Origin of the sequence: Demequina sp. NBRC 110054, from assembly GCF_002090115.1 — a bacterium.
Classification (GTDB): Bacteria; Actinomycetota; Actinomycetes; order Actinomycetales; family Demequinaceae; genus Demequina.
On record NZ_BBRK01000004.1, the window covers coordinates 1 to 56,911 of the forward strand.

Below are 56,911 nucleotides of genomic sequence, written 5' to 3' on the forward strand. Positions count from 1 at the left end.
AAGCACTCGCGGAGCTGGTCGTCGGTGAAGCGCGCCCAGTCGAGCTTCATCGCGGGGTTCGCGATGGTCGGCGTGGCCGCGGGGGCGACGACGTGCTCCCACTCGCCGTAGCGCTGTCCCCAGAAGGCCGTGCCCCAGGCCGCGTTGAGGCCGTCCAGGTCCGTGTAGCGGTCCTTGAGCCACCGCCGCCACGCGGCGACGGCGCGCGGGCCGAAGTCCTCGGCGACGGGCACGCCGTACTCGTTGTGGATGTGCCACAGGACCACTGCGGGGTGGTCTGCGTAGCGCTCGGCAAGCTTGCCCGCCATGCGGGCGACGGCCTCCCGATACTCAGGCGAGGCGTGCGACGCCATGCCGCGCGAGCCGAAGCCCATCACGGTGCCGTTCTTGTCGGTGACGCGTGCCTCCGGGTACGCGTGGAAGAACCACGCGGGCGGGGACACGCTCGGGGTGCCGAGGTCGACGGAGATCCCGTTGTCGTGCAGCAGGGAGATGATGTCGTCGAGCCAGGCGAAGTCGTACTCGCCCTCGCGGGGTTCGAGCATGGCCCAGGAGAAGATTCCGACGCTGACGAGGTTGACACCGGCCTCGCGCATGAGCGCGACATCCTCGAGCCAGACCTCGCGAGGCCACTGCTCGGGGTTGTAGTCGCCGCCGTACGCCAGTGCGTCGACGCGCGGCCAACTGCTGTCTGCCATGACACTCCATCGGGTCGGGCTCGGATGCTGCCCTGTGTTGCACAGTCGCAGCCGGGTCGGCTGTGACCGGTCACAGTCTTACTCGTCATTTTCGGGCCACGCAAGTCCGAGCCGTGCCCGTGACACAACTGTGACCGTTCTGAGAGCGTCGACCTTATCAGGGTCGCGAACACCGGTGAGGCCGGATACGCTGTGCGCGTGGCACCCACTCCCAACGGCGGGCGAAAGCCGACGATCCGCGACGTAGCGACCGTCGCGGGCGTCTCGCATGGCACCGTGAGCCGCGTCCTCAACGGTGGCAAGTGGGTCTCCCCCGAGGCGCGCGAAGCGGTGGAGCGCGCGATCGCGACCACCGGATACACGGTCAACCGCCATGCCCAGGCGCTCGCGACGGGACGCGCCAACTCGATCGCCTTCCTGCTCACCGAGCCGCAGCATCTCCTCTTCGCCGATCCGACCTTCTCGATCCTGCTGCGCGGGGCCGCCGAGTCGGCCGCCGCGCGCGGGGCCACGCTCGTGCTGCTCGTCGCGGGCACCGATGCCGAGCGCGCGAACGTCGCGGAGTACGTGCGCGCGGGCCACGTGGACGGCGTGCTCCTCATCTCCTCCCACGAGGCGGACCCGATGCTCGAGACGCTCGTGTCCGGGAACATCCCGACCGTCGCGTGCGGCATCCCTTTGGGCTTCCGCGGCGAGATCCCTCACGTCTCGGTCGACGAGGCGGGATCGGCGCGCACGATGGCGAAGCACCTGGTCCGTCAGGGTCACAAGCGCATCGCGATGATCACGGGACCCCACGACACCCCTGGCGGGCGCTATCGCCTCGAGGGCTTCGCTGACGCGCTTGGCGAACTGTTCTCCGAGGACCTCGTCGAGGAGGGCGACTACAGCGAGGACTCCGGCGCTCGGGCGATGGAGCGGATCCTCGCCAGGTCGTCGGACGTCGACGCCGTGTTCGCGGCCTCCGACCTCATGGCGGCCGGCGCGCTGACCGCGCTGCGTCGCGCGGGCCTGCGCGTGCCCGAGGACGTCGCCGTCGCGGGCTTCGACGACTCGGGGCTCGCCGAGCGCCTCGAGCCCCCGCTCACGACGATGCGGCAGCCCTGGGAGCAGATCAGCGAGGAGATGGTCACGCTCCTCCAGCAGGTCGTGGGAGGCGGCATGCGCAAGTCGATCACGCTGCCCGCCGAGCTCGTGGTCCGCGCGAGCGCCTGACCGCCCCGCTCGGGACGTTCCGAGGTTCTCTCGGGGCCACGTTCGCGGTAGGTTCGGCGTATGGCCCTTCCAGGTGAGAAGCCCATCGGACGCATCCCCGTGATCGACGTCCAACCGACGCTCGAACAGGGCCGCTGGCCCGTCAAGGCGGTGATCTCGGAGGCGCTCCCGCTGCGGGCGACCGTCTTCATCGAGGGCCACGATGCGGTCGCCGCGACCGCGGTAGTCACCCATCCGAACGGCAGGACGACGCGGATGCCGATGGACGAGGTCAACCACGGCCTCGCGATCTTCGAGGCCATCCTGCTCCCGCGGACCGAGGGCCGGTGGTCGTTCCGGATCGAGGGCTGGGCGGACCCGTTCGGGACCTGGATGCACACCGCGTCCAAGAAGATCCCGGCCGGCGTCGACGTCGAGCTCACGCTCGGCGACGGTGTCTCTCTCCTCGAGCGCGCACTCGAGGACAAGTCGCTCAGCGAGCGCCAGCGAGCGGTCCTGGTCGCGGCACGCGAGACGCTCCGCTCGGGCGAGCTCTCCCCGGTGAAGACCCTCGAGGCCGCGCTCACCGACGATCTCAAGGACGTGCTGCGCACCCATCCCGTGCGGGACGGCGTGACGTCGTCACCCGAGTACCCGCTGAACGTCGAGCGCGAGCGCGCGCTCGTGAGCTCGTGGTATGAGATCTTCCCTCGCTCCGAGGGCGCGAAGCAGAACACGCGCACCGGGGAGTGGAAGTCGGGCACCTTCCTCACCGCGTCGAAGCGCCTCCCCGCGATCGCCGACATGGGCTTCGACGTCGTCTACCTCACGCCGATCCATCCGATCGGGACCACCCACCGCAAGGGGCGGAACAACTCGCTCACGGCCATGCCCGGCGACCCCGGCAGCCCGTACGCGATCGGAGCCGCCGAGGGAGGGCACGACGCGGTGCACCCGGAGCTGGGGACGATGCGCCAGTTCAGGAACTTCGTCAAGAAGGCCAACGGGCTGGGCCTCGAGGTCGCGCTCGACGTCGCGCTCCAGTGCTCCCCTGATCACCCGTGGGTCAAGGAGCACCCCGAGTGGTTCAAGGTCCGCGCCGACGGGACCATCGCGTACGCCGAGAACCCGCCCAAGAAGTACGAGGACATCCACCCGCTGTACTTCGACAACGACCCGGTCGGCCTGCGCGAGGCGATCCGCGACGTGCTCGACGTGTGGGTCGACGCGGGCGTCACACTGTTCCGCATCGACAACCCCCACACCAAGCCGCTCGAGTTCTGGGAGTGGCTCATGGCGGACTTCGCCGAGCGGCACCCCGAGGTCGTGTTCCTGTCGGAGGCGTTCACCCGTCCCCCGATGATGCACACGCTCGCGAAGGTGGGCTTCCACCAGAGCTACACGTACTTCACCTGGCGCCCCACGGCCAAGGAGATGGGCGAGTACCTCGAGGAGGTCTCGGGAGACGCCTCGTACTACATGCGGCCGAACTTCTGGCCGACGACGCACGACATCCTCACGCCCGACATGCAGCGCGGAGGCGCGCCGCTGTATCGGGCGCGCGCGGTGCTCGCCGCGACCGCGTCGCCGTCGTACGGCATCTACACCGGCTACGAGTTCGTCGAGAACGTTCCCCGCCCCGGCGTCGAGGAGCAGATCGACAACGAGAAGTACGAGTACAAGCCGCGCGACTGGAGCCGTGCCGACGAGCACGGCATCGCCTCGCTGCTCACCACGCTGAACTCCGCGAGGAAGTCGCACCCGGCGCTGCGCCGGCTGAGGGGCCTCACGGTCCACAAGACCAGCAACGACCAGATCCTGTGCTTCTCGCGACACCTCAGCGCCGAGGAGTCTCCCACCGGCCGCGCCGACACCGTGATCGTCGCGGTGTCCTTCGACCCCCACCACGTCCAGGACGGCATCGTCACGCTGGACATGGAGGCGATCGGGCAGGACGCCGACGCCCGCTTCCTGGTCGACGACGTTCTGACGGGAGCGGCCTTCACGTGGGGCCGCGACTTCTACGTGCGGCTCGATCCCGCGGGCACGATGTCGCACGTCGCGGCGGTGCGTCGATGACACTCAGGAGCACCTTCGACGCGCCGAACCGTCCCTGTCGCGGCGCCGCCCCCATGGCCTACTCTCAGGGTAACGGGACCACCAACGGCGGCGGCGCTCGCCGCCACGCGAGGCGGTCGCGCCTCGCCAACGAGAGGGAGGCGAGTGATGCCTGAGGGCCACGACCCCGCGCTGATGGCCGATATCGCGCAGGGACGACACCACTCCCCGCACTCTCTGCTCGGACCGCACGTGTCCGAGGCCGGCGTCACGATCCGCACGCTGAGGCCCTTCGCGGCCTCCGTCGAGGTCGAGACGCTCGAGGGTCGTTGGGCTGCGAAGCACGAGCAGGACGGCGTGTGGACGGTGACCATCCCGGGCAACGAGGCCCCGGACTACCGCCTGCACGTGGCGTATGACGGCGAGGCCGTGCGCCAGGACGACCCCTACCGCTTCCTGCCGACGATCGGCGAGCTCGACCTGCATCTGATCCGCGAGGGCCGCCATGAGCGGCTGTGGACCGTCCTCGGGGCCAACATCAGGCACTTCCCATCCGTGCTCGGCGACGTCCGCGGCGCCTCCTTCACCGTGTGGGCGCCCAACGCACGCGCCGTGCGCGTGGTCGGAGACTTCAACCACTGGCAGGGTCGCGGGCACGCGATGCGCTCTCTCGGCTCGTCTGGCGTGTGGGAGCTCTTCGTCCCCGACGTCGGCGAGGGCACCATCTACAAGTTCGAGATCCTCGGCAAGGACGGCCAGTGGCGCCAGAAGGCGGACCCGATGGCCCGCCGCACCGAGGTCCCGCCGCTGACCGCGTCGATCGTGACCTCCAGCGAGTACGGGTGGAACGACGACGTCTGGATGGCGTCCCGCGCCGCGTCGGAGCCGCACCGCTCGGCGATGAGCGTCTACGAGGTCCATCCCGGGTCCTGGCGCCAGGGACTGTCCTATCGCCAGATGGCCGACGAGCTCGTCGGCTACGTCTCCGACCTCGGCTTCACCCACATCGAGCTCATGCCCGTGATGGAGCACCCCTTCGGCGGCTCGTGGGGCTACCAGGTGACGGGCTACTACGCCCCGAGCGCGCGCTTCGGCGACCCGGACGACCTGCGCTACCTGATCGACCGCATGCACCAGGCCGGGATCGGCGTGCTCCTCGACTGGGTGCCGGGCCACTTCCCCAAGGACGAGTGGGCGCTCGGTCGCTTCGACGGCACGCCGCTGTACGAGCACCCGGACCCGCTTCGCGGCGAGCAGCCCGACTGGGGCACGTTCATCTTCGACTACGGCCGCTCCGAGGTCCGCAACTTCCTCGTCGCGAACGCCGTGTACTGGCTCACCGAGTTCCACGCGGACGGGCTGCGCGTCGACGCCGTCGCCTCGATGCTCTACCTCGACTACTCGCGGCAGCCCGGCCAGTGGCGGCCCAACGTCCACGGCGGGCGCGAGAACCTCGACGCCATCGCGTTCCTCCAGGAGGCCAACGCCACCGCGTACCGCACCGCCCCCGGGGTCGTCATGATCGCCGAGGAGTCGACCGCGTGGCCGGGGGTCACCGCGCCGACCAACGCCGGCGGCCTGGGGTTCGGCCTCAAGTGGAACATGGGCTGGATGAACGACACCCTCCGCTACGTGTCGGAGGAGCCCGTCCACCGCTCGTATCACCACCACACGCTGACGTTCTCGCTGATGTACGCCTTCTCCGAGCACTTCACCCTGCCGCTCAGCCACGACGAGGTCGTGCACGGCAAGGGCTCGATCTACGGCCGCATGCCGGGCGACCACTGGCAGCGCGCCGCCGGCGTGCGCGCCCTGCTCGCATACCAGTGGACCCACCCGGGCAAGCAGCTCATCTTCATGGGCACCGAGTTCGCCCAGGCCGCGGAGTGGTCCGAGAGCCGCTCGCTCGACTGGTGGCACCTCGACGACCCGCTGCACCGCGGAGTCCAGACGATGCTCCGGGACCTGAACGGCCTCTACCGGAACACCCCCGCGCTGTGGCAGCGCGACAGCGAGTCCGCAGGGTTCCAGTGGATCGACGCGGACGACTCCGAGCACAACACGATCGCGTTCCTGCGCTACGACGACGCCGGTTCGCCCGTCGCGGTGGTCGTGAACTTCGCGGGAGTGCCTCACGAGGGCTACCGCTTGGGCCTCCCCCGCGGCGGCGCATGGGACGAGGTCTTCAACACCGATGCGGAGGCCTACGGCGGATCGGGCGTGGGCAACCTCGGCCGGGTCGAGGCGGACAGCTTCCACCACCGTGGGTGGCAGCACGCCGCCACTCTGCGGGTGCCGCCCCTCGGCGCGGTCATCCTGAGGCCCGCGGGCTGACGGCCCCGAGCTCTCGCACCCAGCCTCGGCCTGCCGCGGGGCGCCTTTGGCTGACGCCCCAGGGCCCCGAACCACGCGTCGCGACAACGCTCGCGCCAGACGCACGACGGCCGCTCTCCCCCGCGGGGGTGAGCGGCCGTCGTGCGTCGCCGTCGATGCGGCGGCATGGCTAGTTGAGGAGCATCGCGAGGGAGCGGCGGCCCTGCACCACGCGCGGGTCCTGCGGCCCGACCACGTCGAACAGCTGCACCAGACGCTCTCTCACCGCATCGCGGTCGGGTCCGAACACGCGCGAGCCGACGTCGAGCAGGCGAGCGAAGGCGTCCTCGATCTGTCCGCCGAGCACGTCGATGTCGCCCACGGCGAGCTGCGCGGCGACGTCGTCGGGCGCCGCGGCAGCCGCCGCGCGCACCTCCTGAGGATCCATGCCTTCCGTGCGCTGCAGGAGCAGCACCTGAGCCCTTCCCGCACGCGCGTCCGCGTCCTTCGGGTTCTCCTTCAGCGCCTGCTCGTACGCGGCCACCGCCGCGTCCATGTCGCCGCGCTCGATCGCGTCGTAGGCCTCCTGGTGGAGCGGCGGGAGCGGCTCAGGGGCGGCCTGCTCGGCCTCGCCCTGAGCTCCCTCGGCGGCGGGACCGGTGATGCCCGCCTGCGCCGCGACCTCCTTCACCTGCGCGAGCACCTCGCGCAGCTGCTCCTCCGTCGCCGCACCCTGGAAGAGCGGCGCCGGACGCGCGCCGATCAGCGCCATCGCTGCCGGGACAGCGTTGATCTGGAACGCCTGCGCCATGCCGCGCTCGGCGTCCACATCGCAGCGGGCGGGCAGGAAGCCGCCGATCTCGCCAGCGAGTCGCTCGACGTCGAGTGCGAGCGTCTCGCTGGCGGGCGCGGCCGCCGACGTGAACACGATCACGATCGGGACCGTCATCGACTGCTCCGCGAGCGCCTGCAGGTTCGCCTCGCCTGCCGCGATGGCCGTCGGCGCACCTGACGCCTGACGCTCGGCGCGCGCTCGCTCGGCCTCCCGCGCCTTCGCGAGCGCGGCGAGGTCCACGGCTCCGCGGAGCGCGGAGTCGGGCAGCGGTGTGTCTGTCACGGGGATACCTCCGGTCTCAGCCAGCGCTGAGCTTGATCAGGGTGTGGTCGGCGGCGACGACGCCTGGAAGCGTGTCGGCGCCGGCACCAGGCACATACATCACGATGAAGTCGGCGTACGTGTAGGTGACCTTGCGCTTGATCTTCCCGTCGACCAGCGGCTGGTCGTCGTCCGCGATGATGATCGTCGCGTCCTTGACGGAGATCGACGAACGGACCGTGAGCGGTGCGAACACGATCGCGCCGCCGTCCGCGGTGCTGATCGCGAACGTCCCGTCCATGTCGGGGTTGATCGTGTCGACGAACTCGCCGTCGGACTCCTTCGCCGTCTTCGTCAGCTCCTTGCGCGCGGCGAACAGCCGCTGGCGATACGTGTCGTCCGCGAAGCTGTCGTTCAGATCGGACTTCGCACCGGAGCGCAGCAGCTTGAGGTAGTCCTCATAGGCCTGCTGCGGCGTCGGGTCGATCGTGTCCGTGTCCATGTCGAGCACGGTCGTGCCGCTCGTCGCTCCCGGCATGGAGGGCAGGGTCGCACCGGGCACCATGTGCGCCCACCCGACGAGCGTGTAGTCGTCCTCGATCGACTCCTGCACCCACACGAGCACGAGCGGCGTGAGGTCGTCGTCGGGCTGCTCGGTGACGGCCGCCATGACCCGCGGCCACTCGCCCGCCGCCGGCAGGTAGACCGCCTGCATCTCGGACGGGATGTCCGTGAGCTCGTACTTCTTGTTGTCCTTCTTGAGCTTGTACTGGGCCTTGCGCGCGCGCTTGGCCTGGCCGTCCACGCGGTTGCCGAGCACGGAGGCGTCGAGCTTCTTGTCGGCCTTCTTGAGCTCCTTGAAGGTGTCGTCGATCACGGCCTGTGCCTGCTCCTCCTGGAGCGCGGCCGCTGCCTCGACGGACGGGGCCGCCACTGGCTCGGGAACCTCGGGGGTGCAGCCGGCGACTGCCAGGACCGCAGCGGCGGTCGCGAGTGCGACGAGAGCGCGCCTCATCGGTCCTCCTCCTCGTCATCGGGCTGGACGGCCTGCTCGGGGGGCAGGAAGGGCGACTCCGAGGCCGCCTCCTCTGCTGCGGGCTTGCCATCGGCGGCCTTAGTGTCCACGGGCTCGATGGGCGCGTAGGCGTCGCTGGTCTGGACCGCGTCGGCGTCCTCGGCGAAGTCGCCGCTCGGTGCTGCGGGCTCCCCGGGGGCCGTCTGCCCGGCCGACACGATCTCGGGCTGCTCCTCCGGCGTGATCTCGGCGGCGGGGATCGCGGCACCCTCGAGTCGGCGAGCGCGCCGCGAGCCGGGCTTCGGCCCCTCGTCCCCCGCGCCGATGCGCTGGCGGTGAGCGATCCACTCCTCCGCACGCGCCTGCACGGGACGGACGTCGAAGACGAGCAGGAGCAGCGCCAGGAAGCCGACCCCGGTGAGGATCCCGCCCCACACGATCAGCGGCGTGATCCATGCGTCGTTGACCTCGCGCGACAGCTTGAGGTCCACCGAGGTCAGAGGGGAGCCGTCCTCCGACACGAAGACCAGGTCGAGGCCCACCTCGACGTCGGCGGCTCCGACGGACAGCCGGTCCGTGCCGGTCCATGAGTCTCGCCACAGGTCGGTCGAGCCCTGCAGGAGCGACTCGTACTGCGGCTCGTCTGCGGCGGACGAGGCGGACGGACTCGCGTCCGCGGCCTCGTCGTCGGCGTTCGCGGCGTCGCCGTCAGCGGCCTCGTCCGCGGTGGCCGCGTCGTCCGTCGTGTCCTTGTCCGTGGCTTTCTCGTCCGTCTTCTCGTCTTCGGTGGCCTCGTCGTCCTTGGCATCACCGTCGGACTCCTCCGACGCCGAGGGCGACGCCGACGGCGCGGGAGACATGTCGGCGACCGTGGCGGTCAGCCCGTCCCACGTGGGCATGCCCTCGACGTAGGTGACGACCTTGTCCGAGGCCCAGGCCTCGAGGTCCACCGGCAGCGCGGAGAAGGCCAGCAGCGTCCCCTCGCCGTCGACGGCGTAGCGGCCGCCCTCGGCGAAGGCCAGCATGTCGGCGGGAACGATCACGGCAGCGGTGTCGACGGTCGCGGGGACCGTGACGGTCGACTCTGGTCGCTGCGACTGAGCGACCAGTCCGACGACCAGCGCGACGACGCCGAGCAGGCCGGCTATCAGCGCGGTTGTACGCAGTCTCAAGGGTGGAACCTCCAAATATCCACTCATTACTGTAGGAGATGACCCGCAGAGGTGACACATCGGCCCTGACCGCTTTGTCAGTTCTGAGTGGGCCGCACTACCCTTGGGGGAGCCGCTGACGCTCCCCCGCACAGCGCCCCGACCCCTTGCACCTAGGAGACCCCCAGCATGGCCGAGGACAACCTCCCCTTCCCGATCACGATGCGCGGCTTCGACCGCGAGGCGGTCGCTGCTCACATCGCGAGGCTCGAGGACGAGGCCTCGTCCGCGCGCAAGGAGGCCGAGTCGGCCCGCGCGGAGGCGGCGAAGTCCGCCAAGGCTGCCGAGGAGGCGAGCAAGAGCCTCAAGGAGGCGGACCAGCCGACGTACAAGGGCCTCGGTGCCCGCGTCGAGCAGCTGCTGCGGTCGGCAGAGGAGCAGTCCTCCGACGTCGTCGCCCGCGCGAACACCCACGCGCAGGACACCGTCGCAAGGGCGAACGTCGCCGCGCAGCAGATCCGCGCGCGGGCCGACAACGAGGTCGCAGAGATCCTGGCGCAGAGCCGCCGCGAGGCCGACGAGATCCGCACGCAGGCCGAGCACGAGGCGGGTTCGGCCCGTGAGGCCGCCGAGCGCCACGCCGCCGAGGTCGCCGAGCGCGCCAAGCGCGAGTCGGAGCGCATCGTCTCCACCGCCGACAGTGACGCTGCCGAGCGCAAGGCCTCCGCGGACCGCGAGCTTCACACGCTGCGCGCGACGGTCGAGCGTGAGGTCACCGAGCAGCGCGTCACGAGCCAGCGTGAGGCCACCGAGCTGGTCGAGTCGGCGCGCGCCGAGGCCGAGGAGACCACCTCGTCCGCCAACGCCGAGGCGGAGCGCCTGCGCGGCGAGGCGGAGCAGATCCTCGAGCAGGCTCGCGCGGAGCGCTCGCGTCACGAGACCGAGGTCGCAGAGCTGCGTGCGACTGCGGACGCCGAGATCGCGGACATCCGCAACTCCGCCGACAACGAGGCGGCCGCGCTGCGCGCGGAGGGCCAGGCGTCCGTTCGCGCGGCCAACGAGGAGGCCGCCGGCATCCGCTCGCAGGCCGAGGCCGCCGTCGCCGAGATGCATGAGGCGGGCGCTCGCGAGATCGCCGCGCTGCGTGCCGAGGCGGAGGCCTACGGCAAGGAGACCCGCGCCGAGGCGGACACCTACGTCAAGGAGAACCGCGCGGCGATCGCCGCGGAGATCGCCGCCGCGCGCGAGGCGGCCGACTCCTACGCGACGACCACCCGCTCCGAGGCCGACCAGCACGCCGAGCATGTGACTGCCGAGGCCGCCGCGTTCTCGAAGGCCACACGCTCCGAGGCCGACCAGCACGCCGAGCGCGTGCGCGTCGAGGCCGACACCTACTCCGACTCGACGCGTGCGCAGGCCGACGGCTACAGCCGCGACGCCCGCACCGAGGCAGACTCGTACGCGAGCACGCTGCGCGCCCAGGCCGAGGCGTTCGTGCGCGACAAGCGCACCGAGGGCGACACCTACGCGGAGTCTGTGAAGGCTCAGGCGGACGCCTACATGCGCGACAAGCGCACCGAGGCGGACACCTACCTCGAGACCACGCGGACGCAGGCCGACGCCTACGCGAGCGAGACGCGCAAGGACGCGGACAACTACGCGGAGACGACTGCCGCGCAGGCCGAGGCCTACGCGAAGGACACGCGCAAGGACGCCGACAGCTACGCGGAGACCACCAAGCTGCAGGCGGACGCCTACGGCCGCGACACCCGCACCGAGGCTGACCAGTACTCGGAGACGACCCGCGCGCAGGCCGACGTCTACGGTGCGGAGACCCGCGCCGCGGCAGCGGCAGCGGCCGAGGCGCTCCGCGCCGAGGCGAACGACTACAGCCGTGCCTCGCGCGCCGAGACCGACGGCTACGTGCGCGACACGCGCGTCGCGCTCGCCGCGGAGATCGACGCCGCGCGCGGCGACGCGGACGCCTACGCCAAGGCGGTGCGCGCCGACGCCGATGCCCAGGGCCAGGCGACCGCTGCCGAGGCCGACGCCTACAGCCGAGACACTCGCGCCGGCGCCGACAAGTACTCGCAGGCTCAGCGCGCCGCCGCCGACCAGTATGCCGACGAGCTCCGTGCCACGGCCGCGGACGAGGCGCAGGCGCTGCGCGAGGAGGCCGAGACCTACGACCGCCTGACGCGCTCGGAGGCCGACCAGTACGCGACCGCGACCCGTGCGAGCGCCCAGTCCGCCCTCGACGCCGCCGAGCAGGAGGCAGAGCAGGCCCTGGCCGTCGGTCAGGCGCAGGCCCGCGACATCGTCACCGCCGCGACCAACGAGGCGAACACGCTGCGTGCCCGCTCCGACGAGGAGGGCGCCGCGGCGCTGTCGTCGGCCCGCGCGGAGGCGCGCCTCATGGTCGAGCAGGCCAAGGCCGAGGCTCAGCAGCTGCGCACCGTCGCACACTCGGACGTCGAGGCGGCACGCGAGGAGGCGCGTCGCACCCGCGAGGACCTCCAGATCGAGATCGTGCAGCGACGCGAGGCCGCCGAGCAGTCCCTCAACCAGCTCCACGCGGAGGCGACCGCCGAGAACGCGGCGATGGTCGAGGATGCGAAGGTGCGCGCCGCCGAGGCCGAGGACCGGCTCTCCGCCGCGCTCGAGCGCGCCGAGGTCGTGCGCCGCGAGGCCGAGGCCCACGCGGGCACCCTGCTCACGAACGCGCGCAACAACGCCGACGAGATCGTGAGCGGTGCGCGCGAGCACGCCGAGACGATCATGTCGGAGGCGGTCTCCGACTCCGAGCGCGAGCGCACCATGGCCGCGCAGGAGGTCGAGGAGCTCAACCGCCAGCGCGAGTCGATCACGTCCTACCTGGACGACCTTCGGTCGCTGCTGGGCTCGGACCCCGTGTCGAACCTCGCGGCGGCGCAGAAGCTGAGCGCGGCGGCTGCCGCCGAGGCTGGCGCGAAGCCCAGCGAGGCCTGAGCCGGATGACCTCGGGGACCGAGCCGCACGACTCGCAGCTGCGCGCGTCGGCCCTCGAGCGCGCCCGTGCGGCCGAGGCCGCACAGGCGAGGACGCTGCTCACCCGGTTCATCGAGGAGGCGCGCGAGGCGGGCCTGACGCCGGGACCGCTCACGGCTCGCGGGTATGACGGCCGCGGCACCTACCGCACCCAGGTCGAGGGCTGGTATCTCAAGCGCGACCGGTCGGTCGCGGTCGGCACGGACGGCGAATTTTACGTGATGTCGGTGCAGGGCGGCGTGCTCGAGCGACTGCGAGGCACGCGCGTCGAGCCGTCCGATCCCCCGCTCGAGCTCGGCCGCGGAGGCCGGGACGGCGAGTCGATCCCGCTCGACATCGCGCTCGACCGCCTGCTCGGCAGGGAGTAGCGGCTACCTGCTCGGCAAGGAGTAGCGGCTACGTCGACGTGAGCGGCGCGAGCAGCCTCGCGACCTCCATGGGCGCCTCGAAGGCCGCGAGGTGACCGACGCCTTCGACGAGGGCCACCTCGACGCCGAGCGCCTGAGCCATCACCTCGAGCTCTTCGGCCCCGACGAGCCCATCGAGCGCACCTCCCAGCACGACGGCGGGCGCGTCCATCTCCTTGAGCACCTCGACGCGGTCGGGGCGGGCTGCCATCGCCCGCTGCCCCCACGCGATGCCGTCGCCGCTGTGCTGCGCGATGTTCGCCGCGATCGCGGCGACGAGCGCGTCGCGCGCGGCGCCCTGCGTGCCCACAAGGCCCTCTGCCATCCCACGCGGGTCCTCCGCGCCGGCGGCGCCCTCGAGCGCGTCGGCGGTCGCGAGACGCTTCGCGTGCGCCTCCTCGGTGTCCGCGGTGGCCCGCGTCGCGATCAGCCCGATCCCGGCGACGGCGCCGGGGTGGCGCTCCGCGACCGCCATGGCGACGTATCCACCCATCGAGCACCCGATCCACACCGCGGCCTCGTGTCCCGTGGTCTCGCGCATGGCCGCCACGGCGGCGTCGGCGATGAGCTCGAGCGACGGCTCGTCATCGGGAAGGGGCATCTCGCCGATGCCGGGCATGTCGAACGAGATGACGTCGCCGGGGATCGCGTCGAGGTCGGCGAGGGCGTCGATCAACGGGTCCCACTGGGCCCTGTCGACGGGGAAGGCATTGAGCAGCACCACCGGGGTGCCGTCGGGGATCACGCTCACGGTCTCCTCCTTCACGAGCGTTGCGGTGTCACGGGCGGTAGGGACGACGATGCTGTGAGGGAATGCGGTCCGCGGCGAACCGGCCGCCGCGCTTCTATTGCACCACGGACGAGGGCACGAGCGTCGGCAACGGCGCGCGGCCGGGCGCGACCCTGGCGACGATCTCGTCGAGCACGATCCTCACGTACTTCTCCCCCACCCACAGGTGCTTCGCATCCTCGACCGGGACGAGGTCGAGCTGCGTGAGCGGCGCGAACCGCTCGCGCGCCTCGTCGGGCTTCAGGAAGTCGTCGTGCTCGGGCACGAGGGCCGTGACGGGCCTGCCGGTCGCCGCCCAGCGCTCGAGGTCGGCGGGCTGGGCGCGGTGCAGGGGCGGCGACAGCAGGATCGCGCCGACGACGTCCTGCTCGGCGCCGTGCATGAGCGTGACCTCGGTGCCGAAGCTCCACCCGACCAGCCACACGTTCGGGAGACCGCGCTCGTGGACGTAGGCGACCGCGGCCCGGAGGTCGTGGGCCTCGGCCACGCCGCCGTCGAACTCGCCCTCGGAACTTCCCCGCGGAGACGAGGTGCCGCGCGTGTTGAAGCGCAGCACCGCGACGTCCGCGAGGTGCGGCAGGCGCCACGCGGCCTTGCGGAAGACGTGCGAGTCCATGAAGCCCCCGTGCGTGGGCAGCGGGTGCATCGTGACCAGCGTCGCGGCGACGCGACCGGAGGCGGGCAGCGCGAGCTCGCCGACGAGCGTGAGGCCGTCCGCGGTGCGCAACTCGATCTCCTCGCGGACCGCGGGCAGCACGGTCGTGGAGCGGATCTCGGTCATGTCGGTCGCCGCTGCGGCGACCCCCTCGGCCTCAGCCACGGGTCCTCCCATAGGTGTTCCAGCAGTGGGTGTGCCAGTGACGACGGGTCGCCGCGGCAGCGTCGGCCCCGAAGAGCCCGTCCGCCGGCCAGGCCACGAGGTGCTGCGTCGCGCCGTCGATCTCCTGGCTGCACCCCGGGCAGAGGTACGTGCGATCACTCGGGCGCGGCACCGCGACCTTGTACTCCTCGCCGCGCGGCCCGATCTCGCGGCGCGCGCCGACCGACCCCGCGAGGCGCTCGACGTCCAGATCCTGATGGGGCTGGCCGTACGGGCGCTTGGAGGAGCGGCGCTTCGAGGGCATGCGGCCAGTCTACGAAAGCGCCGCGGCCCCTCAGTACGTGCGCGCGGGCGTCTCGATCTCGACGGACGCGGGCGCGATCTCGCGCGTGCGCAGCGTCTCGCGGTACCAGTAGGCCGAGTCCTTCCACGTGCGCACCAGGCTGTCGTAGTCGACGTGGACCATCCCGAAGCGCTTCGCGTAGCCCTGCGCCCACTCGAAGTTGTCCATGAGCGACCACGCCATGTACCCGCGCACGTCGGCGCCCTCGCCCACCGCCGCGAGCACCGCGGCAAGGTGCGACCTGAAGTAGGCGATGCGCGCGTCGTCCCTCACCCGGCCCTCGGCATCCACCGCATCGTCCCAGGCGGAGCCGTTCTCGGTGATGTAGATCGGCTTGCCGGTCTCGCGGTGGATCTTGAGCAGGTGCGCGTGCAGCGCGTCGGGGTCGATGTTCCAGCCCATCGCGGTCTGCTCGCCGAGCGGCGGCATGAACTCGATCTCCTCGTCGCCCGGCCACGGCGAGTTGGCGCCCGCCTTGTGCCCGTCGGCCAGCGTCGCCACGTCCGAGGTGGCCTTGCCCTTGTGGGGGTTGTGGCGCACGAGGTGCGAGGCGTAGTAGTTGACGCCGAACCAGTCCACGGCTCCGTGCATCTCCTCGAGGTCGCCGTCGTGCACGAAGGACCAGTCGGTGAGGTGCGCGGTGTTCGGCTTCAGCACGGCCGGGTAGGTGCCGGCGACGAAAGGCTCGTGGAACATCGTGTTCGCGAGGGCGTCGATGTGCGCGGCGGCCCACCGGTCCCTGGGGTTGGACGGGTCCCACGGGCGAGGCGTGTGGCAGTTGTTCACGAGCCCGACCTTGAGCTCGGGACGGAGCGCCTTCATCGCGCGGTAGGCGCGCGCATGCGCGAGGTTGAGGTGGTGCGCCGCGATCAGCGCCTCGACGTCGTCCGCGTGGCCGGGAGCGTGCGCACCCGCGCCGTAGCCCACGAACGACGACACCCACGGCTCGTTGAACGTCGTCCAGAACTCCACGTCCGCGCCGAGCTCCTCGACCATGCGGACGGCGTAGGAGACGAAGGCGTCGACCGTGTCGCGGCTGAGCCAGCCGCCCTGGTCCTCGAGCTCCTGCGGGAGGTCCCAGTGGTAGAGCGTGACCATGGGCGCGATGCCCTTGTCCTTGAGACGCGCGACGATCCCCTTGTAGAAGGCGATCCCCTCCTCGTTGAACGCGCCGGCTCCGGTGGGTTGCACGCGCGGCCACGCGATCGAGAAGCGGTACGCCTGCAGCCCCAGGTCGGCCATCATGTCGATGTCCGTCTCCCAGCGGTGGAAGTGGTCGCACGCGACGTCGCCGGTGTCGCCTCCGACGACCTTTCCGGGCGTGTGGGAGAAGGTGTCCCAGATGGAGACGCCGCGGCCGCCCTCGGTCGCACCGCCCTCGATCTGGTAGGACGCGGTGGCGGCGCCGAGCACGAAGTTCTCAGGGAAGCGAATGGTCATGCCCCGAGTGTACCGAAACGTTTCGATTCTGTGGACTGGGCCCGTCGACCCGCTCCTACCGCGCGGCCATCTCCGCAGCGACGGCGGCGCCCGCCGCGGCGATCACCCTCGTCTGGACGGGCCGCACCTTCGCGGCCCAGTACGCGTCCACCGCCTCGAGCGCGAGCGCCTGCGAGGCCGTCTGCTCGCGCAGATCCGTGCGCGGCAGGTCGTCGAGGTTGAAACGCACGATGTCGCGCGCGAGCGCCTGCACCTCGGCGTCAGACGCATCGTCCGAGATCTCGCTCAGCCGCACGTTGAGACCGCGGAGCCTGCCCCGCACCTCGGGCTCGAGGATCGGCGCCATCACGCGGGCGTACTCGCCGCGCTGCGCCTTGGGCGTCACCTGATACCCGAGCACCATCTCGTGGGTGGCGAGGGCGGCAAGCTCCGCCGTAAGCCCGTCCGTGAGCGCCTCGACGAACGGTGCGACCTCCGCCGCGAGATCGGGAGCGCGCCGCGAGGCACGGATCTCCGCGAGCTCCGCTCGCCGGCGCTCGAGCAGGACGATCTGGTCCGCGAGGGCCTCATCGATGGCGTGCAGCTCCGCGTCCGCGTCCGCGGCGCCATCGAGAAGGTCAGGGGTGCGCTCGAGCGGCACGCCGAGGTCCGCCAGCCGACGGATCCGGATCACGCGAGCGACATGCTCGATCGAGTACTCGCGGTAGCCGTTCGCGGAACGCGGCGGCTCCTCGACGACCCCGAGCTGGTGATAGTGCCGCAGCGTCCGCGGAGTGACCCCCGCGAGCCGCGCGGCCTCCGCGGATCGCATGCGCACGAGTCTATCCAGCAGCGACGATGCTGCGGCTGGGGACGTCGTCCCGGTCGGGGGCGTCCTCTGTCCCCGTCGGTGCGGGCACGTCCAGGCGGCGCAGCGCGGGCGCGAGCGCCGCGATCGCGGTCAGGCCGGCCCAGACGACCACGCCGGCCCACGAGGCCGTGCGCAGTCCCCCCACGTCGGCGAGCGCGCCCGCGCCGAGGACGCCGAGCGGCACGGCGGCGAGCACGAAGGCGTTCTGGGTCGCCAGCACCCTGCCTCGCGCGTGGTCGGGGGTGAGATCCACGAGCGCGGCACCGATGGCCGAGTTCAGCGGCCCGGCGGCGAGGCCCATGATCGCGGCGCCCACCAGCACGAGGGTCGGGGAACTGAGCGGCGCCACGAGGATCAGTCCCAGCAACGCACCCGCCACTCCCCCGACGAACCACGCGCGGCGCCTGCGGCCGTCAGCGAGGGCGCTGTAGAGGAGCGCTCCCACGATGGCGGCCACCGCGAACGCCGCGAGCACCGCGCCGACCAATCCGGGGCGCCCCACCTCGAGCGCGTACGACGGCAGCACAAGTCCCTGGAGCGATCCCGTCACCGCCATCGAACCCGCGGACAGCACGGTCGCCCACACGAGGGTCGGACTTCCGGCGAGGACGCGCCAGCCGTCGCGCAGGCTCGCGAGCGGGCCATCCTGGGGCAACGCACGGGCCACGCGGTCCGCATCGTCCCCGGAGACTCCGGCGTCCCAGCGCCCCACATCGTCGCGGGAGGCTCCGGCGGCCGCGCCGTCGACCATCGCCGCCGCCATCCGGCCGGCTCCCCGGGGCACCGCGAGCCCCGCGAGCGCTGCCGCGCCGGACGCGGCCGCGGTGACCCACATCACGGCCGTCGGGCCGAGCACCCCGATCACTCCCGCGGCCAGCGCGGGTCCGGCGACCATGGCGAGCGCCGCGGCGCCCTGGACGATGCCGAGGACGCGATCGAGCCCGAGCCCCGATGCGCGCGCGATCGCGGGGGCCATCGCTTCGCGCGCGGAGGCGCCCGGAGCGTCCCCGACGGCGCCCGCGATCGCGAGACCGATGAACCAGCCGAGCGAGAGGCCGATCGCCCCGTCGACGAGAGGGATGGCGGCGACGGCGAGAGCGGAGATGACGTCGGACAGCACGGCGATGTCGCGGCGGTTGGCGCGATCGACCACCACGCCGGCGGCGAGCCCGACCGCGATGGTGGGCACCGCCGTCGCGGCCGCGACGACGCCGGTCGCGAGCGGGTCGCCAGTGGTCGTGAGGATGAGGAGCGGCAGCGCCACGGCGGCGGCCGCGTTTCCGAGGGCGGAGAGGAAGGAGGCGGCAAGGTAGCCGAGGGTCGAGGTCTTCATGGCTCGAGCCTCGACTATGACGCTACGTCAGGGTCAAGCGGTCGCCCGTGGCGACGTCAGCAGCGCGTCAGAACAGCCGCGTCGAGAGGTCCTCGGCCCCGCGCATCCCCTCGTAGTCGAGCAGGAGGCAGCGGATGCCCCGGTCCTCGGCGAGCACGCGCGCCTGAGGCTTGATCTCCTGGGCGGCGAACACGCCCGAGACCGGCGCGAGCAGTGGATCGCGGTTCATGAGCTCGAGGTAGCGCGTGAGCTGCTCCACGCCGTCGATCTCGCCCCGGCGCTTGATCTCGACGGCCACAGAGCCGCCCGCCGCATCGCGCGCAAGGATGTCGACCGGGCCGATCGCGGTCATGAACTCGCGGCGCACGAGCGTGTGCCCTTCGCCGAGCAGGTGCACCTGCTCCGCGAGCAGCTCCTGGAGGTGCGCCTCGACGCCGTCCTTGACGAGCCCCGGATCCACGCCGAGCTCATGCTCCGTGTCGGACACGACCTCGTGGAGGTCGATCTCCAGGCGGTCGTCCGACTTCTGGTGCTGGACGACCCAGACCTTCGCGACTCCGCGCTCGACGGCCTCCGGCTCCGGATCGACCTCACGCATCGTGCACGGGGGGCTCATCCAGTTGAGCGGCTTGTACGAGCCGCCGTCGGAGTGCAGGAGCACGGAGCCGTCGGCCTTGACCATGATGGCCCGCGTCGCGAGCGGAAGGTGAGCGCTGAGCCGCCCGGTGTACCGAGCGGCGCAGCGGGCGATGACGACCCGCATGATTCCTTACGGCAGGGCGACGCCCGGCCGAGGATCGGTGACGATCGTCACCGTGTCCTGGTCGAACGACAGGAAGCCACCCGTGATGGGCAGCTCGGCGCGGTCGCCATCCTCGGCGACGACAGCGACCGTGCCCGCGCGGAGCACCGCCAGCACCGGCTCGTGGTTCGCGAGGATCCCGATGGACCCCTCAACCGTAGGAGCGGACACCGACCGCGCCGTCCCGGACCAGAGAGTCTGGTCCGGGGCGACGATGAAAGCGGTGATGGTGGCGGCCATGGGTCAGCCGATCTCCTTCTGGATGCGGTTCCAGGCCTTGTCCAGGTCCTCGAGACCACCGATGTTGAAGAACGCCTGCTCCGAGATGTGGTCGTACTCGCCGCCGACCAGACCCTTGAACGCCTCGATGGTCTCGCTGAGCGGGACGGTCGAGCCCTCGACGCCCGTGAACTGCGTCGCCATGTAGGTGTTCTGCGACAGGAACTGCTGGATCTTGCGCGCACGGGCGACGATGATCTTGTCCTCCTCGGACAGCTCGTCGACACCGAGGATCGCGATGATGTCCTGCAGCTCCTTGTTGCGCTGGAGGATCGACTTCACCTGGTTGGCGACCTCGTAGTGGTCCTTGCCCACGTAGCGGGGGTCCAGGATGCGCGAGGTTGACGTCAGCGGGTCGACGGCCGGGTACAGGCCCTTCGACGCGATCTCACGGGAGAGCTCGGTCGTGGCGTCGAGGTGCGCGAACGTGGTCGCCGGCGCCGGGTCGGTGTAGTCGTCGGCGGGCACGTAGATCGCCTGCAGCGAGGTGATCGAGTGGCCGCGGGTCGAGGTGATGCGCTCCTGGAGCTGGCCCATCTCGTCCGCGAGGTTGGGCTGGTAGCCCACCGCGGAAGGCATGCGGCCGAGCAGGGTCGACACCTCGGAGCCCGCCTGCGTGAAGCGGAAGATGTTGTCGATGAACAGCAGCACGTCCTGCTTCTGCACGTCGCGGAAGTACTCCGCCATCGTCAGGGCGGACAGCGCGACGCGGAGACGCGTGCCCGGCGGCTCATCCATCTGGCCGAACACGAGGGCCGTCTGCTTGATGACGCCCGACTCGGTCATCTCCTCGATGAGGTCATTGCCCTCACGGGTGCGCTCACCGACGCCCGCGAACACCGACACACCGTTGTGGTTGTTGGCGACGCGGTAGATCATCTCCTGGATGAGGACGGTCTTGCCGACACCCGCACCACCGAACAGACCGATCTTTCCACCCTGCACGTAGGGGGTCAGGAGGTCGATGACCTTGATGCCCGTCTCGAACATCTGGGTCTTGGACTCGAGCTGGTCGAAGGCCGGGGGCTTGCGGTGGATCGGCCAGGTCTCGGTGACCTCGATCTTCTCGCCCTCCTCCGCGTTGAGGACCTCACCGGTCACGTTGAACACGTGGCCCTTGGTGATGTCGCCCACGGGGACGGAGATGGGGGCGCCGGTGTCCGTGACCGTCGCGCCGCGCACGAGGCCGTCGGTCGGCTTCAGCGCGACCGCGCGCACCATGTTGTCACCGAGGTGCTGAGCGACCTCGAGCGTCATCTTCAGCACGCCCTCGTCCTCGCCCTGGCTCGACAGGTCGATCTCGGTGGTGAGCGCGTGGTAGATGTCGGGGATCGCGTCCGCGGGGAACTCGATGTCGACCACGGGGCCGATCACGCGGGCGACGCGACCGGTGACCGGGCCGCGAGCGGCGGGGGTGGCCTCGTCGACCTCGTCGCCGACGGTCTTGGCGGTCTTCGCAGTAGGAGTCATCACTCTCTCGCTTCCGATCACGAGCCCGCCGCGAGCGCATCCGCGCCCGAGACGATCTCGCTGATTTCCTGGGTAATCTCTGCCTGACGCGCCGAGTTGGCGAGTCGGGTGTACTGACGGATGATGTCCTCCGCGTTGGTGACCGCGGTGTTCATCGCACGCTGACGGTTGGCGAGCTCGGACGCCGCCGCCTGGAGCAGACACGTGAAGATGCGGGCCCGGATGTACCGCGGCAGCAGCGCATCCAGCACCTCCTCGGCGCTCGGCTCGAAGTCGTACAGCGGGGTGACGTCCTCGGTGGGCTCCGTCACACCCTCGACGATCTCGATCGGGAGCATGCGGATGACCCACGGCTCCTGCTTGACCATCGAGTTGAAGCGCGTGTAGACGATGTGGATCTCCGACACGCCGCCCTGGTCGGGCGCGGCGCTGAACGCCTCGAAGAGCGTGTCGGCGATCTCGATCGCGCGCTCGAACTGAGGGGCGTCGGAGCCGTCGTCCCACACCGCCGCGAGCTCGCGGTGGCGGAACTTGTAGTACGACGCCGCGCGACGACCGGAGACGTACTGGACGATCTCCTTGCCCTCGGCCTCGAGCCGCTCCTTGAGTCGCTCTGCCTCACGCAGGACGTTCGCCGAGTAGGCGCCAGCCATGCCGCGGTCGGCCGTGATGACCAGCACCGCGACGCGGTTGGTGTCATCGCGCTCCGAGGTCAGCGGGTGGTCGGTGTGCGAGTGGTACGCCACCGAGCTGATCGCCCGCTGGATGGCACGGGTGTAGGGCGCGGCCTCACCCAGCCGCTGACGAGCCTTCCCGATGCGCGAGGCAGCGATTAGCTCCATCGCGCGGAAGATCTTCTTCAGCGATTGCGTGGACCGGATCCGCCCCCGGTACTCGCGCTGCTTGCCGCTCATCGTCCCTACTTCTTCTTGTTCGCGACGATCTGCTCCTGCTCGGAGCCTGCCTCGCCGCCGCCCGAGATCGTGGCGGTCGTGCTCAGCTCGGTGCCCTCGGACTCGAGGAACGTCGAGAGGTAGTCGTCCACAGCGGTGGCGAGCGCCTCCTCGGTGTCCTTCTCGAGCTTGCCGCTGGAGGCGATGTCGTCGAGGACCGAGGTGTTGCGACGCAGGTGGTCGAGCAGCTCGCGCTCGAAGCGCAGCACATCGGCGAGCGCGATCTTGTCGAGCTTGCCCTTGGTGCCGGCCCAGATGGAGACGACCTGCTCCTCCACCGGGTACGGGGAGTACTGGGGCTGCTTGAGCAGCTCCATCAGTCGCGCACCACGGGTGAGCTGCTGGCGGGACGCCGCGTCGAGGTCCGAGGCGAACATCGCGAACGCCTCGAGCGAGCGGTACTGCGCGAGGTCGATCTTCAGGGTTCCGGACACCGACTTCATGGCCTTGACCTGAGCGGAGCCACCGACGCGGGACACGGAGATACCGACGTCGATCGCGGGACGCTGGTTGGCGTTGAAGAGGTCCGACTGGAGGAAGATCTGACCGTCGGTGATGGAGATGACGTTGGTCGGGATGTACGCCGAGACGTCGTTCGCCTTGGTCTCGATGACCGGCAGACCGGTCATCGAGCCCGCGCCCATCTCGTCCGACAGCTTCGCGCAGCGCTCCAGCAGACGGGAGTGCAGGTAGAAGACGTCACCGGGGTACGCCTCGCGGCCCGGCGGGCGGCGGAGCAGCAGCGACACGGCGCGGTAGGCCTCGGCCTGCTTCGACAGGTCGTCGAAGATGATCAGGACGTGCTTGCCGTCGTACATCCAGTGCTGGCCGATGGCCGAGCCGGTGTACGGGGCCAGGTACTTGAAGCCTGCGGGGTCCGAGGCGGGAGCCGCGACGATCGTCGTGTACTCGAGCGCGCCGGCCTCCTCGAGGGCGCCGCGCACCGACGCGATGGTCGAGCCCTTCTGGCCGATCGCGACGTAGATGCAGCGGACCTGCTTCGTCGGGTCGCCGGTCTCCCAGTTGGCCTTCTGGTTGATGATCGTGTCGATCGCGATCGCGGTCTTGCCGGTCTGGCGGTCGCCGATGATCAGCTGGCGCTGACCGCGGCCGATCGGGATCATCGCGTCGATGGCCTTGAGACCGGTCTGCAGCGGCTCGTGCACGGACTTGCGCGCCATGACGCCGGGGGCCTGCAGCTCGAGCGCGCGGCGGGCCTCCGTCTCGATGTCGCCGAGGCCGTCGATCGGGTTGCCCAGCGGGTCCACGACGCGGCCCAGGTAGCCGTCGCCGACCGCCACGGAGAGGACCTCACCCGTGCGCTGGACCGACTGGCCCTCCTCGATCCCGGTGAACTCACCGAGGATGACGACACCGATCTCGCGAACGTCGAGGTTCAGCGCGAGGCCGAGCGTGCCGTCCTCGAAGCGCAGCAGCTCGTTCGCCATGCAGCCCGGAAGGCCCTCGACCTGCGCGATGCCGTCGGCCGCGAGGGTGACGGTGCCGACCTCGTCGGTGACCGCGCCCTTGGGCTCGTACGACTTCACGTAGCTGTCGAGAGCAGCCCGGATCTCCTCGGGGCTGATCGTCACGTCAGTCATGACTTGTCTCCTGTCGATTCCGCGTCAGTAGCGGGGTTGTCCGTGTCAGCGCTTAACTGACGAGTCGTCGTCGTGCTTCGTCGAGGCGGGCGAGGACGGTGCCGTCCACAGCCTCTGTCCCGACCTGAACCTTGATGCCGCCGAGCACCTCGGGGTCGACGGCGACGTTGAGCTGGATCTCTCGCCCGTACGCGGACGTGAGGATCGAGACCAGCCGGGCGCGCTGTGCGGCGCTCAGCTCGACGGCCGAGACGACCGAGGCGAGCAGTCGACCGCGACGCGTCGCGGCAGCCTGCACCAGGCTCTTGATCGTGGTGATGAGGCGCTGGCCGCGGACCTTCTCGACCGCGCGGTGCAGCAGCGCCTGCGTGACCTGGTCCATGCGGCCCTTGAGCACGCCCTCGAGCAGCTCGAGGCGCACCTCGCGCGACACCGAGCGGTTGGACAGCGCGACCAGCAGGTCGCGCTCGCCCTCGAGCAGGCGCTGCACCTGGAACAGCTCGTCCTCGACCGTGTCGATGTGGCCCGCGTGCTGAGCCGACGCGAGCATCGCCTCGGTACCGGCATCCTCGACCGCGACCGCGAGGTCCACGTCCTCGGACCACCGGTGGCCGGCGAAGTCGCCGACCACATCGACCACGCGGCTGTCGAGACCGCCGAAGAGGTGCTTCACGAGCGCCGACTTGGCATCGGCGTCACGAGCAGGGTCCGTCAGCGCGCGCCGCAGGGAGCCGGAGCCGTCAAGCGCGTCGACCACGACGAACAGCTCCCGGCCCAGCTTCATGCCGTCTGCACCGGACGCGCTCGCCACAGGCTCGAAGGCCTTCAGCACCGCGTCCCGTGACGCCTGACTCGTGCCTCGCATCCGCTAGCCCTCCGCCTTCACGTTCGCCTCGAGCTCGTCGAGGAACGAGTCGATGACCCGCTGCTGACGCGCGTCGTCGGCGAGCGACTCGCCCACGATCTTCGAGGCGAGATCGGTCGCCAGAGCGCCGACGTCGCCGCGCAGCGAGACGATCGCCTGCTGGCGCTCCGCCTCGATCTGCTTGTTGGCGGTCTCGACGATGCGGTCAGCCTCGCCGGATGCCTTGGTGCGGGTCTCCGCGAGGATCTGCTGCGCCTCGGCGCGCGCGTCCTCACGGATACGAGCAGCCTCGGCACGTGCCTCGGTCAGCTGAGCGGTGTACTCCTCGAGCGCTGCCGCCGCCTCCGACTGGGCCTTCTCCGCCTTCGAGATGCCTCCCTCGATGAGGGCGGCACGCTCGTCCAGGGTCTTCTGCAGCGAGGGCAGCAGGAAACGCTGGAAGGCGATGACGATGATCACGAAGATCACCGCCGACCACAGCAGGTCGTAGTTCGACGGCAGGATCGGGTTGAACTCGCTCGAGTGCTCGCCGCCCTCTTCGGCAGCGAGCACCAGCGTGGACAGGCCCAGCATCAGCTGAAGATGAAGCCGGTGACCAGGCCGAGCAGCGCGAGCACCTCGACGAACGCGACACCGATGAACATGGTGGCACGGAGCTGGCCGGCGACCTCGGGCTGGCGGGCCATGCCCTCGATGGTCTTGCCGATCAGGATGCCCAGGCCGATGCCGGGGCCGATCGCGGCGAGGCCATAGCCGACCGTCGAGATGTTTCCGGTCATCTCAGCGAGAGTGGTGACGTCCACTTTCTTTTCCCTTCGTTGGTGCCCGGCCGCTCGACCGGGCAGGTCTGATTTCTAGTGCTCTTCCTCGAGCGCCATGTTGAGGTACACGGCGGAAAGCATGGTGAAGACGTAGGCCTGAAGCAGCGCCACGAAGATCTCGAACAGCGTGAAGGCGAACCCGGCGACGAACGTCACCGCACCCACCGACTTCATGGCGCCCGCGGCCTCGAAGAAGAAGTACTGCGTGGCCGCGAAGAACAGGACCAGCAGCATGTGGCCGGCGATCATGTTCGCCGCGAGTCGCAGCGCGAGCGTCGCGGGCCGCAGGAAGAAGACCTGCAGGAACTCGATCGGCGTGAGCAGCAGGTAGATGCCCTTCGGCACACCGGGCGGGAAGAGGCTGTTCTTGAGGTAGCCCCCGAGCCCGTGCTTCTTGACTCCGACGCCCAGGTACATGATCCACACCCACACGGCCATCACGATCGGGAGACCGATCAGCGACGTGCCGGCGATGTTGATGCCTGGGATCACACCGGTGATGTTGAAGAAGGTGATCGCGAGGAACAGCGTCGAGAGGAACGGAAGGAACCGCTTGGTGTCCTCCTTGCTCATGACCTGCTCGACGATCTGCGTCTTCACGAAGTCGAGCATGAACTCGACGGCGGCCTGGAAGCGGCCCGGCACGACCTTGGCGCGGCCGGCGACGATGGCGAAGATCACGATGAGCACCACGGCCGCGATGACGCGGGCGAGCATGATGCGGTTGAACTCGAAGATCGTGCCCTCCCACAGCAGTGCCGTGGGGTCGAACTCGGCGAGCGACGGTGCGTGGAACCCGTCAGAGCTGAAGAGCCACTGGAAGAAGTTCTGGGTATCCCCAGACTCATGACCGGCCGCGTCAGCGGCTGCGGCTACCACGATGTGTCGCATCAGACTCCAGCAGGTTTGCTGCGGCCGTTGCGAAGGCGGCCGCAGGGGGACTGTCGGTGAATCGGGATAAACCCTAGCCTATTCGTCCCGGCTCTCAGTACCACTCGTGGTGTATGGGACACGTCCCCGGATCAACACCACAGCGTCGATGCCGAGCGTCACCAGTATGCCGCCGATCACCGCGATACCGAACACCGTACGGGGGAAGTCCTCGATCTGCGCGAGGAGCACGACCGCGACGACGATCACGATCATCTTGGCGAGCCACGAGCCCAGGATGATCGCCGCCATCATGTGCGGCGGCTGGCGGTGAGCGAGCTGCATCGCGAGGGGTGTGAGCAGCCCCGCGAGGGCTGCGACGGCGATGCCGGCGAGCCCCGCCCACATGCCGGGGAGGTCCTGCACGAGGTAGCCGAGAAGGCCGGCGAGCACAGCTCCGACCGCGAGCGCGAGGGCTCCGATGCGCAGCGCGCGACGATAGACGGCGGACTCCGCCGAGGCGGGCTGGGGGGCGGTCATGCGTCCTCCTTGATCTCGCCCGAGGCCGGGGCCCCGGCGGTCGACGGGTCCTGGCCTGCATCGTCCTGGGACTCCTGGTCCCCCGGCCGTGCCGCATCGTCCAGGCCCCCTGGCCGTGCCGCATCGTCCTCGTGGAGCGCCGCAGCGCCCTCCTCCCCTGCCTGGTGCGCGCGCTGCGCGGCGTCTCCCGGCCGCTGACCGCGCGGGATGGCCTCGACCTTGCCCTCGGGCGTCGCGCGCAGCCTCAGGGGAGCCACGCCGTGCCCCGCGGTCCTCCACGCGCGCGAGCTGGCGAGCCTGAGGCCCGGCGAGAACGTGATCAGACCCGCGAGCATGATCCCCGACACGACGACGGCGATTGCCTTGGGCGTCGGCAGGAACACCGTGGAGACGGTCCCGAAGGACAGCACCGCGGTCCACAGGTAGAGCACGGCCACGGCCCAGCGATGGCTGTGACCCGCGCGCAGCAGCAGGTGGTGGAGGTGGTGCGCGTCGGGGGTGAACGGCGACTGCCCTCGCAGCGTGCGACGGATGACGGCCGCGCCCATGTCGATCAGCGGCACGGCGACGACCATGAGCGGCAGCAGGATCGGGATGAAGGCGGGGATGCTCTCGCGGTCGGACACGACGGTCGGGTCGATCTGCCCCGTGACCACGATCGCGGCGGCGGCGATCGTGAGGCCCAGCACCATCGACCCCGAGTCGCCCATGAAGATGCGCGCGGGGTTCATGTTGTGCGGGAGGAAGCCCAGGCTCGCGCCGACCAGCACCGCGAGGATGAGGCTCGCGATCGACGAGTAGTCGCCCGGCGTCGCGGAGCGCGCGAGCAGGTAGGTGTACGTGAAGAAGGCGAGCCCGCCGATCGCGATCATGCCTGCCGCGAGACCGTCGAGACCGTCGACGAAGTTCACGGCGTTGATCGCGACCACCACGACCAGCACCGTCGCGGACAGCGACAGGTACGAGCTGCCGATCGTGAGCCCGCCGATGGGCACCGTCACGAGCTGGACGCCGCCCCATGCCATGAGCAGGGCCGCGAGGATCTGCCCCGCGAGCTTGGCCATCCAGTCGAGGTCCCACACGTCGTCGGCGAATCCGAGCGCGCACACGAGGGCGGCGCCAGCAAGGACGCCCCACGGCGCGCGGCTGCCTTCGAAGACGGGTTGGAGGAACGGGATCGTGCTCGCGAGCACGATGCCTCCCGCGATGCCCAGGAAGATCGCGACGCCGCCGAGGCGGGCCGTCGGGGTCGAGTGGACGTCACGCTTGCGCACGGCAGTGACCGCGCCCACGCGAAGCGCGAGGTGGCGCATCGCGGGCGTGGCGGCGTACGCCACCAACGCGGAGACGAGCAGCAGCGTGAGGTAGACCTTCACTCGGAGTCGGCCTCCAGCGGCCTCAGCAGCGCGTCCTCGCCGATGATGTCGGCGATCGCCTCGCGGCTCACTCCCCCGGCACGGACGATGCGCAGGCCGGCGTCGTTGGTCGCGTCCACGATCGTCGAGGCCTGGCCCAGCGGGCTGTCGCCCGCGTCGAGGTAGACGGCGACGGACTCGCCCAGCTGGGACTCGGCGTCGGACGCCGTGGTCGCCGCAGGCTGACCGGTCTTGTTCGCGCTCGTCACGGCGAGCGGGCCGGTGCGCTTGAGGAGCGCGAGGGCGGCAGGGTGGTCGGGCATGCGCAGCGCGACCGTGCCGTGGGTGTCGCCCAGGTCCCACGCGAGCGAGGGCTGGGCCATGACGATGACCGTCAGCGCGCCCGGCCAGAACTCCTCCATGAGCGCGCGCGCGGGCTCGGGGACGTCCATGGCGAGCCCGTCGACCGTGCGGACGTCGGGGATGAGCACGGGCGGCGGCATCTGCCTCCCACGGCCCTTGGCTGTGAGGACGGCCGCGACGGCATCGGGCTGGAAGGCGTCGGCGCCGATTCCGTACACGGTGTCGGTCGGCAGCACGATCACCTGGCCGGCCTCGACCGCCTCGACCGCGGCGTCCAGCGACGGCCCCCAGGCCTGGGGGTCGGTGCATGGGTAGATCATGAGCCCAAGTCTCTCAGACGCGGGGCGCCTCAGACGTCGACGCGGCGCGCGACCAGCATCCGGTCACGCCCGGTGAGGTCCTGGCGCGTGTGGACGTCGCCCCAGTACACGGAGCTCGCGGCGTACTCGCGCAGCGCCTCGCCCTGCAGCTCGCCGTGCTCCATCACGAGCCAGCCACCCAGGTCGAGCAGCCTCGCCGCCTCGTCGATGATCGCGCGCGGCACCTCGAGACCGTCGTCGCCCATGCCGTACAGGGCGCTCGGCGGGTCGTAGTCGCGGACCTCCTGGTCGCGCGGCACCGCGTCAGGCGGGATGTACGGCGGGTTGGTCACGACGACCTGGGCGCAGCGCTCGAAGTGGTGCATGCACGAGCGGGCGTCACCGAGGATCGGGCGGATGCGCCGGCGCACGTCCGGCGGCAGCATGCGCGCGTTGAGGCGCAGGTAGACGTTGGCCTCCTCGCTCGCCTCCACCAGGGACACGTGCGCGTCGTCCATCTCGGACGCGATCGACAGGCCGATGGCCCCCGATCCCGCGCACAGGTCGACCACGCGGACGATGCCGTCGCGGCCGGGCTTGGCCTCGCGCGCCAGGTCCAGGGCGACCTGGGCGACGACCTCGGTCTCGGGCCGCGGGACGAACACGCCCGGTCCCACCTGGAGCTCGAGGTTCCTGAACGGGGCCTTGCCGGTGATGTGCTGAAGCGGCTCGCGCTGCACGCGGCGCGTGACGCGCGCCTCGAGGAGGTCGTGGTCGAGCACGTCCTCGGTCCAGTGGTCGTCACGCGCGGCAGCCGTCCGCACCTCGGCGGGCGTCCAGCCGAACGTGTGCGCCATGAGGACCACGGCATCATGCTGCGGCGAGGGGACGCCGGCTGCGGCGAGACGCTCGGAGATGTCGCGCAGGCGCGCGCCCACGGAGGGCATGGTCAGTCCTCGTGTGCGGCGAGGCGCGCGGCCTCGTCGGCGTCGATCGCGGACTGGATGACCGGACCGAGGTCGCCTCCGAGGACGTGGTCGAGGTTGTAGGCCTTGTAGCCGGTGCGGTGGTCCGCGATCCGGTTCTCAGGGAAGTTGTAGGTGCGGATGCGCTCCGAGCGGTCGACGGTGCGCACCTGCGACTTGCGCATGTCCTGGGCCTCGGCCTCCGCCGCCTCCTTCTGGGCGGCGAGCAGGCGGGCGCGCAGGATGCGCATGGCCGACTCCTTGTTCTGGAGTTGGCTCTTCTCGTTCTGGCAGCTCACGACGATCCCGGTCGGGATGTGCGTGAGGCGGACCGCGGAGTCCGTCGTGTTGACCGACTGGCCGCCGGGGCCCGACGAGCGGTAGACGTCGACGCGGACCTCGTTCATGTCGAGCTCGACGTCCTCGACCTCCTCGGCCTCCGGGTACACGAGGACGCCGGCGGCGGAGGTGTGGATGCGGCCCTGCGACTCGGTCGCGGGCACGCGCTGGACGCGGTGGACGCCGCCCTCGTACTTGAGGTGCGCCCACACGCCGTTCTCGGGGTCGACGCTGCCAGGCGCCTTGATGGCGACGGAGAGGTCCTTGTAGCCGCCCATGTCGGTCTCGGTCGCCTCGAGGATCTGCGCCTTCCAGCCCTTGCCCTCGGCGAACTTGAGGTACATCTTCAGCAGGTCGCCCGCGAACAGCGCGGACTCCTCGCCTCCCTCGCCGGACTTGATCTCGAGGATCACGTCGCGAGAGTCGTCGGGGTCGCGCGGGATCAGGATGCGGCGGAGCGTCTCGGTCGCGTCCTCGACGGCCTGCTCCATCGCGGGCACCTCGGCGGCGAGCTCGGGGTCGAGCTCAGCCATCTCCTGGGCGGCCTCGAGGTCGTCGGTGGCCGCCTTCCAGGTCCGATGCGCCGCGACGACGCGACCCAGCTCCGCGAACCGGCGACCGAGCGTGCGCGCGCGCCCCGCGTCCGCGTGGACTGCGGGATCGGCGAGCTGATTCTCGATATCGGTGTACTCGTCCAGCAGGGGCTGGACGGCTGCGAAGGCTTCGGCCACGTCGTCGCGGGCTTCCGGCGTTACTTCTTGGCGCCGTAACGCTTCTCGAAGCGGGCCACACGGCCACCGGTGTCCATGATCTTCTGCTTGCCCGTGTAGAACGGGTGGCAGGCCGAGCAGACCTCGACGCTGATCGCGCCGGACTTCTCGGTGGACTTGGTCTCGAACGTGTTACCGCAGGTGCACGTGACAGTGGTGGCCACGTACTCGGGGTGGATGTCCTTCTTCATGATCTCCCTTAGATGTGCGTCCGGGTCCTTGCGTACTTCGCTTCGGTGAACCGGATGCCGTGGACCCGATCCGCAGACCGAGCCAACGGACTATTCTGCCACGCCTGTCAAGGGGTGGCGAATGCGCAGGCGCCCCGCGCGCTCACTCGACCCGAGCGAGCCAGACCAGGCGCCTCCCCGCCCCTGCGCCGCACGCGGTCTCGCCTTCGTCGAGCGGTTCCACCTTCGCGCGGATCGTGTCGCCCACCATGAGGACGATGCCCGGGTCGCCCGCGAGCGACCACACCTCATCGTCGTCGGTGGTCACGTCCGTGCAGCCCTGTGCGATGGCGCTCACGCGCCCCGCGACGACGTCGGACGGCACCACGTCGGTGGGAACAGTCGGCGGCGCCGTCGGGCGGGCCAGTGTCTGCAGGTCGCGGGGCGACAACGGGGTCGTCGACCCGTCAGGCGCTACGACGAGGCCGGAGCCGGTCGTGCCGGGGCCGTGCGCGGTCATGCTCTCCTCCTCGGTCGGCACCGACGTCGGTGCAGTGCCCGTGTCCGCGCATCCGGTGATGGCCGCGAGGGCGAGCGCGCTCGCGACCGCTCCGAACGTGACCGGGCGCCGACGCATCGTCCCTCTCCCCTCCCTCGCTCCTCCAGTCTGGGCTCGACCGCTGTTGTTCGCTCGGCCGCGCGACGAAGGCGGCGCCGGCCCCCGGGGTGGCTCCCCCGGGGGCCGGCGCGGTCATGGACGCGGCGTCAGTACACCTTCACCGTCATCGAGCTGTCCTTCTGCTTCACGATCCGGATCTGGACCCCGACCGCGGGGAGCTTCACGCCGTGGTTGGGCAGCTCGGCGAACCAGTACTGATCCGTGTCGTCGAACACGCGGTTCCCCCTCGCTCCCTTGATGCGGCTCTTCACCCCGTCGACGTGGAGCGTGAACGAGTCGGCCCGCTTGAGGCTGAAGGGTGCGTCGTACACCTGCACCCTCGCCCGCCAGTAGTCGCCGTTCACGTCCGTCATCGGCTGCGGGTGCGAGTCGATGTACAGGTTCCGCCCGCTGCCGGGGTGCGCGAACGTGTCGTTGTCGGAGTACGACAGATCCCAGTACGAGATCAGCAGACCCTCCTGGTAGGAGTAGTGGTCCACGTAGTCCGGCAGCGTGCTCGCGTACCCGAAGTGGTACGGCCCGGTCTTGAGGTACTGGTCGTACGACGTGTAGGACCGGTAGGCCGCGATGTAGTAGTTCGGGTACGACTGCGTGCTCGAGGTGCCGACCGCGGTGAAGCCGTCGACGGTCCAGCCGCCGTCCCCGTCCTCAGCTCCGTCCTCGAAGACGCCCTCGACCGCGATCTCGTCGAGGAACACGCCGTCGATCACGTCGGGGTCGTTGCCCGCGACGCCGCCGTCGGTCGTGTAGCGGATCCGGAGATCCACCGTCTGACCCGCGTACGCGCTCAGGTCGAACGTCGCCGGGATCCAGTCGGCCTGCGTGCCGTCCGTCGCCGCGGGCTCGTCGACCGTCGTGATCGAGCCGGCGATCGGCACGAAGCCCGAGCCGTCGTCGACCTCGACGTAGAGGTAGTCGTATCCCTCCTCGATGTCGTAGCGGGTCTGGAAGGTCAGCGCGGGAGACCCGTCAGGCACGTCGACGCTCCGCGTGAGCGTGCTCGTGAGGTCGTCACCCGTGCCGCTGTACCACTGGGCCGCTCCCACCGCGGGTTCGCCGAGATCCGTCGTGACGGTCTTCTCCGGGAGCCCCACGATGAGGGCCTGCGGTCTGCGCGTGTTGTACTCCGAGACCCCCAGGGTGACGGTCTCCCTGTCGCCCGCCTCGACGTACTCGTAGTCGAGCCAGCCGAGCTGGAGCTTGTTCCATGCGCCAAGGTCGCCGCCTCGCTCGCCGATGCCCTCGTCGTCGGCCGCCGTGAGCCTGCTCTGCGCCATGAGCGTCCAGTACTCGTTGTTGTTGTCGCCGCCGGACTGCACGTTGTAGTCGTCCGGGAGACCGAGGTCGTGGCCGTACTCGTGGTAGAACACCGAGCGGCCGCCGTTCTCCGGTTGCATCGTGTAGTCGCCGATCCAGATGCCGGAATCGCCGATCTGCGTGCCGCCGAGCGGGTTCGCCTCGGGACCGGTGAGCCCCGCGTAGTTGTAGTACGCGTACCAGCGGTGCGACCAGATGGCGTCGGAGCCGTAGATCGGGTCGCCGTCCGCCTGATCGCCGCCGGCGTGCACGATCTGGAAGTGGTCGATGTAGCCGTCCGGCTCGTTGAAGTCGCCGTCGCCGTCGTAGTCGTAGCGGTCCCACACGTCGAAGGACGCGAGATCCGCGTTCACGTCCTCGACCGAGCGGCCCTGCGCGAGCTGATCCTCGTACCAGATCGTCGCGGCGTCGGCCACGAGGTCCCACACGGTCGAGCACACGATCGAGCCGCACGCATCCGTGCCGTAGGCGGCCTGCGTGTACGGCACCTTGACCCAGTCGGTCACCTCGCCGTCGACGCTGTAGCGGCCCGAGGACTGCGTCTCGTAGTACTCCCGCAGCGACTCGTCGTCGCCGAAGTACAGGCCCTGGAAGTAGGACTGCGAGTAGTCGGCCTGCCAGACCGTCGTGTTGTTCACCGAGCGGTCGGGCTCGGGGATCTCGTTGTGGAGCGGCCCCTCGGTGCGCTGCGCGTCATCGGCGTAGCCATACGGGGACTCCTCGTCCCCGAACTCGGCGAGGACCACGAAGATGCGGTCGGTGGTCTCGCGCGACAGCTCGACGTACTGATCGGTGGTCCGGCCCTTGGAGCCCCTCAGCGAGGGTCCGTCGGCCGCGGATATGTCGGCGTCCGAGCTGACCTTGACGACTGTGCTGTCGCCCCGTTCCTCGGCGGTCAGATCCCCCTCGAGCACTCCCGTGATCGCCGCCTCGCGAAGCGCGGTGCGCTTCGCATCCAGCGGGTTGGGAAGGTTGTCGGAGGTGACGGTCTGCACCGTCTCCTCCTCGGCGGGCGGCGCGGCGGTCGCGACCGGAGCGGCGACCACCCCCGATCCCAGCAGGACGGCCGCGGTGGCCGCGCTCAGCTTCGTACGCACATGTACCTCCATTGGCGAGGATCGCCGCCCCCACCCCCATGGACGCGGCGATACATGGTGCGGCCGCCCCAGCGCGGCCGTGGTGCAGGACGCCCCCGAGAGTCGGTTGGTTCAGGCCGACGATGGCGACGTCCGGTGTCACATTACGAAGACGGGGGTCGCGTCGACGCGTCCCTTTTCGGCGTTTTGCCCGATGTGAGGAATTTCACTTCTGCGAGAGAGGTGCCTCGCACCGGGACAAGCGAGGCGCCGGCCGGGGAGAACGCACAGGGGCCCGATCCTCGCGGATCGGGCCCCTGTGCGATGTCGAGGGAGGACTACTTCTCGTGGTCCTCCGCCCCCGGCGTGGTCTTCGCGACCTGCATGAGGAACTCGGTGTTGGTCTTGTTCTCCTTGAGCTTGCCCAGGAGGAGCTCGATGGCCTGCTGCTGCTCGAGCGCGGTGAGCACGCGACGCAGCTTCCACATGATCTTCAGCTCCTCGGCGCTCATGAGGATCTCCTCGCGGCGCGTGCCCGACGCGTTGACGTCGACGGCCGGGAAGATGCGGCGGTCGGCGAGCGTGCGGGAGAGCTTGAGCTCCATGTTTCCGGTGCCCTTGAACTCCTCGAAGATGACCTCGTCGGCCTTCGAGCCGGTCTCGACCAGCGCGGTCGCCAGGATGGTCAGCGAGCCGCCGTGCTCGATGTTGCGCGCGGCGCCGAAGAAGCGCTTCGGCGGGTACAGGGCCGACGAGTCGACACCACCCGAGAGGATGCGGCCCGACGCGGGGGCGGCGATGTTGTACGCGCGGCCCAGGCGGGTGATCGAGTCGAGCAGCACGACGACGTCCTGGCCCATCTCGGTCAGGCGCTTGGCGCGCTCGATCGCGAGCTCGGCGACGGCCGTGTGGTCGGATGCGGGACGGTCGAACGTCGAGGCGATGACCTCGCCGCGGACCGTGCGCTGCATGTCCGTGACCTCCTCGGGGCGCTCGTCGACGAGCACGACCATGAGGTGGACCTCGGGGTTGTTCGTGGAGATCGCGTTCGCGATCGACTGCAGCACGAGGGTCTTACCGGCCTTCGGAGGCGAGACGATGAGTCCTCGCTGGCCCTTTCCGATCGGCGCCACGAGGTCGATCACGCGGTTCGTCATGTTCCGCGGCTCGGTCTCGAGGTGCAGGCGCTGCTGCGGGTACAGCGGAGTGAGGTCGCCGAAGACCGGACGGTTCTTCGCCTCCTCGGGCGCCTGGCCGTTGACCTGGGTGATCGACGCGAGCGCCGAGAACTTCTGGCGCTGGCCGCGCTCGCCCGGGCGCGGGGGGCGCGCGGTGCCTGCGACCGCGTCACCGCGGCGCAGTCCGTACTTGCGGACCTGGTTCTGCGAGACGTAGACGTCCGCCTTGCCGGGCAGGTAGCCGGCGGTGCGGACGAACGCGTAGTTGTCGAGCACGTCGACGATGCCGCCGATCGGCGTGATCTCCTCGCCGTCGCGCGGGGCGTCCTCGTCCTGCTGCTGACGCGGCGAGCCGCCGCCCTCGTTGGCCTCGCCGCCCTCACGGTCGCGACCACGGCCACGGCCGCGACCACGGCCACGGCGCCTGCGGTTGCCGCGCTCGCCGTCGCCGTCGTCCTGGCTGTTCTGGTTGTTCTGGTTGCCGCGGTTGCCGCCGCCGTTGCTGGCGTTGCCGCCCTGGCGACGCTCGCCGCCCTCGGAGTCGCTGCCGGCCGCAAGCGAGACGGCCTCCTTGGCGCGACGGGCGCGCTCGTCGGGGCTCTCGGAGCTCGCCTGGTCCTGGGACTCGGCAGGGGCCTCGTCGCGGGTCGGCAGGTCTAGCTTGAGCTCGGCGATCGCCTGCTCCTTGGAGGGCGCGTCGCCCTTCGGCTGCGCGCCGTCCTTCGCGGGAGCGTCACTCTCCGCCTTGGGCGAGCCGGCCTTCGCGGTCGCGCGGCGCGAGGAGGACTTCTTCGGAGCGTCGTCCTTGGCCTCGGTGGTCTTGGCGGGCGCCTTCTTGTCGGCCTTCTTGGCGTCGTCCTTGGCGGGCACCACGCCTCCGTTGCGGATCGCCTCCACCAGGTCCGACTTGCGCATGCGCGCCGTGCCGGAGACCCCGAGCTCTGCTGCAAGTGCCTGAAGCTGGGGTAGCTTCATCGCCGTGAGGGCCGCGGTGTTGTCGCTGGCCGTCGTCGTGTCGGTCACAAACTTTCCTTCCCTCGCACGAGCACGCTTGGCTCAGGGAGTGCGAGACGATCCACGCGGGTACGTACACGGATGCGTCGACGAAGGACGGACGCCTCACACGTGGATTGCTGTCCGCCGGGGCGATACGCGCCGATCCGGGGGAAGCACGCCCAGGTTAGCACCCCCACCGGGCCCGCACAATCAGTCCACACCTGGCGTGTTCGACATCTGTTGCTGGCGCGCGCGGCCCGGCATAGCCTCGCAGACAGGGGGATGCCATGCGCGGCGTCCCGTGAAAGGGGAACGACATGGGACTCGGGCCCATCGAGATCGTCGTCATCGGCTTCGAGCACGGGAGGTTCGACGGCTCGATCCTCCCCGAGCTGGAGCGCCTGACCGGCGCCGGCACCATCCGCATCGTCGACGCCGTCGTGGCCCGCAAGGCCGAGGACGGCACCGCCACGATCCTCGAGCTCGACGAGGCCCCCGACGAGGCACTCGCCGACCTCCACCGCATCGTCTCCGAGATCGACGGCCTGATCTCCGACGAGGATGTGGACGAGCTCGTCGACGAGCTGCCGCCCGGCGCGGCCGCGGCGATCCTGTGCTTCGAGCACACGTGGGTCGTGCCGCTGCGCGACGCGATCGCGGGAGCGGGAGGAGTGCTGCTCGACACGATGCGCATCCCCGGGCCCGTGGCGGACGAGGTGCTCGCGGCGGTCGCCGCGGCCGAGGGAGAGGAGTAGGCCATGCCGATCCGAGTCGGACGACCAGGCCTCATCGGGACGATGGCGCGCACCGCGGTCATCTCCGGCACCGCGACCGCGGTGTCGGGAGGAGTCGCGAGGCGCCAGTCCGCGCGCGCGGCCCAGAGGGCGGCGCCGGTCCAGCAGGCCGCGCCGGTGCAGGCGATGCCCGCCGCCGCTCCCGCACCCCAGGTGACCGCCGCATCGTCCGGGGGCGACGACCTCATGGCTCAGCTGGCCAAGCTCGGCGAGATGAGGTCGGCTGGGCTGCTCGACGACGCCGAGTTCGCCGCCGCGAAGGCGAAGCTCCTGGGCTGACCCGAGCGGGGAGGCGGCCCCTCGTCTGCGACGAGCCGCGCTGGCGCGCATCTTCCGTGCCACGCCGCGCCGCGCGCCGGGTCGCGTCCGCAAGGGCGCGGCCCTAGCCTGCACTCAAGGACGCCATGGCGGCGTCCTGAGCGGAGGGGCGCGATGACCGCGTGGGCGGAGCAGGTGCGGGAGACGAAGTGGTCCGGGCGGCTGAACACCGTCCACTACATGCGGGATGCCGTGTTCTTCGACGGCGACACCGCGAAGGTGCGCGCGATGCATACGCGCTTCTGGCTGCTGCTGCTGCTCGCGAGCGCGATCGCGACCGCGGGAATCGCGGCGGACTCCACAGCGACCGTCATCGGCGCGATGATCGTGGCTCCGCTGATGCGCCCCATCCAGGGGACGATGCTCGCCACGGTCCTGGGCGACCACCGCAACCTGGTGCGCTCGGTCGTCATCATGATCGCCGGCGCCACGGCTGCGGTCACCGTCGGCTTCGTCCTCGGCCTCCTGGTGCAGGTGCCGATGACGGCGGAGACCAACGCGCAGATCGCGGGCCGCGTCTCCCCCGGGCTCATCGACCTCTTCGCCGCGCTCGCGGTGGGCGTGGTCGGCTCGATCGCGCTCATCCGCGCCGATATCTCCGACACGCTTCCCGGCGTCGCGATCGCGATCTCCCTGGTTCCGCCGCTGTGCGCAGCCGGGCTCGCACTCGAGTCGGGCGAGCCAGGACAGGCCTTCGGCGCGGTGCTGCTGTTCGCGACCAACGTCGCGGCGATCCTCGCCACGGGCGCGCTCATCATGGGGGTCTTCGGGTACTCGCGGCTCAGGCTCGAGGCCTCCGAGGACAAGGAGGCCGAGCGACGCCGCCGCGCGCGGACCTACCTGACGATGGCGGCGCTCGTGCTCGCGGTGAGCGGCCCGCTGACCTGGTCCACCGCGCACGCGATTCAGAACAACTCGCGGATCGCGCAGATCCGGCAGTATGTCGAGGCCGCGGCGGCCGACTCGAAGTGGACGATCGTGTCCGTGACGGCGCGCGAGAACAACATGGTGCACGTCCTCGTGAAGGGCACCCCTCCGCTGCCCGACGTCGATGCGGTGTACGACGACATGGCCGCCTCGGGGCTGGACGCCGACACCGTGATCCTCGAGTTCGTGCCGTCGTACACGTTCGACTCGGAGGGCGCGCGGGACTCGTTCTGACGCGGCTCGACCCGGCTCGCTCAGTCTGGCTCGGCCGGCAAGGCGCGCCTCAGTCCGGCTCGAACACCGGGAACTCGATCCTGGTGAGCAGCCGCTCGGGCGGGGTGTCCCCGGGATCGTTGAGGTAGATCTCGCACGGTGGCCCGCCGACGAGCAGCCCCGCCTTCCGCATCTGCTCGTGCGCGAGGCCGTACGTGCGGCCCAGCTCGGAGTAGGGACCCTCGTGCATGAACACGACGATCGGCCCCTCGGGGATCTCCGTGATCTCGACGTCGCCGTCGCCGGTCGTCCCCGCCTGCACGGGGATCGCGGACACGAAGACGACGGGCCCGTCCGGGGTCATCGGTTCGGGATACAGCGTCATCGGCGGCCCGGCGGGCGCCGCACCCTGCTCCGTGAGCACGGCCATGAGCCGCCCGAAGTTGCGTCCCATCGCCTGAGGCATCTCCTCGAGCGGGCACCTGTCCGTCACGCCGGCGATCGTCTGCGACGGCCTCGTCTCCATGCTGATCGACATCGTCGACCCCCTCCGCGATCGAAGACGCGGTCGCCTCCGATCTCTCCACGCTACGTCGCGTCCCGCACGCTCGCACGAGAGCGCGCGTCCACGGGGCCGGGACGATGCGCCGGCGACGTCACGCGGCCGGTGGGACGATGCGGCAGCCGGGAACGCACGAGGCCCCGCCGCAGCCTGGGGCTGGGCGGGGCCTCGTCCGTCGGGGTGTCAGCGATCGACGTCCGGGTCGTCGAGATCCTCGCCGGCGTGCTCGGGCGCGACCGGATGGGGCACGGAGGCGTCGTCGAACACCGTCGCGAGCTCGCCGGTCTCGGGGTTCACGGGGTCGAGCGGCGGCTCGACCTCCTCGATAGGCGCCGAGAACTGCGCCTCGTACAGCCGCGCGTAGGCGCCCTTGACGGCGAGGAGCTCGTCGTGGGTGCCCTTCTCCACGATCGACCCGTTCTCCATCACGAGGATCAGGTCCGCGTCGCGGATGGTGGACAGGCGGTGCGCGATGACGAACGCCGTGCGGTCGCGGCGCAGCTTCTCCATCGCGTGCTGGACGAGCAGCTCGGTGCGGGTGTCGACCGAGCTCGTCGCCTCGTCGAGGATGAGCACCTGCGGCTGGGACACGAACGCGCGCGCGATCGTGATGAGCTGACGCTCGCCGACCGACACGTTGGTCGCGTCGTCGTCGAGCACGGTGTCGTAGCCCTCGGGCAGCGAGTGCACGAAGCGGTCCACGTAGGCGGCCTTCGCGGCGGCGAGGATCTCCTCCTCCGTCGCACCCTCGCGTCCATAAGCGATGTTGTCGCGGATCGTTCCACCGAACAGCCACGCGTCCTGGAGCACCATGCCGGTGCGGGAGCGCAGATCCTCGCGCGTCATCTTCGCGATGTCGACGCCGTCGAGCGTGATCCGCCCGCCGTTCAGCTCGTAGAAGCGCATCACGAGGTTGACGAGCGTGGTCTTGCCTGCACCGGTGGGTCCGACGATCGCGACCGTGCGTCCCGGCTCGACGGTGAGGTCGAGGTTGTCGATCAGCGGCTTGTCCTCGACGTAGCGGAACGTCACGTCGTCGAACACGAGGCGGCCGTGGCTGTCGTCGGGCGACTGCGCGGGGTCCTCGTCGGGCGTCTGCTCCTCGGCGTCGAGGAGCTCGAAGACACGCTCGGCGCTCGCCACTCCCGACTGCAGCAGGTTGGCCATCGATCCCAGCTGTGTCAGCGGCTGCTGGAACTGGCGCGAGTACTGGATGAAGGCCTGCACATCTCCGAGCGGCAGGGTGCCGTTGGTGACCATCACGCCGCCGACGACCGCGACGGCCACGTACACCAGGTTCCCGACGAACATCGTCGAGGGCATGATGATGCCGGAGATGAACTGCGCGCCGAAGCTCGCCTCGTAGAGCTCCTCGTTCTTGCGCGCGAACTCCTCCTGGGTCTCCTTCTGGCGACCGAAGACCTTGACGAGCGCGTGGCCCGTGTAGCCCTCCTCGATCTGACCGTTGAGGTCGCCCGTGTACTTCCACTGCTCGACGAACTTCGGCTGCGAGCGCTTCGCGACCTGCATGACGATGCCGAGCGTGAGCGGGATCGACACGATCGCCACGAGCGCGAGCCACGGCGAGATGTAGACCATCATGGCCAGCACGCCGACCACCGTGAGCAGCGACGTGAACAGCTGGCTGAGCGTCTGCTGCAGCGTCTGCGACACGTTGTCGATGTCGTTGGTCACGCGCGACAGCAGCTCGCCGCGCTGATGCTTGTCGACGTAGCTCAGCGGGAGCCGGTTGATCTTGTCCTCGACCCGCTCGCGGAGCCGGTAGACGGTGCGCTGGGTGATCCCATTGAGGATGTATCCCTGGATGAACTGCAGCAGGGCCGCGAACAGGTAGATGACGATCAGCCACGCGAGGATCGTGTGCACGCGTCCGAAGTCGACGCCCGTGCCGCTGAGGAGCCCCTCGAAGACGATCGTGGTCGCGTTGCCGAGGATCTTGGGGCCCATGACGTTGAGCGCCACGGAGGCGGCTCCGAGGAAGATCACGAACCAGACGAGGTTCTTCTCCGGGGCGAGGTGGCCCGCGAGCCTCCTCAGGGAGCCCTTGAAGTCGGAGGCCTTCTCTGTCGGGGCGCCCCCCATGCCGTGGCCCATCGGGCCGGGCCCGGGGCCGCGGCGCTGCTGCGGCCGGTCGCGCGTCTCGGTGCTCATGCCGCCTCCACTCGCAGCTGCGTGCTGACGATCTCCTGGTAGGTCTCCGAGCTCTCAAGGAGCTCGTCGTGCGTGCCGCGATCGATGATGCGGCCGTCCTCGAGGACGAGGATCTGGTCGGCGTCGACGATCGAGGACACGCGCTGCGCGACCACGAGCACCGTCGTGTCCGCGAACTCTCTCGCGAGCGCGGCTCTGAGTCTCGCGTCGGTCGCGGTGTCCAGGGCGGAGAACGAGTCGTCGAAGACCAGGACGTCGGGCTTCCTCACGAGCGCTCTCGCGATCGCGAGGCGCTGGCGCTGGCCGCCCGACACGGACGTGCCGCCCTGCGCGACCTCGGTGTCGAGCCCGTCGGGCATCGCCCGCACGAAGTCGGCGCCCTGGGCCACGTCGAGCGCGTGCCACAGCTCCTCGTCGGTCGCCTGGGGGGCGCCGTAGCGAAGGTTGGAGGCGACGGTCCCGGAGAACAGGTACGGACGCTGCGGGACGATGCCGAGCCTGGACCACAAGGCCTCGAGCCCCGCGTCGCGGACGTCGACGCCGCTCACCTTGATCGTGCCGGTGGTCGCGTCGTAGAGGCGCGGGACAAGACCCACGAGCGTCGACTTGCCGGCGCCGGTCGAGCCGATCACGGCCGTCGTCGTCCCGGGTGCCGCCGTGAAGCTGATGTCCCCCAGGACGGGCTGCTCGGCCCCCGGGTACTTGAAGTCGACTCCCTCGAACACGAGCTCGCCGGGAGTCGGGAACTCGGAGACCGCATCGTCCTTCTCGAGCACGGTGGTCTCCGTCTCGAGCACCTCGCCGATGCGGTCGGCGGAGACGGTCGCGCGGGGCAGCAGCACGAACAGGAACGTCGCCATCATCACGGCCATGAGGATCTGGATGAGGTAGGTGAGGAACGCGGTGAGCGCGCCCACCTGCATCTCCCCGCTGTTGACGCGGTCCGCGCCGAACCAGATCACCGCGACCGAGCTGAGGTTGAGGACCACGAACACGAGCGGGAACATCGCGGCCATGAGCCGGCCGGCCTTGAGCGCGGACTCCGTCACGTCGTCGTTGGCCTGAGCGAAACGCCTGGTCTCGACCGGCTCGCGGACGAACGCGCGGACCACGCGGATGCCGGTGAGCTGCTCGCGCAGCACCTGGTTCACGCGGTCGATGCGCTTCTGCATGCGCTGGAAGTGCGGCACCATCCGGGTCACGATCAGCATGACGCCGATCAGCAGCACCGGGATCGCGACCACCATGATCCACGACAGCCCGGCGTCCTGGTGGACCGCCATGATCACGCCGCCGATCGCCATGAACGGCGCGCTCACGAGCATCGTCGCGCCCATGAGGACGAGCATCTGGACCTGCTGCACGTCGTTCGTGGTGCGCGTGATGAGCGACGGCGCGCCGAACCTCTGGACCTCGGCCTCGGAGAACGAGCCGGCGCGCGCGAAGATGCGGTGGCGCAGGTCCCTGCCGACCCTCATCGCGAGCTTCGCGCCGAAGTACACCGCGCTGATCGCGCATGCGACCTGGACGAGCGTGAGGGCGAGCATGACGCCGCCGACGCTCCAGATGTGGTCGAGGTCGCCCACGGCCACACCGTTGTCGATGATGTCGGCGTTGAGGCTAGGCAGGTAGAGGTTCGCGATCGACTGCGCGAGCTGGAAGCCGACGATGCCGGCCAGCAGCCCCATGTACGGGCGTATCGATGACGTGAGCAGCTTCCAGAGCATGTATCAGTCCCCTTCCCGGGAGATGCCACGGAGGATGAAGTCGGTGAGCTCGGCGGCCGTGACCTCTCGGGCCGAACGAATGAACGGCATCGAGGTCCCGAACACCAGGATGCGCAGATAGTCGACGGCTGTCGCGGGCTGGACCCGCAGCTCGTCGGCGTGGGGCGCGAGAAGGGACTCGACGGCGCTCGTCGCCTCGCCGAGCGGACCGCCGTCGTGGCCCTTGCCGTGGTGCCGCGCGTGATCGCGCGGGCCGAGCGCGGTCATGAAGGCGACGACGCCCCTCACCCGGTCGTGGAGCAGCGTCACGATCCGCGCGACCTTCTCGTCGAGCGGGAGCGACGCGTCGACGCGCTCAAGCGCCGCCAGTGTCGCCTCCGGCGCCATGACGCGCGCGATCGCGGCGTCGATCAGGGCGTTCTTGTCGTCGAAGACGCGGAAGATCGTGCCCTCGGCGATGCCGGCGGACTCGGCGATCTGCCTGGTCGTCACCTCGCCGCCCGCCTCGAGGATCAGCGGGATGGCCGCGTCGAGGATCTGAGCGCGGCGGTCGTCGGCGGACATGCGCGGCGCGCGTCCCTGCACGGGGCTCACCGCGTCTCCGCTCGCGTCATTCGTCACTCGCTCACATTAAGTGAGTGAGTACTCACTTCGCAAATGCTGCGGCGAGGATGGGCCCCGCTCGACCACCCGCGCGCGCCGCTGGCGCCGCCCCTGGATACCGTCCCGAGAACGCGCCCACCCACGTCACGCGAGGCTGCGCGCCCAGGTGACCGTCGCATCGTCCCTCGCGATCGCCTCGAAGCCCACGCGCGGGTAGAACGCCTGCGCGCCCTCGTTCGCCGCCTCCGCCACCAGGTGCACTCCCGGCGCACCGCGCGCGGCCAGTAGCGCGCACGCCTCATCGATCAGCGCGCGCCCCGCGCCCCTTCCCTGCTGGTCGGGCAGCAGGTCGATGTGCAGGTGCGCGGGGAACTCCGCCACGCGCGGCACGAGCATCCGCTCGGGGTCCGCCGCGGAGGACAGCAGCCAGGCGTCGGAGACGTGGCACGGCTGATGCAGCGGGGCCCGCTCGGGCCACCAGCTCTCGACGAACCACCGCTGGAAGGCCTCGGTATCGGAGGTGCCCAGCACATAGCCGCGAGCCTCGCTCAGCCCCGCATCGGCGGTCGCCTCGTCGTCCTCCCAGACCAGGCAGAAGCCTCCCGGTCCGTGGAGATACGGCGTCGCGTACACGTCCGACAGCACGGTGTCGTCGCAGAACACGCCCGTCGCGTCGCGCCCCTGCCGCCCGGTGAGCAGGCAGACGCGCGCGATCTGCGCGTGATCGTCGACGACAGCGGGCCGGATTGCCACTCTCCCGACGCTACTCGCGGTCGGCCTCAAGGGCCTCCTCGCGCCGGTCGAAGCGCGCGAAGGCGAGGCCCAGCACCGCGGCGAACACCCCTCCCGCGAGCGTCAGAAGTGCACGCTCGCCCGCGACCTCCCAGGCCTCGGCGGCAGCTCCGGCAGAGGACAGCAGCACGATCGCCACGGCAGTCAGCCCGGCTCCCCGCGCCTGGCTGCCCATGACAGTCCACGCGATGCCGAGCAGGAGGCTCAGCGCCGCGACCACCGCCGCGAACGCACCCGGGAGGACGAGCGCGAGTCCCGACGCGATGATCGCACCGGCCACCGTTCCGGCGATGCGGCCGCGCGCCTTGCTCGTCGTCTCCCCCGCGACCGGCACCAGGACGGCGGTCAGCGCGATGACCACCCAGTAGCCATGCGAGATGCCCAGGGCCGTCACGACGCCGACCGCGAGACCCGAACCGAGCGCAAGGATGCCGACGTAGGCGAGCAGGACCGCACGTTCCTGCGCGGGAGGCAGCGGGATGCTGAGCCTCAGCAGGGCGACTGCGAGCACCATGAGCAGGGCCGCCGCGATGATGCCGGCGGCCGCCGCCGCGGGGCCGATCGACGAGGCCTCCATGCCTGCAAGGGCCACGACCACCGGGGTGCTCGACACGATCGCACCGTGCCGCAGCACGAGAGGGGTCGTCGCGAGCACCGTCGCGGCGACGACGAGGCCCAGCCCCCACGACGAGCCGGCCACCACGGTGGCCGCCGATGCGCCCGCCGCCGTCACCAGGCCCAGCACCACGGTGTGCCACCAAGGAGGCTGCTTGAGCGCGAGGATCAGCACCGACACCGCCCCGAGCACGGACGCCACGGCAGCGTTGGCGCCTCCCCACCACAGGCCGACGAGCGCGATCGCCACCAGCACGGTCACCAGCACGATGACGAGGCGCATCACCTTGGCAGGCGGGATCCACTCAGCGGCGCGGGACATGCTCCGACGCTAGCGCGGCGAGGCCGATGCGGCGAGCAGGTGGGCGAGATCAGACCCCGACGGGCTCCCCCGTCGCGCCGGCCACGCGGCCGACGGTGTGGATGCAGCGCCACTCGGAGTCGCCGATGCCCTGCACCGACTCGGGCAGGCCGGAGCCGAGCCCCGCCTCCTCGAGATCAGTGCCCATGACGAGCACGGACGGGCCCGCGCCCGAGATCACCGCGGCGAGGCCGCGCTCACGCAGCGCCCGCAGCAGCGAGGTCGCGGGACCGAGCACGTCGGCGCGGTAGCCCTGGTGGAGCTTGTCCTCGGTCGCGTCGAGCAGCAGCTCGGGGCGACCTGCGAGGGCGTGGACGAGCAGCGCCGAGCGCCCCGCGTTGAACGCGGCGTGCGTGTGGGGCACCTGCGGCGGCAGCACCGCGCGGGCCTCCTTGGTCGGCAGCGTCGCGCCGGGCACGAGCACCGCGGTCTCGATCTGCTCGCCGACCTCGAGCGCCGCCGCGCGGGGCGACCCGTCCACGGTCCACGCGACGGTAGCGCCGCCGTAGATCGCGGGCGCGGCGTTGTCGGGGTGACCCTCGAAGACGGTGGCCAGGCGAAGCCGCTCGGCGCGGTCGAGCGCCTCCGGCTCGGAGATCATGGCGCGCGCCGCGGTGATGCCCGCGACGACGGCCGCGGCCGACGAGCCGAGGCCCCGGCCGTGCGGGATGCGGTTGGTCGCGCGGATCGCGAGGCCGGTCTGCGAGGCGCCGACGTGGTCGAGCGCGGCGCGGATGGCCTGCACCACGAGGTGCGACTCGTCGCGAGGCAGGGTGGACTCCCCCTCGCCCTCGATCTCCATCTCGATGCTCCGGGAGGCGATCGCGCGCACCTCGAGCTCGTCGCGCACGCCGAGCGCGAGCCCGAGCGAGTCGAAGCCCGGGCCCAGGTTCCCTGCGGTCGCGGGCACGGAGACCCGCACGTGGTCGGCGGCGATGCGCATGACTACAGCCCCAGGACCTTGGCGGCAGCCTCGGTGTCGACGGGGATCACGGTCGGCTCGACCTCGTGGCCCGCGAGCGCGGTCGCGGTGTCCTTGAGCCCATTGCCGGTGACGGTGCAGGTGATCGTCGCGTCCTTCGGCACCTCGCCCAGCGCGGCTGCGGCAAGCAGGCCCGCGATCGGCGCGGCTGAGGCGGGCTCGACGAAAACGCCGACGTCGGCCGCGAGGCGCGCCTGCGCGTTGAGGATCTGCTTGTCCGACACGGCCCGGATCCAGCCGCCGGACTCGTCGCGCGCGGCGACAGCGAGGTCCCACGACGCGGGCTTGCCGATGCGGATCGCGGTCGCGACGGTCTCGGGGTCCTTGATCGGGTGGCCGGCGACGAACGGCGCGGCACCAGCGGCCTGGACGCCCCAGATCTTGGGCAGGCGGCTCGCGTCTCCGGCCGAAAGCGCCTCCTTGAAGCCCATCCAGTACGCCGAGATGTTGCCGGCATTGCCGACGGGCAGCATGTGGATGTCGGGGGCGTCGCCGAGCTGGTCGACGATCTCGAACGCCGCGGTCTTCTGACCCTGGAGTCGATACGGGTTGACCGAGTTGACCAGCGCGATGGGGTAGTTCTCCGACAGGTCGCGGACGATGTCGAGGCACTCGTCGAAGTTGCCGTCGACCTGCACGAGCTCGGCGCCGTGGACGATCGCCTGCGCCATCTTGCCCGCGGCGATCTTGCCCTGCGGGATCATCACGACGCAGCGCAGTCCCGCGTGCGCGGCGTACGCGGCCGCGGACGCGGACGTGTTGCCCGTCGAGGCGCACACGACCGTGTGGTCGCCGTCCTTGACGACCTGCGTGATCGCCGACGTCATGCCACGGTCCTTGAAGGAGCCCGTGGGGTTCATCCCCTCGACCTTCACGAACACGTTGGCCCCGACCTCGGACGAGATCGAGGGCGCGGGCACTAGCGGCGTGCCGCCCTCGCCGAGCGTGACGATGGTGTCGGTCTCCTCGAAGGGCAGACGGTCCAGGTACTCGCGGATGATGCCGCGCCAGACGTGGGCCATCACTCCCCCTCGATTCGCAGCACGGAGCTGATGTCGAGCACGGCGTCGAGGGCCGTGAGGTCCTCGAGCACGCGTGCCATGTCGGATTCGGGCGCGCGGTGCGTCGCGATGACGAGCTCCGCGTGGTTCTCGTGCTGCGCGCGCTTCTGGCGCACGGTCTCGATCGATACGCCTCGGTTGCCGAGCGTCGACGCGATCGAGGCGAGCATGCCCGGCCGGTCGACGACGTGCATGCGCAGCTGGAAGCGCGAGGAGACAGCCTCGATCGGCAGCACCGGATGGTCGGCGTAGTTCGACTCGAGCGGGCCGCGGCCTCCCTGCGCGCGGTGGCGCGCGACGGACACGATGTCGCCGAGCACGGCGGAGGCGGTGGGCGCGCCGCCGGCCCCCTGGCCGTAGAACATGAGCTCGCCCGCGGCCTCGGCCTCGATGAAGACCGCGTTGAACGCGCCGTGGACGCCCGCGAGCGGGTGCGACAGCGGCACGAGCGCGGGGTGCACGCGCACGGCCACGCCGTCGGCGGCACGCTCGGCGATCGCGAGCAGCTTGATGACGTGGCCCGACTCGGCCGCGGCGGCCACGTCGTCCTTGGTCACGGTCGAGATGCCCTCGCGGTGCACGTCGTCGAGCGCGACGCGCTGGTGGAACGCGAGCGACGCGAGGATCGCGGCCTTCGCGGCGGCGTCGAAGCCCTCGACGTCGGCCGTCGGGTCGGCCTCGGCGTAGCCGAGGCGCTGCGCCTCCGCGACCACGTCGCCGTACGCGAGACCCTTGGTCGTCATCTCGTCGAGCACGTAGTTGGTGGTGCCGTTGACGATGCCGAGGATGCGCGTGATGTGGTCGCCCGCGAGCGACTCGCGCACGGGGCGGACGATCGGGATCGCGCCCGCGACCGCGGCCTCGTAGTACAGGTCGACGCCCGCGGCGTCGGCGGCCTCGTACAGCTCGGGACCGTGCGCGGCGAGCAGGGCCTTGTTCGCGGTCACGACGCCGGCGCCGGCCTCGATGGCCTTCAGGATCATGGTGCGGGCGGGCTCGAGGCCACCCATCACCTCGACGACCACGTCGGCGGACGCGATCAGCGCGTCCGCGTCGGACGTCAGGGCGTCGACCGGGACGACGGCGTCACGGGGCACCGAGGTATCCCTCACGTACACGCCGGCGAGGGTCACGGGCGCGCCTACGCGCCACGCCAGGTCGTCGGCCTGCTCCGTGAGCAGCCTCACCACCTGGGTTCCGACCGTTCCGCACCCGAGTACGGCTACCTTGACAGGGTCTTTGAGCGCTCCAGACACGCCCCCAGCCTAGCCGAGCGAGCACGGCCGCCCCGCCCCCGCATCGTCCCGGGCAAGGGACGATGCGCAGGCAGGCGAATGGACGATGCGCGCCCAGGCATGAGGACGATGCGTCAGTCGCCCTCCGCTCCCCCGGATCGCCGGTCGCGTGGGGCAGGATGGGCCGGGTGGGGGAACGCAACGTCCTGGACCCCGAGCGCTGGCGGCCGCGTCGGCTGTGGCGCTTCGGGGTCGGCTTCGTCTGGCTCGAGCTCCAGTCGCTCGTGTTCGCGCTGGCGATCTTCGCCGCGCTCGCGCTGACGTCCGTGATCGACCTGCCGATCCCCCGCTACGACGCGCTGCTGATCTTCGCGGTCGTCCTCACCGCGGTGCTGTGGGCGACGGGATGGGAGACGACGCGCGAGGTCGGGGTGATCCTCGGGTTCCACCTCGTGGGCCTCACGCTGGAGATCTTCAAGGTGCACGTGGGCTCTTGGGTGTACCCCGACGAGGCGTGGTCGAAGGTCGCAGGGGTGCCGCTGTACTCGGGGTTCATGTACGCCGCGGTCGGCTCGTACATCGTGCAGGCCTGGCGCCGCTTCGACCTGCGCGTGACCGGCTTCCGCCTGTGGCCCATGACGTTCCTCGCGGTCGCCGCGTACGCGAACTTCTTCACGCACCACTGGATCCCGGACCTGCGCTGGCTGATCGCCGCCGGGTTCCTCATCGAGACGCGCGGCACCCTCGTGCACTTCACGGTGCGCGAGCATCGGTACCGGATGCCGCTGCTGCTGTCCTTCGTCGCGATCGGGCTGGCGCTGTGGTTCGCCGAGAACGCAGCGACGCTGCTGGGCGCCTGGGCGTACCCGGACCAGCTGATCCACTGGACGATGGTGCATGTGGGCAAGGTCGGCTCGTGGGCCCTGCTCGTGTCTCTGAGCTTCGTGATCGTCGCGGCGCTCAAGCGTCTCGAGGGCGTGCTCGACGGCAAGGAGGACGACGAGCCGAGCGTCGTCGTGGTCAGGCGCGAGGCCAGGGCGAGGCGCCGCTCGGAGGCTCGCGTCGAGCGGCGAGCCGCCCGCGCGCCAGAACGTAGCCTGGAGCCATGACCCGTCCCGCCCGTGTCCTCATGATCTGCTCCGGCAACATCTGCCGCTCCCCCGCGATGCACTACCTCGCGGCGCGCGAGTGGGGATCCGCGGCTGAGGTGAGGTCCGCGGGCACCTGGGCGGAGATCGGAATGGACGCGACGCGGGAGATCCGCAGATCCGCGCGCGAGCGAGCCGGGCTCGAGATGCCGCGGCACCGGCCCACCCAGCTCGACTCGGAGCTGATCGGCTGGGCCGACCTCGTGCTCGTGGCGACGAGCCAGCACTCCCGCTGGATCTCGCAGAGCGAGGGGCTCCTGCCCGACCACGTGTTCGGGATCAAGGAGGCGGTCGACCTTTCCGAGCGGGCCTCAACACCGCCCGGGGACACCCCGGCCGAGCGCCTGGTCGCCGCCGCATCGTCCCTGCATGCGGAGCGGCTGCGCCACGAGGTGCCGCTGAGGAGCCTCGACGACCCGTGGTCGCACCCGCAGGAGGTCTTCGACCGCGTGATGGACGAGATCGTCGATGCGATCGACGCGCTGGGGGCGTGGGCGCGGGTCTGAGAAGGGAGCTCGGCTGTCACGCGGGCCAGCGCCTCAGCGCGTGCCCGGTCGGCCCCCCTGCTGCTACGCGTCGTAGTCCGCGCGCGAGCGATCCAGGTCGGACACCGCTCCCTGGAGGACATCGGCGAGGCCGCGCAGGCGGGTCGCGATGTCCGCCCCGAGCGGCGTGAGAGCGTAGTCGACGCGCGGCGGGACCACGCCGTGATCCGTGCGCGTGAGCAGCCCCTCACGCTCGAGCGCGTGGAGCGATTGGGAGAGCATCTTCTCGCTCACGCCCTCGACGAGGCGGCGCAGCTCGCCGAAACGATGAGGCCCCTCGACCAGCGCGAGGAGCACGAGCGAGGCCCACTTCCCGGTGACGACCTCGAACGCGGCGCGCGAGCTGCAGGCGCGCGCGAAGACGTCGGCGACGAGCTCCCGGCTCGGCGCCTCCGCGTTGAGGGCCTCGGCCCCGCGTGCGTCGATCGACATGGCCCCAGGATACGCCTTGACTGCGGAATAGAAAGTACTATCGAATAGTTAGCATCAGGGTCGCGAACACGTCGCGCCTGTATGAAAGGGATGCCATGACCACCTACGCCGTCACCGGAGCCTCGGGCCAGCTCGGCCGCAAGATCGTCCAGTCGCTGCTCGACCTCCACATCTCCCCGTTCGACGTGATCGCGCTCGCCCGCGACACCTCCAAGGTCGAGGACCTCACCGACCTCGGAGTGCGAGCGCGCACCGCCGACTACGACCAGCCCGAGACCCTCGGCGCCGCGCTCGAGGGCGTCGACCGCCTCGTCCTCGTCTCCGCGTCCGAGCCCGGCAAGCGCCTCCCCCAGCACCAGGCCGTGATCACGGCGGCCGAGGCCGCGGGCGTCCAGCGCCTCGTCTACACGTCGCTGCTCAAGGCGGACGACACGACCAACGGGCTCGCGCCGGAGCACGTCGCGACCGAGGGCCTGCTGGCCGAGTCCTCGCTCGAGACCGTCTCCCTGCGCAACTCCTGGTACACCGAGAACTACACCGCGCAGATCCCCGGCTACCTCGAGCGCGGGATCGTCGGCGCCGCCGGGGAGGGCCGCATCGCGGCAGCCACCCGCCAGGACTTCGCCGAGGCCGCGGCGGCCGCCGTCACCGCGGACACCGTGAAGCCCGTCTACGAGCTCGGTGGCGAGTCGTTCACCATGGCCGCGTTCGCCGCAGCGCTGTCCGAGGCGTCGGGCAAGGACATCACCTACACGAATGTGAGCGTCGAGGATCTCGTCGCGGGCATGGTCGCGGCCGGCATGGACGAGGGCACCGCGGGCTTCTGGGCCTCGATCGACGCGAGCATCGAGAAGGGCGACCTCGACACCGACTCGACAGACCTCGCCGACCTCATCGGCCGCAAGCCGACCTCGCTCGCCGACGCGATCAAGGCCGCGCTCTAGCCAACCGGCCCTCGTGCGCACAGCGCTCGCCGCGAGGCGACCGCACCGCGCAGAGGACCTGTCGCAGGCCCGGCTCTCAGCGACCGCCCGCGCGCTGCCACGCGGCGTGCTCAGCGAGCTTCGCGTAGAGGTCCTCGAACATCATGCGCGTGTCGAAGCCCGTGTAGACGCGCATCGGGCGCGCCCCCTCGACGTGGCGGTACGTACCCTCGCCAGTGATCTCCGGGGTAGGCATGACCACATAGTCGCTGCTGGACGTCGCGGGCTCGAACGGCGACTGCAGGGCCGTGAGGAGCACGAGCGGCTGATCGCCGAGCGCATACGCCTCGCCCGCGCCGCGACCAGAGTGCGCGACTGCCCCGCGCAGGATCTCGAGCGCCTCGTCGTGGAGGTACTCGCCGAGCGGCCCCGTGGAGCGCACGCGCGTGCGCAGCTCCGCGAAGGACACGAGGCATCGGCGGTACGCGTCACGCGGCACCTGCCAGATCGTTGCCTCGGAGGCGAAGACGACCTGTGCGGCTGCCACGTCGATCGCCAGGTTGTACTCGACCGCGCTGCCGCCGGGAGGCGCCTCGGCGAAGCCCTCGTGCTCGGGCCCGCCGATCCAGACCACCGTGAGCCGCGACGCGATCGACGGCTCCATGAGCAGCGCCGAGGCGAGGTCCGTCAGGCCGCCGCCCGCCGCGTAGAACAGCGGCAGATCCGTGTCGTCGCGCAGGGCCTCGGCGATGATCGCCCTCGCCGCGGGAGAGTCGATCGCTGTCCTCGGGTCGCGCATCGCGGCCTGAGCGCCGAGGACGATGCGGTCGTCATCCGTGAGCCCAAGCCGAGAGAAGACCTCGCGCGCGACCAGGACCGCGTGAGACGCCGTGTCGGGGCCGGGGTCGAAGCCGTCACCCTCGCTCAGGTGCGAGCCGACGACGAGCCGGATGTCGACGCTCGGCGACAGCAGATGATGCGCGAGCTGGAACACATCGTCCGGGTCGCCGGAGAAGTCGTTGTCGACGATGACGCGGTACCGCGGCGGCAGCACCTCCGTCCCCGTCCACGGGGCCTCTCCAAGGCTCCAGGTACGCGGCGCCGCCACCTCGACGACCCGCTCGGGCGTGGGAATGTTCGTCACACCCGACACTCTGGCGCGGCCGCGCGGGCCCTGTCCAGCCCGCCTCTACTCGGGCGCGACGTCCCAGCTGAGCAGGTCCTCCATGGTGTCGCGGCGGACATGCACCTGCGCCTGGCCGTCCTTCACGGAGATGACCGCGGGGCGCAGCAGGCCGTTGTAGTTGTTCGCCATCACGCGCCCGTACGCGCCGGTGGCGGGCACGGCGAGCAGGTCTCCCCTGCTGACGTCGCCCGGCAGCTCGACGTTGCGGACCAGGACGTCGCCGCTCTCGCAGTGCTTGCCGACCACCCGGCTGAGCGCGGGAGGCTCCTCCGACAGCCGCGCCGCGAGGGTCGCGGAGTACTCCGCGCCGTAGGTGATCGGGCGCATGTTGTCGCTCATGCCGCCGTCGACGGCGACATACGTGCGGTGGCCGCCCTCCTCGAGGTTCACGGTCTTCACCACGCCGACGCGGTACAGCGTCATGCCTGCGGGCCCGGAGATCGCGCGGCCGGGCTCGATCGACATGCGCGGCCACGTGCCGCCGGCCTCCTTGAGCGCCTCGGCGACCGCATCGGCGATCTCGAAGGCCGCGCGCTCGGGCTCGAGCGCCTCGGCGCCAGGCACGTACGAGATCGCGTAGCCGCCGCCCAGGTCCACCTCGGGCATCTCGACGCCGGACTCGGCGGCGAACTCGGCCCGCAATCCGAACATGCGCGTCGCGGACTCGCGGAACGCGTCGATCGACAGGATCTGGGAGCCGATGTGGGTGTGGATTCCCTGCAGCTCGAGGCTCTCCGCGGCGTGCACGCGCCGCAGCGCCTCGATCGCGGCGCCGGACGCGAGCGACAGCCCGAACTTCTGGTCCTCGTGGCTCGTCGCGATGTACTCGTGACCGCCCGCGTGCACGCCGGTGGTGACGCGCACCATCACGGGCGCGGTGACGCCGAGCTCGAAGGCGATCGCGTCGAGGATCGCGATCTCGTCGAACGAGTCGACGACGATGCGCCCCACGCCGACCTTGAGCGCGCGCTCGATCTCCGCATCCGACTTGTTGTTGCCGTGCAGACCGATGCGCTCGGGAGGCATCCCGCCGCGCAGCGCGATCTCGAGCTCGCCGCCCGACGCGACGTCCATCCGCAGATCCTCGTCGAGCATCCACCGCGTCACCCGCGAGGACAGGAACGACTTGCTCGCGTAGTACACGTCGCACTTCGTGCCGTGGCGCCCGAAGGCCGCGGTGAAGTGGTCGCGGAACGCCGCGGCCCTCGCGCGGAGGTCCGCCTCGTCGACGATGTACAGCGGCGTGCCGAACTCGCCGGCGAGCTGACGCACGTCGCACCCGCCGACGCGCAGCGCCCCGTCGTCGCCGCGCTCGACCGTCCGGGACCAGACTGCGCTCACGCCTTACATCCTCTCGGGCGCGGAGACGCCCAGCAAGTGGAGCCCGGTGCGCAGCACCATGCCGGTCGCGTCGTTGAGCCACAGGCGCGTGTGGTGCAGGTCCGTGACCTCCTCGTCGCCCAGCGGGGTGACGCGAGTGCGGTCGTACCAGCGGTTGAACGCGGTCGCGAGGTCCTCGAGGTAGCGGGCGACGCGGTGCTGCTCGCGGTACTCGACGGCCTGCGCGACGATGCGAGGGAACTCGCCGAGCGCGCCGAGCAGCGCCGCCTCGGACTCGTGAGACAGGAGCGAGGCGTCGAAGCCCTTGTCGCGGTCGATGCCGTACTCGGCCGCGTTGCGCGCGACGCCGGCGGTGCGCGCGTGCGCGTACTGGACGTAGAACACCGGGTTCGCGTTCGTGGCCGACGCGAGCAGGTCCAGGTCGATGTCGATCGACTGGTCCGCGCTCGAGCGCGCGAGCGCGTAGCGCGCGGCGTCGACGCCGACGGCCTCGACGAGGTCCTGCATCGTCACGACCGTGCCCGCGCGCTTGGACATGCGCACCGGCTGACCGTCCTTCACGAGGTTGACCATCTGACCGATGATGACCTCGACAGAGGCGGGGTCATAGCCGAGCGCGGCGGCCGCGGCCTTGAGGCGCGCGATGTAGCCGTGGTGGTCGGCGCCGAGCAGGTAGATGCACAGGTCCGCACCGCGCTCGTGCTTGTCACGGATGTAGGCGATGTCGCCCGCGATGTACGCGGCGTTGCCGTCGGACTTGATGACGACGCGATCCTTGTCGTCGCCGTGCTCCGTCGACCTCAGCCACCACGCGCCCTCGGACTCGTACAGCGCGCCGTTGGACTTGAGCTCGTCGAGCGCCGCGGTGACCTTGCCCTCGGAGTGCAGCGCCTCCTCGTGGAAGTAGACGTCGAACTCGACGCCGAAGTCCTTGAGCTCCTGCTTGATCTCGTCGAACATCAGGTGCACGCCGCGCGAACGGAAGAACTCCTGCATCTCGTCGGCCGGAAGCTCCAGCGGATCCTTCTCGCCTACCTCCATGGCCTGGATGAGCACCTGGTTGGCGATCTCCTGGATGTAGTCGCCGCCGTAGCCGTTCTCCGGGGTGTCGTCGCCCTTGATCGCGGCGACGAGCGACTTTGCGAAGTTGTCGATCTGCGAGCCGTGGTCGTTGAAGTAGTACTCGCGGATGACGCGGGCCTCGTGGAACTCGAGCAGTCGTGCGAGCGAGTCGCCGACGGCTGCCCAGCGCGTACCGCCGAGGTGGATCGGACCGGTGGGGTTCGCGGACACGAACTCGACGTTGACCGTCGTGCCCTTGAGCGTCTCACCGCGGCCGAAGGCGCCGTTCGCGAGGACGATGGTGCGCGCCAGCTCGCCCGCGGCGCCGGCCGCGAGGCGGATGTTGATGAAGCCAGGGCCAGCGACCTCGGCGGTGTCGATGCCGTCGATCTCGGCGAGGCGCTCGACGAGCGTCGACGCGAACTCGCGCGGGTTGGTGCCGGCCTTCTTCGCGAGCTGCATCGCGACGTTGGTGGACCAGTCGCCGTGCTCTCGCTGGCGCGGTCGCTCCACGCGGATGTCCTCGGGGACGTCGAACGGTGACAGCTGGAAGTCGCTGTCGTCGATCCCCTGAAGAAGGGCGGCACGGATTGCTTCGCTGAGCTGCTCGGGAGTCACCTGCCGATTCTATCGGCGCAGGCACCGCCCCAGCACCGCCAACGAGGACCGCCTCAGTCGAGCACCCTCACGCCCGTGACGTCGCACTGGACCGGGTACGACTCGGCGCACATGTCGGCCCACACCTCGATCGTCGCGCCCGCGGGGATCGACGTGGATTCGATGCCGTTCCAGCCCGAGTCCCACACGTTCACGTCGGGGCCGACCTCGAAGATCGTGCCGGAGTAGTACTCGTATCCCGTGTCGGGGATGAACGACAGCGACACCGTGTCTCCCGACGCCGCCACGGCCGCCACGGTGCCGACCGCGTTCGCCTCGCCCGTCCCGATCGGCCTGCACGCCGCGAGCGCGAGCACCCCCACGGCCACGAGCAGGACCGCTTGCCGTCGCATCGTCCTCATGCCTCCACGGTACCGCGCGACGCCCAGGGCGCGCTGGGCGAAGTCGCCCCGCACCAGGGACGATGCGGCACCCGGTGCACCTCGGGCGTCGCCTGAGCAGCGAGCGCGGTCAGGCGCGGCTCGAGGCCCTCACGACGAGCTCGGGCGCGAAGACCACCTGGCGCGGCTGGGCGTCGGGCTCGCGCAGTTCCTCGAGCAGCGTGACCGCCGTCTCGCCGATGAGCTCGCGCGGCTGGCGGATCGACGTGATCGGCACGACGGCCGCCGCGGCGAACGAGATGTCGTCGTAGCCGACGAGTGCGACGTCGCCGGGGATCGTCACGGGCTCGTCGCCGCCCAGCAGGCCCTGCTGAAGACCGATCGCGAGCAGGTCGTTGGCCGCGAAGATCCCGTCGATCTCGCCCGCGGCGACTCGCGGCCTGAGCTCGGCCCCCACGCGCATGCCTCCCCTGAGGGACAGCGCCTTGGTCTCCACGAACTCGATGGTCGCGTCGTCGATGCCCGCGACGGCGGCAGCCGCCCCGCGGTAACGGTCGGTCACCTGGCGCAGGCTCGCCGGCCCGCCGACGAACGCGAGCCTCCTCCTGCCCCCGTCGAGCAGGTGCCGCGCGGCGATCTCGCCACCCGCCACATCGTCCACGGCCACGGAG

General features: G+C 70.6%; 54 protein-coding genes (1 of these 54 cut by a window edge). 11 read left to right on the plus strand and 43 right to left on the minus strand.

Annotation, left to right across the window (positions count from 1 at the left end; genetic code table 11):
* Positions 1-698: beta-galactosidase (locus B7K23_RS00020; RefSeq protein ID WP_200809744.1), on the minus strand; the 698-nt coding region annotated here is incomplete at its 3' end.
* 198 nt (positions 699-896) lie between these two features.
* Between B7K23_RS00020 and B7K23_RS00025 the strand changes: the two genes are divergently transcribed.
* From B7K23_RS00025 to glgB, 3 genes are all read left to right on the plus strand, one after another.
* Positions 897-1,913 (plus strand): LacI family DNA-binding transcriptional regulator, encoded by a 1,017-nt coding sequence (locus B7K23_RS00025; protein WP_084126042.1) that lies wholly within the window; start codon positions 897-899, stop codon positions 1,911-1,913.
* Between the two features lie 60 nt (positions 1,914-1,973).
* Positions 1,974-3,971, plus strand: coding sequence for an alpha-1,4-glucan--maltose-1-phosphate maltosyltransferase (locus B7K23_RS00030; protein ID WP_084124006.1), 1,998 nt, complete (start codon positions 1,974-1,976; stop codon positions 3,969-3,971).
* A 147-nt stretch (positions 3,972-4,118) separates the two neighbouring features.
* Positions 4,119-6,284, plus strand: a complete 2,166-nt coding sequence (glgB, locus tag B7K23_RS00035; protein WP_084124007.1) for a 1,4-alpha-glucan branching protein GlgB — start codon at positions 4,119-4,121, stop codon at positions 6,282-6,284.
* A gap of 169 nt (positions 6,285-6,453) precedes the next feature.
* Here the strand turns inward: glgB and B7K23_RS00040 are convergent, their stop codons facing one another.
* From B7K23_RS00040 to B7K23_RS00050, 3 genes are read right to left on the minus strand one after another with little or no spacing between them, the layout of a single operon-like run.
* Complete coding sequence (locus B7K23_RS00040) at positions 6,454-7,380, minus strand: co-chaperone YbbN (protein ID WP_234996343.1); 927 nt, start codon at positions 7,378-7,380, stop codon at positions 6,454-6,456.
* 16 nt (positions 7,381-7,396) lie between these two features.
* Entirely contained in the window at positions 7,397-8,374 is a 978-nt protein-coding gene (locus tag B7K23_RS00045) for a hypothetical protein (protein ID WP_084124009.1), read from the minus strand.
* On the minus strand, positions 8,371-9,546 hold the full coding sequence (locus B7K23_RS00050) for a hypothetical protein (protein ID WP_084124010.1): 1,176 nt from the start codon (positions 9,544-9,546) through the stop codon (positions 8,371-8,373). Before B7K23_RS00050 ends, B7K23_RS00045 begins: the two co-directional genes overlap by 4 nt.
* A 168-nt stretch (positions 9,547-9,714) precedes the next feature.
* Between B7K23_RS00050 and B7K23_RS00055 the strand changes: the two genes are divergently transcribed.
* Together B7K23_RS00055 and B7K23_RS00060 are read left to right on the plus strand one after the other, a co-directional pair.
* Entirely contained in the window at positions 9,715-12,513 is a 2,799-nt protein-coding gene (locus B7K23_RS00055; RefSeq protein ID WP_084124011.1) for a hypothetical protein, read from the plus strand.
* A gap of 5 nt (positions 12,514-12,518) precedes the next feature.
* The gene (locus tag B7K23_RS00060; RefSeq protein WP_084124012.1) at positions 12,519-12,920 is read left to right on the plus strand and encodes a hypothetical protein; all 402 of its coding nucleotides are present in this window, start codon (positions 12,519-12,521) and stop codon (positions 12,918-12,920) included.
* 28 nt (positions 12,921-12,948) lie between these two features.
* On the opposite strand, the gene B7K23_RS00065 is transcribed toward B7K23_RS00060, so the two are convergent.
* The 24 genes from B7K23_RS00065 to rho form a co-directional block, all read right to left on the minus strand.
* Positions 12,949-13,710, minus strand: a complete 762-nt coding sequence (locus tag B7K23_RS00065) for an alpha/beta fold hydrolase (protein ID WP_159451245.1) — start codon at positions 13,708-13,710, stop codon at positions 12,949-12,951.
* 94 nt (positions 13,711-13,804) lie between these two features.
* On the minus strand, positions 13,805-14,581 hold the full coding sequence (locus tag B7K23_RS00070) for an alpha/beta hydrolase (protein WP_375730870.1): 777 nt from the start codon (positions 14,579-14,581) through the stop codon (positions 13,805-13,807).
* Positions 14,562-14,873, minus strand: coding sequence for a hypothetical protein (locus tag B7K23_RS00075; protein ID WP_084124014.1), 312 nt, complete (start codon positions 14,871-14,873; stop codon positions 14,562-14,564). Before B7K23_RS00075 ends, B7K23_RS00070 begins: the two co-directional genes overlap by 20 nt.
* Before the next feature lie 30 nt (positions 14,874-14,903).
* Positions 14,904-16,352, minus strand: coding sequence for a GH1 family beta-glucosidase (locus B7K23_RS00080; RefSeq protein ID WP_084124015.1), 1,449 nt, complete (start codon positions 16,350-16,352; stop codon positions 14,904-14,906).
* Positions 16,353-16,407: 55 nt separating this feature from the next.
* Positions 16,408-17,163 carry a MerR family transcriptional regulator gene (locus B7K23_RS00085; protein ID WP_143338009.1) on the minus strand — a complete coding sequence of 252 codons (756 nt, stop codon included), beginning with the start codon at positions 17,161-17,163 and terminating at the stop codon, positions 16,408-16,410.
* Between the two features lie 10 nt (positions 17,164-17,173).
* Positions 17,174-18,535, minus strand: a complete 1,362-nt coding sequence (locus B7K23_RS00090) for an MFS transporter (RefSeq protein ID WP_084124017.1) — start codon at positions 18,533-18,535, stop codon at positions 17,174-17,176.
* A 67-nt stretch (positions 18,536-18,602) separates the two neighbouring features.
* Entirely contained in the window at positions 18,603-19,298 is a 696-nt protein-coding gene (gene nucS / locus B7K23_RS00095; protein ID WP_084124019.1) for an endonuclease NucS, read from the minus strand.
* A gap of 6 nt (positions 19,299-19,304) precedes the next feature.
* On the minus strand, positions 19,305-19,577 hold the full coding sequence (locus B7K23_RS00100) for a F0F1 ATP synthase subunit epsilon (RefSeq protein WP_084124021.1): 273 nt from the start codon (positions 19,575-19,577) through the stop codon (positions 19,305-19,307).
* A gap of 3 nt (positions 19,578-19,580) precedes the next feature.
* Positions 19,581-21,086: a F0F1 ATP synthase subunit beta gene (gene atpD, locus B7K23_RS00105; protein ID WP_084124023.1), complete on the minus strand. Its 1,506-nt coding sequence runs from the start codon at positions 21,084-21,086 to the stop codon at positions 19,581-19,583.
* A gap of 17 nt (positions 21,087-21,103) precedes the next feature.
* Positions 21,104-22,000, minus strand: a complete 897-nt coding sequence (locus tag B7K23_RS00110) for a F0F1 ATP synthase subunit gamma (RefSeq protein WP_084124025.1) — start codon at positions 21,998-22,000, stop codon at positions 21,104-21,106.
* A 5-nt stretch (positions 22,001-22,005) separates the two neighbouring features.
* Complete coding sequence (gene atpA, locus B7K23_RS00115; RefSeq protein ID WP_084124027.1) at positions 22,006-23,640, minus strand: F0F1 ATP synthase subunit alpha; 1,635 nt, start codon at positions 23,638-23,640, stop codon at positions 22,006-22,008.
* A gap of 52 nt (positions 23,641-23,692) precedes the next feature.
* Positions 23,693-24,505: a F0F1 ATP synthase subunit delta gene (locus tag B7K23_RS00120; RefSeq protein ID WP_084124029.1), complete on the minus strand. Its 813-nt coding sequence runs from the start codon at positions 24,503-24,505 to the stop codon at positions 23,693-23,695.
* Between the two features lie 3 nt (positions 24,506-24,508).
* Positions 24,509-25,078 carry a F0F1 ATP synthase subunit B gene (locus tag B7K23_RS00125; protein WP_084124031.1) on the minus strand — a complete coding sequence of 190 codons (570 nt, stop codon included), beginning with the start codon at positions 25,076-25,078 and terminating at the stop codon, positions 24,509-24,511.
* On the minus strand, positions 25,078-25,308 hold the full coding sequence (locus B7K23_RS00130; protein WP_084124033.1) for an ATP synthase F0 subunit C: 231 nt from the start codon (positions 25,306-25,308) through the stop codon (positions 25,078-25,080). The genes B7K23_RS00125 and B7K23_RS00130 overlap by 1 nt, the downstream gene beginning before the upstream one ends.
* A 51-nt stretch (positions 25,309-25,359) precedes the next feature.
* Complete coding sequence (gene atpB, locus B7K23_RS00135; RefSeq protein WP_084124035.1) at positions 25,360-26,217, minus strand: F0F1 ATP synthase subunit A; 858 nt, start codon at positions 26,215-26,217, stop codon at positions 25,360-25,362.
* A gap of 78 nt (positions 26,218-26,295) precedes the next feature.
* A complete protein-coding gene (locus B7K23_RS00140) occupies positions 26,296-26,736 on the minus strand; it encodes a hypothetical protein (protein ID WP_084124037.1) in 441 nt (146 codons plus the stop codon).
* On the minus strand, positions 26,733-28,112 hold the full coding sequence (locus B7K23_RS00145; protein WP_084124039.1) for an MraY family glycosyltransferase: 1,380 nt from the start codon (positions 28,110-28,112) through the stop codon (positions 26,733-26,735). Before B7K23_RS00145 ends, B7K23_RS00140 begins: the two co-directional genes overlap by 4 nt.
* Positions 28,109-28,774: an L-threonylcarbamoyladenylate synthase gene (locus B7K23_RS00150; RefSeq protein ID WP_084124042.1), complete on the minus strand. Its 666-nt coding sequence runs from the start codon at positions 28,772-28,774 to the stop codon at positions 28,109-28,111. The genes B7K23_RS00145 and B7K23_RS00150 overlap by 4 nt, the downstream gene beginning before the upstream one ends.
* 29 nt (positions 28,775-28,803) lie before the next feature.
* Positions 28,804-29,700: a peptide chain release factor N(5)-glutamine methyltransferase gene (gene prmC / locus B7K23_RS00155; protein WP_084124044.1), complete on the minus strand. Its 897-nt coding sequence runs from the start codon at positions 29,698-29,700 to the stop codon at positions 28,804-28,806.
* Positions 29,701-29,702: 2 nt separating this feature from the next.
* Entirely contained in the window at positions 29,703-30,788 is a 1,086-nt protein-coding gene (prfA, locus tag B7K23_RS00160) for a peptide chain release factor 1 (protein WP_084124046.1), read from the minus strand.
* 20 nt (positions 30,789-30,808) lie between these two features.
* Entirely contained in the window at positions 30,809-31,018 is a 210-nt protein-coding gene (rpmE, locus tag B7K23_RS00165) for a 50S ribosomal protein L31 (protein WP_084124048.1), read from the minus strand.
* A 142-nt stretch (positions 31,019-31,160) separates the two neighbouring features.
* A complete protein-coding gene (locus B7K23_RS00170) occupies positions 31,161-31,634 on the minus strand; it encodes a hypothetical protein (RefSeq protein ID WP_084124050.1) in 474 nt (157 codons plus the stop codon).
* A 128-nt stretch (positions 31,635-31,762) separates the two neighbouring features.
* Positions 31,763-34,090, minus strand: a complete 2,328-nt coding sequence (locus B7K23_RS00175; RefSeq protein WP_200809745.1) for an immune inhibitor A domain-containing protein — start codon at positions 34,088-34,090, stop codon at positions 31,763-31,765.
* Between the two features lie 317 nt (positions 34,091-34,407).
* Positions 34,408-36,222: a transcription termination factor Rho gene (gene rho / locus B7K23_RS00180; RefSeq protein WP_084126044.1), complete on the minus strand. Its 1,815-nt coding sequence runs from the start codon at positions 36,220-36,222 to the stop codon at positions 34,408-34,410.
* A gap of 338 nt (positions 36,223-36,560) precedes the next feature.
* Between rho and B7K23_RS00185 the strand changes: the two genes are divergently transcribed.
* The 3 genes from B7K23_RS00185 (at position 36,561) to B7K23_RS00195 (ending at position 38,516) form a co-directional block, all read left to right on the plus strand.
* Entirely contained in the window at positions 36,561-36,998 is a 438-nt protein-coding gene (locus B7K23_RS00185) for a DUF6325 family protein (protein ID WP_084124054.1), read from the plus strand.
* 3 nt (positions 36,999-37,001) lie between these two features.
* On the plus strand, positions 37,002-37,316 hold the full coding sequence (locus B7K23_RS00190) for an SHOCT domain-containing protein (protein ID WP_084124056.1): 315 nt from the start codon (positions 37,002-37,004) through the stop codon (positions 37,314-37,316).
* 153 nt (positions 37,317-37,469) lie between these two features.
* On the plus strand, positions 37,470-38,516 hold the full coding sequence (locus B7K23_RS00195) for a TIGR00341 family protein (protein ID WP_084124058.1): 1,047 nt from the start codon (positions 37,470-37,472) through the stop codon (positions 38,514-38,516).
* 49 nt (positions 38,517-38,565) lie between these two features.
* Here the strand turns inward: B7K23_RS00195 and B7K23_RS00200 are convergent, their stop codons facing one another.
* From B7K23_RS00200 to B7K23_RS00240, 9 genes are all read right to left on the minus strand, one after another.
* The gene (locus tag B7K23_RS00200) at positions 38,566-39,033 is read right to left on the minus strand and encodes a GyrI-like domain-containing protein (protein WP_084124059.1); all 468 of its coding nucleotides are present in this window, start codon (positions 39,031-39,033) and stop codon (positions 38,566-38,568) included.
* Positions 39,034-39,240: 207 nt separating this feature from the next.
* A complete protein-coding gene (locus B7K23_RS00205) occupies positions 39,241-41,229 on the minus strand; it encodes an ABC transporter ATP-binding protein (protein WP_084124062.1) in 1,989 nt (662 codons plus the stop codon).
* Entirely contained in the window at positions 41,226-42,956 is a 1,731-nt protein-coding gene (locus tag B7K23_RS00210) for an ABC transporter ATP-binding protein (protein WP_084124064.1), read from the minus strand. The genes B7K23_RS00205 and B7K23_RS00210 overlap by 4 nt, the downstream gene beginning before the upstream one ends.
* 3 nt (positions 42,957-42,959) lie before the next feature.
* Entirely contained in the window at positions 42,960-43,577 is a 618-nt protein-coding gene (locus tag B7K23_RS00215) for a TetR/AcrR family transcriptional regulator (protein ID WP_084124066.1), read from the minus strand.
* A 126-nt stretch (positions 43,578-43,703) separates the two neighbouring features.
* Positions 43,704-44,312, minus strand: coding sequence for an N-acetyltransferase (locus tag B7K23_RS00220; protein ID WP_084124068.1), 609 nt, complete (start codon positions 44,310-44,312; stop codon positions 43,704-43,706).
* A gap of 10 nt (positions 44,313-44,322) precedes the next feature.
* The gene (locus B7K23_RS00225) at positions 44,323-45,288 is read right to left on the minus strand and encodes an FUSC family protein (RefSeq protein ID WP_084124070.1); all 966 of its coding nucleotides are present in this window, start codon (positions 45,286-45,288) and stop codon (positions 44,323-44,325) included.
* Between the two features lie 49 nt (positions 45,289-45,337).
* Positions 45,338-46,270 (minus strand): homoserine kinase, encoded by a 933-nt coding sequence (thrB, locus tag B7K23_RS00230; RefSeq protein ID WP_084124072.1) that lies wholly within the window; start codon positions 46,268-46,270, stop codon positions 45,338-45,340.
* Positions 46,271-46,272: 2 nt separating this feature from the next.
* Positions 46,273-47,331 carry a threonine synthase gene (thrC, locus tag B7K23_RS00235; RefSeq protein WP_084124074.1) on the minus strand — a complete coding sequence of 353 codons (1,059 nt, stop codon included), beginning with the start codon at positions 47,329-47,331 and terminating at the stop codon, positions 46,273-46,275.
* Positions 47,331-48,626, minus strand: a complete 1,296-nt coding sequence (locus tag B7K23_RS00240; RefSeq protein ID WP_084124076.1) for a homoserine dehydrogenase — start codon at positions 48,624-48,626, stop codon at positions 47,331-47,333. Before B7K23_RS00240 ends, thrC begins: the two co-directional genes overlap by 1 nt.
* Positions 48,627-48,793: 167 nt before the next feature.
* Here B7K23_RS00240 and B7K23_RS00245 point away from each other — a divergent pair, with 167 nt between their 5' ends.
* Both B7K23_RS00245 and B7K23_RS00250 read left to right on the plus strand, forming a co-directional pair.
* Positions 48,794-49,714, plus strand: coding sequence for a DUF817 domain-containing protein (locus tag B7K23_RS00245; protein WP_234996345.1), 921 nt, complete (start codon positions 48,794-48,796; stop codon positions 49,712-49,714).
* A complete protein-coding gene (locus tag B7K23_RS00250) occupies positions 49,711-50,259 on the plus strand; it encodes a hypothetical protein (RefSeq protein ID WP_084124078.1) in 549 nt (182 codons plus the stop codon). The genes B7K23_RS00245 and B7K23_RS00250 overlap by 4 nt, the downstream gene beginning before the upstream one ends.
* 63 nt (positions 50,260-50,322) lie before the next feature.
* On the opposite strand, the gene B7K23_RS00260 is transcribed toward B7K23_RS00250, so the two are convergent.
* Entirely contained in the window at positions 50,323-50,730 is a 408-nt protein-coding gene (locus B7K23_RS00260) for a helix-turn-helix domain-containing protein (protein ID WP_084124083.1), read from the minus strand.
* Positions 50,731-50,825: 95 nt separating this feature from the next.
* Here B7K23_RS00260 and B7K23_RS00265 point away from each other — a divergent pair, with 95 nt between their 5' ends.
* Positions 50,826-51,674: an SDR family oxidoreductase gene (locus B7K23_RS00265; protein ID WP_084124085.1), complete on the plus strand. Its 849-nt coding sequence runs from the start codon at positions 50,826-50,828 to the stop codon at positions 51,672-51,674.
* A gap of 76 nt (positions 51,675-51,750) precedes the next feature.
* Here B7K23_RS00265 and B7K23_RS00270 read toward each other — a convergent pair whose 3' ends face one another.
* From B7K23_RS00270 to B7K23_RS00290, 5 genes are all read right to left on the minus strand, one after another.
* Positions 51,751-52,797, minus strand: coding sequence for a nucleoside hydrolase (locus tag B7K23_RS00270; protein WP_084124087.1), 1,047 nt, complete (start codon positions 52,795-52,797; stop codon positions 51,751-51,753).
* 45 nt (positions 52,798-52,842) lie between these two features.
* On the minus strand, positions 52,843-54,180 hold the full coding sequence (gene lysA / locus B7K23_RS00275) for a diaminopimelate decarboxylase (protein WP_084124089.1): 1,338 nt from the start codon (positions 54,178-54,180) through the stop codon (positions 52,843-52,845).
* A 3-nt stretch (positions 54,181-54,183) separates the two neighbouring features.
* Positions 54,184-55,860, minus strand: coding sequence for an arginine--tRNA ligase (gene argS / locus B7K23_RS00280; RefSeq protein ID WP_084124091.1), 1,677 nt, complete (start codon positions 55,858-55,860; stop codon positions 54,184-54,186).
* A 53-nt stretch (positions 55,861-55,913) separates the two neighbouring features.
* On the minus strand, positions 55,914-56,261 hold the full coding sequence (locus tag B7K23_RS00285; protein WP_143338010.1) for a hypothetical protein: 348 nt from the start codon (positions 56,259-56,261) through the stop codon (positions 55,914-55,916).
* Between the two features lie 109 nt (positions 56,262-56,370).
* Positions 56,371-56,911, minus strand: partial view of a LacI family DNA-binding transcriptional regulator gene (locus B7K23_RS00290; RefSeq protein WP_084124095.1) — the 3' portion only. 464 nt of this gene lie beyond the right edge of the window; the window shows 541 of its 1,005 coding nt (coding positions 465-1,005); its start codon lies off the right edge, out of view; the stop codon is at positions 56,371-56,373.

Excerpts from the sequence above, each read along its gene's own strand:
- B7K23_RS00030 (WP_084124006.1), top strand. The coding sequence starts at position 1,974 with ATGGCCCTTCCAGGTGAGAAGCCCATCGGACGCATCCCCGTGATCGAC.
- glgB (WP_084124007.1), top strand. The coding sequence starts at position 4,119 with ATGCCTGAGGGCCACGACCCCGCGCTGATGGCCGATATCGCGCAGGGA.
- B7K23_RS00045 (WP_084124009.1), bottom strand. The coding sequence starts at position 8,374 with ATGAGGCGCGCTCTCGTCGCACTCGCGACCGCCGCTGCGGTCCTGGCA.
- B7K23_RS00055 (WP_084124011.1), top strand. The coding sequence starts at position 9,715 with ATGGCCGAGGACAACCTCCCCTTCCCGATCACGATGCGCGGCTTCGAC.
- B7K23_RS00060 (WP_084124012.1), top strand. The coding sequence starts at position 12,519 with ATGACCTCGGGGACCGAGCCGCACGACTCGCAGCTGCGCGCGTCGGCC.
- B7K23_RS00070 (WP_375730870.1), bottom strand. The coding sequence starts at position 14,581 with ATGGGAGGACCCGTGGCTGAGGCCGAGGGGGTCGCCGCAGCGGCGACC.
- B7K23_RS00075 (WP_084124014.1), bottom strand. The coding sequence starts at position 14,873 with ATGCCCTCGAAGCGCCGCTCCTCCAAGCGCCCGTACGGCCAGCCCCAT.
- B7K23_RS00080 (WP_084124015.1), bottom strand. The coding sequence starts at position 16,352 with ATGACCATTCGCTTCCCTGAGAACTTCGTGCTCGGCGCCGCCACCGCG.
- B7K23_RS00085 (WP_143338009.1), bottom strand. The coding sequence starts at position 17,163 with ATGCGATCCGCGGAGGCCGCGCGGCTCGCGGGGGTCACTCCGCGGACG.
- B7K23_RS00090 (WP_084124017.1), bottom strand. The coding sequence starts at position 18,535 with ATGAAGACCTCGACCCTCGGCTACCTTGCCGCCTCCTTCCTCTCCGCC.
- nucS (WP_084124019.1), bottom strand. The coding sequence starts at position 19,298 with ATGCGGGTCGTCATCGCCCGCTGCGCCGCTCGGTACACCGGGCGGCTC.
- B7K23_RS00100 (WP_084124021.1), bottom strand. The coding sequence starts at position 19,577 with ATGGCCGCCACCATCACCGCTTTCATCGTCGCCCCGGACCAGACTCTC.
- atpD (WP_084124023.1), bottom strand. The coding sequence starts at position 21,086 with ATGACTCCTACTGCGAAGACCGCCAAGACCGTCGGCGACGAGGTCGAC.
- B7K23_RS00110 (WP_084124025.1), bottom strand. The coding sequence starts at position 22,000 with ATGAGCGGCAAGCAGCGCGAGTACCGGGGGCGGATCCGGTCCACGCAA.
- atpA (WP_084124027.1), bottom strand. The coding sequence starts at position 23,640 with ATGACTGACGTGACGATCAGCCCCGAGGAGATCCGGGCTGCTCTCGAC.
- B7K23_RS00120 (WP_084124029.1), bottom strand. The coding sequence starts at position 24,505 with ATGCGAGGCACGAGTCAGGCGTCACGGGACGCGGTGCTGAAGGCCTTC.
- B7K23_RS00125 (WP_084124031.1), bottom strand. The coding sequence starts at position 25,078 with ATGCTGGGCCTGTCCACGCTGGTGCTCGCTGCCGAAGAGGGCGGCGAG.
- atpB (WP_084124035.1), bottom strand. The coding sequence starts at position 26,217 with ATGCGACACATCGTGGTAGCCGCAGCCGCTGACGCGGCCGGTCATGAG.
- B7K23_RS00140 (WP_084124037.1), bottom strand. The coding sequence starts at position 26,736 with ATGACCGCCCCCCAGCCCGCCTCGGCGGAGTCCGCCGTCTATCGTCGC.
- B7K23_RS00150 (WP_084124042.1), bottom strand. The coding sequence starts at position 28,774 with ATGATCTACCCATGCACCGACCCCCAGGCCTGGGGGCCGTCGCTGGAC.
- prmC (WP_084124044.1), bottom strand. The coding sequence starts at position 29,700 with ATGCCCTCCGTGGGCGCGCGCCTGCGCGACATCTCCGAGCGTCTCGCC.
- rpmE (WP_084124048.1), bottom strand. The coding sequence starts at position 31,018 with ATGAAGAAGGACATCCACCCCGAGTACGTGGCCACCACTGTCACGTGC.
- B7K23_RS00170 (WP_084124050.1), bottom strand. The coding sequence starts at position 31,634 with ATGCGTCGGCGCCCGGTCACGTTCGGAGCGGTCGCGAGCGCGCTCGCC.
- rho (WP_084126044.1), bottom strand. The coding sequence starts at position 36,222 with ATGAAGCTACCCCAGCTTCAGGCACTTGCAGCAGAGCTCGGGGTCTCC.
- B7K23_RS00185 (WP_084124054.1), top strand. The coding sequence starts at position 36,561 with ATGGGACTCGGGCCCATCGAGATCGTCGTCATCGGCTTCGAGCACGGG.
- B7K23_RS00190 (WP_084124056.1), top strand. The coding sequence starts at position 37,002 with ATGCCGATCCGAGTCGGACGACCAGGCCTCATCGGGACGATGGCGCGC.
- B7K23_RS00195 (WP_084124058.1), top strand. The coding sequence starts at position 37,470 with ATGACCGCGTGGGCGGAGCAGGTGCGGGAGACGAAGTGGTCCGGGCGG.
- B7K23_RS00200 (WP_084124059.1), bottom strand. The coding sequence starts at position 39,033 with ATGTCGATCAGCATGGAGACGAGGCCGTCGCAGACGATCGCCGGCGTG.
- B7K23_RS00205 (WP_084124062.1), bottom strand. The coding sequence starts at position 41,229 with ATGAGCACCGAGACGCGCGACCGGCCGCAGCAGCGCCGCGGCCCCGGG.
- B7K23_RS00210 (WP_084124064.1), bottom strand. The coding sequence starts at position 42,956 with ATGCTCTGGAAGCTGCTCACGTCATCGATACGCCCGTACATGGGGCTG.
- B7K23_RS00225 (WP_084124070.1), bottom strand. The coding sequence starts at position 45,288 with ATGTCCCGCGCCGCTGAGTGGATCCCGCCTGCCAAGGTGATGCGCCTC.
- thrB (WP_084124072.1), bottom strand. The coding sequence starts at position 46,270 with ATGCGCATCGCCGCCGACCACGTGCGGGTCTCCGTGCCCGCGACCGCA.
- thrC (WP_084124074.1), bottom strand. The coding sequence starts at position 47,331 with ATGGCCCACGTCTGGCGCGGCATCATCCGCGAGTACCTGGACCGTCTG.
- B7K23_RS00250 (WP_084124078.1), top strand. The coding sequence starts at position 49,711 with ATGACCCGTCCCGCCCGTGTCCTCATGATCTGCTCCGGCAACATCTGC.
- B7K23_RS00260 (WP_084124083.1), bottom strand. The coding sequence starts at position 50,730 with ATGTCGATCGACGCACGCGGGGCCGAGGCCCTCAACGCGGAGGCGCCG.
- B7K23_RS00265 (WP_084124085.1), top strand. The coding sequence starts at position 50,826 with ATGACCACCTACGCCGTCACCGGAGCCTCGGGCCAGCTCGGCCGCAAG.
- B7K23_RS00285 (WP_143338010.1), bottom strand. The coding sequence starts at position 56,261 with ATGAGGACGATGCGACGGCAAGCGGTCCTGCTCGTGGCCGTGGGGGTG.